Origin of the sequence: Brevundimonas mediterranea, from assembly GCF_014196125.1 — a bacterium.
Classification (GTDB): domain Bacteria; phylum Pseudomonadota; class Alphaproteobacteria; order Caulobacterales; family Caulobacteraceae; genus Brevundimonas; species Brevundimonas mediterranea.
The window spans coordinates 111,929-152,515 of record NZ_JACIDA010000004.1; the positions used below are offsets into that span (position 1 = coordinate 111,929).

Consider the following 40,587-nt stretch of genomic DNA (forward strand, 5'->3'; position numbering starts at 1 on the left):
TCGTCCACCATCATCAGCACGCCGATGGGGCGCGAGCGGATGACGCAGCCCGGCACGACCGGCGTCGGGTTCAGCACGATCACGTCGCAGGGGTCGCCGTCGTCCGACAGGGTGTGCGGGATGAAGCCGTAGTTGCCGGGATAGTACATGGCGGTGTGCAGGAAGCGATCGACGAACAGGGCGCCGGATTCCTTGTCCATCTCGTACTTCACCGGCAGCCCGCCCTGCGGGATTTCGATGACGACGTTGATGTCCCAGGGAGCGTTCGGGCCGACCGGAATAGCGTCGAGGTTCATGGCGGGATCTTTGCTGCGTCTGCGAAATTCTGTGAGGCGCGCGTGATAGGACGCGCGCGCGGCCTCGGCAAGCGCGACTTGAGTCGGCGGACTTGCGCCACAGCGGCGACTGGGCTCAATTCGCGCGATGACCTGGGTTGATTGGGCCGCGCTGGCGCTCTTCTTCATCTGCTGGCTCGGCTATGCGCCGATCCTGAAGTTCATCGGCCGCCACGGCGGTTCGCTGAACGACGACATGAGCCATGTCCGCCGGGTCTGGATGTCGGCCATGACCCACCGCGAGCTGCGGCTGGTCGACAGCCAACTGATGGGCCATTCGATCAACTCGGCCTCCTTCTTCGCCTCGACCAATCTGCTGCTGATCGCGGCGGTGGGGGGGATATTGTTCGGCGGCGAGAGCAAGCTGGAAGGCTTCGCCGCCGTCGGGGCGGACAATGTGCCGATCAAGATCCTGGAGGCCAAGCTGGCCCTGGTGCTGATCTGCCTGACGCGGGGCTTCCTGGATTTCATCTGGGCCCTGCGCCAGATGAACTACACCCTGGCCCTGATCGGCGCGGCGCCCGAGATCAACAAGGAGGTCGACCGCAAGGCGTTCGGCGAGGCGGCGGCCGAATTGCTGAATCCCGCACTCAGTTCGTTCAGCCAGGGGGTCCGGGGCTATTATTTCGCCCTGGCGGCGGCGGCCTGGCTGTTCGGTCCGCTGTGGCTGGCCCTGGGCGTGGCCTCGTCCTTCGGCCTGCTGATCTATCGCCAGGAGGCGTCGCCCGCCGCCCGCGCCATCCGAAATGCGCGGCGCCTGCTGGGTGAATGATGGTTATTTTGCAGGTGCGACAGGGGACGTCCTCTCCTGCCCAGTGCGTCGAATTGGGGCGAAACGCCGTAATTGCGTAACATGCCGTGACCCGAAAACCGCGCGCAGCGCTTGACCGATTGTGCATCGCAACCTAGATTGACCTTCGACGCCTCCGGGCGTCTTGCCCTTCCTGGGCGTTTCCTCCCTATAGACTTTATGCCGCGCCTCCGGGCGCGGCTTTTTTTTCGTCTTATCGTCGATCAGTCTCCCGGTGTCAGGCCGCCCAGTTTTCGGCGCACAGGGCGGCGATGACGCGGTTCAGAGCCTTGCGGGTCGCGGCGTGGGCGGCGTTGGGCGTCTGCGTCGCCTCGTCCAGATACAGTTTGCGGCTCAGTTCGATCTGGATCGCCTCATAGCCGTCCTCCGGCCGGCCCCAGACCTGGGTGGACCAGCCGCCGGCGTAGGGATGGTTCAGCGCCACCCGCCACCCCAGTCCCTCGAACAGGTCGCGCAGTCGCCGCGTCAGCCGCGCCTGGCACGACGACCCGTGCCGGTCCCCCAGCACCACCTCCGCCCCCACCGCCCGCGTCGGCATCGAATGCCAGTCGATCAGCACGGCCCGGCCCCGCCGCGCCCGCGTCTGCTCCATCAGTTCGGCCAGGGCCGTGTGATAGGGGGCGTGGGCGGTCCGGATGCGCGCCTGGGCCTCGGCCAGCGACAGGCGCCGGTCGTACAGGGCCAGGCCGTCGCCCGACAGTCGAGGGATGACGCCATACCCGGCCCGGGTCTTGGCCCCGACCGGCCCGTCCGCATCGACGACCAGGTCTGGATCCAGTTCGCCGGGGTCGCGATTCAGGTCCAGATAGGCCCGGCCGATCCGCCCCTCGATCAGGGGCGCCCCCTGGGCCGGGCCCTCGCGCACCAGGGCGCCGACCAGGGCGTCCTCGGCGCTTTTCAGGCTGGCGCGGGCCAGTCCGGCGACGGCCCCCATGTCGTCGGGATAGGTCTCGCCCGAGTGGGGCGAGGCGAAGACCAGGGCCGTTTCGGGCGCCGCAACGGGCGGCCGGGTGATCGCGAAACTGGCCCCGTCCGTGGTCATGATCCCCGCATAACGGGTTTCGCTGTGGAAGGAAGACGTTCGACCGGTGAATTTCATCGCCGGTTTACGCTTGTCGGCCTAGGTTGCCTCCCTGATTCAACGGGCAGTTCTCGAATGGCGCGCATCCTTTTGGCCGAAGACGACAGTTCGCTTCGCGGCTTCCTGACCCGGGCGCTTGAGCGGGCGGGGCATCAGGTCATCGACTGCGAGAACGGCGACGACGCCATCGACGCCCTGGAACACGGCCCCTACGACCTGCTGCTGACCGACATCGTCATGCCCGGCGCCGACGGGATCGAGGTGGCGCGCGTCGCCGCCGCCCGCCAGCCGGGCCTGCGCATCATGTTCATCACCGGCTTCGCCGCCGTCGCCCTGACCGCCGCCCAGGCTTCGCCCCAGGCCAAGGTCCTGTCCAAGCCGGTCCATCTGCGCGACCTGGTCAGCGAAGTCGAACGGATGGTCGCGGCCTGACGCTGAACCTGAGCGGCGCGTTTAACGCCGTTCTCCCAAAAATCGTAATCTGGCCGTGAAATCGGCTTGATGCCGCCAGGCCGGGCCGCTATACGACCGCTCTTCCCGCCCCGGGGCGCTTTCCCGGGGCCCTACGGCGGATGCGTAGCTCAGCGGGAGAGCACCTCGTTGACATCGAGGGGGTCACAGGTTCAATCCCTGTCGCGTCCACCATTTCTCCTTTTACAATCTGTGCGCTGCGCCCATCGCTTCTACGGGCGTTTGTCCGCATGGACGGGCTCCAGACTGCCGATCCCCGCCAGGGTGGCCCGCACCGCCTCGTCGAGCGGGGTGCGCGGTTCGGGGCCGATCAGGGCCTCCAGCCGGGCGTTGGTCAGGCGAACTGGGCGTTTCCACAGATAGGCCATCTCCGCCAGTTCGCGCATCATCGGCACGAAGGGCGCGGCCAGATGCATCACCAGCCATGGCATGGGCTTGATCGGCAGGTTGGGCTCGGCCAGGACGCGGCGGATGGCGCCGGTCATCTGGGTTCCGTCGGCGTCCCACTGGCCCTCCATATGGAAGCGGGCGAAAGCCTCCAGGTCGTCGCGCTCGATCAGGCGCACCATCACCTCCGCCACATCCGGCAGATAGGCCCACTGGTGGCCGACGTCGGGCTTGCCCGGATAGGTGATCGCCGTGGGCCGCTCGCCGGCCTTGACCAGGCCCTGGCTGAACCAGTTATTGGCCGCCTCCGGCCCGAAGAAGTCGCCGGCGCGGACGATCAGCACCTTGGCCCGGCCGCGATCGGCGGCGGCCTTCAGGCGACGCTCCATCTCGACCCGGATGCCGCCCTTGCGGGTCCTGGCGTGCTGCGGCGCGTCTTCAGCAATATCGGGGAAGGCGTCGGGGCCGTAGTTGTAGACCGTGCCGGGCAGCAGGATCCGCGCCCCGTTCAGCTCGGCCGCCGCGATGGTGTTGTCCAGCATGGGCAGCACCAGAGTGTCCCAGTTGCGATAGCCGGGCGGATTGACCGCATGGACGATCAGGGACACGCCCTCGGCCGCCGCCGCGACGTCCGCCGCCGACATGGCATCGCCCTTGATCCAGACGATCCGGGCGTCGCCGCGCACGCCCTCAGGTTGGCGATTCAGGGCCCGCACCGACCATCCCGCCTGCAGCAGCCGCGCGGCGACCGCCCCGCCCGCGCCGCCCGTGGCGCCCAGAACCAGGGCTGATTTCGTCGTCATGTCGCGCTCCATCCGGTTGATGACGCCGTTATCGACCGAACGCGGGTTGAACGGAATTGTCGAAAACTCTGCACCTGCTATACGAAAAACAATGAACAGTGAGCCGAGCTGGGATCTGTACCGCACCTTCCACGCGGTGCTGCGCGAGGGGTCGCTCTCCGGCGCGGCGCGGCGTCTGGACATGAGCCAGCCCAGCATCGCCCGCCATATCGACGCCCTGGAGACGGCCCTGGGCGCCAAGCTGTTCCTGCGCACGCCCCGGGGCCTGTCCCCCACCGACGCGGCCCTGGAGCTGAAGCCCCTGGCCGAGCGGCTGGCCGCGACCTCGGCCGCCCTGCGCCGCACAGCGGAAGGTGGGGGCGAAGGCGGCGCCCTCTCCGGCACGGTGCGGATCAGCGCCAGCGAGGTGGTGGCGGTCGAACACCTGCCGCCCGTACTGGCCCGGATGCGTCAGGCCCATCCGGGGCTGGCGCTGGAGCTGTCGCCGTCCAACGCCCTGGACGACCTGTTGCAGCGCAAGGCCGATGTGGCCGTTCGCATGGTTCGGCCCGAGCAGCAGGCCCTGGTTTCGCGCCATATCGGCGCCCTGACCATCGGCCTGCACGCCCATCGCGACTATCTGGCGCGACGCGGGACGCCCCGGACCCTGGCCGACCTGAAGGATCACGACCTGATCGGCTATGATGTCGAAACCCCCGCGATCCGGGCGGCGATCCAGCAGTATCCAGCGCTGAGCCGCGACGCCTTCGCTCTGCGGGTGGACAGCGACGTGGCCCAACTGGCGGCCATCCGCGCCGGGTTCGGGATCGGGATATGTCAGACCGCCGTCGCAGCGCGCGAGCCCGACCTGGTCCGCGTCCTGCCCGACGCCTTTAACATCGAACTAGAGACCTGGATCGTCATGCACGAGGATCTGCGCGGAAACGCCCGCTGCCGCGCCGTCTTCGACGCCCTGGTCGAGGGTATGTCGGGGATCGTCGGATCCTCGGCGCGGTAGTCAGTCGGCCTTGAACAGAACCACGGCGGTCAGGCCGCCGCCGGGCGTGGTCTCCAGGCGGGCGCTCGCGCCCATCTGCTGAGCCAGGGAACGGGCGATCGCCAGGCCCAGACCGGAACCGCCGGTCTCGCGGCTGCGCGACGCCTCGCCCCGCGCAAAGGGTTCGAAGGCCTGGGCCTCGAACGCCGGCGACAGGCCGGGACCGTGATCGACGACCGTCAGCCGCCAGCGGTCGTCGTCGCGTTCGAAGCCGACCTCGGCGGAACCGGCGTAGGTCACGGCGTTCTCGATCAGGTTCTCGAGAATCCGGCGCAGGCCGCCCGTGTCGGCCTGGACCCGCCCTGTCTCCAGCCGTCCCAGGGTCACCGCCTGGCCCAGGGCGGCGCGTTCCCGCACCAGCTCCGTCACCAGTTCGGCGACATCGACGGGGGCGAGGACAGCGGGTCTTTCCTCGCCGCGCGCGACCAGTAGAACATCCTCGATCAAGGTGGCCATCAGGGCCACGTCCCGGTCCGCCCGCGCCCGCTGGTCCGGGTCTTCGATCAGGGCGACCCGAAGTCGAAGTCGCGTCATCAGGGTCTTCAGGTCGTGCGCCGCCGCCGCCAGCATCCGCATCCGCTCGCCCATCAGAGCCTGGATGCGCGCCCGCATGCGGTTGAAGGCCGAGGCCACGCGTCGGGCCTCGGCATGGCCGGTCTCGTCCATCGGCGGGGCGGCGAGATCGCCGGCGAAACGGTCGGAGGCGTCGGCGATGGCCTGCAGGTCGCGGGTCGCCCGGTGCACCATCCGCCACACCAGAAAGGCGGCCGTCAGCCCGACCAGCAGGTTGAACACCAGGGCGGCCATGGCCATGCTGCGGCGACGTTGCCCCAGGCCCGGCGCGACCACCAGCCTCTGGCCGTCCGCCAGCGCCACCGACACCGCATAGACGGCGGTCTGCCGCCCTTGGAGTTGGGGGCTGAAGCGGCGGCGATCTTCGGGAACCAGCAGCCGGACGTCGCGCGCCGCCAGCGCCGCCCCATAGCTGCGCAACAGCAAGGGCAGGGGGCCGCCGCGCACGCGGTAGCCGGCTGGAACCCCTTCGGCGATGAAGAAACGGGTGGCGTCGCCGTTCAGGGCCACCAGCAGGTCGTCCCGCTCCTGCGACGGCGTGCGATCCAGGGCGGCGGCGGCGGCGGCGATCCGCACCGGCACGGGCAGGCGCCATTCATCCTGATCGCCGCGCTGAAACCGCAGCAGGCCCAAAACGCTGACCGCCTGGAGCGCCACCACGACCAGGACCAGCGTCAGCGTCAGGCGGTTGGCGAGGCCCAACCGTCTCACGACTGGACCTCGACGTCTGCGGTGAACAGATAGCCGGCGTTGCGCACCGTTCGGATCAGGCGGGGCTCGCGGGGATGGTCGCCCAGCTTGCGGCGCAGGCGCGAGACCTGGATGTCGATGGAGCGGTCGAAGACGTCGGCCTGACGCCCCTTCAGCACGTCCATGATGTCGTCGCGCGACAGGACCTGCTGCGGGCGTTTGACGAAGGCGGCCAGCAGGTCGAACTCCCCGCCGGTCAACTCCACCGCCCGACCCTCCGCGTCGGTCAGGGCGCGCGAGGCGAGGTCCAGGCGCCAGCCGTCGAAGGCGAGATGACGGGCCGGGGGCCGGGGTTCGGCCCGATCGCGGCGGCGCAGCAGGGCCTTGACGCGGGCGACCAACTCGCGCGGCTCGAACGGCTTGGCTATATAGTCGTCGGCCCCGACCTCCAGCCCGACGACCCGGTCCAGGGGCTCGCCCCGCGCCGAGGCTATCAGCACCGGGACCGCGCCCTGGATGCGGCGGCAGACCGACAGGCCGTCCTCTCCCGGCATCATCAGGTCCAGGATCACCAGGTCCGGGCGCCGAACCGTCCAGGCCGCCCAGAAGGCGGCGGCGTCAGGAAAGGCGGCGCACTCCAAGCCCTCGCGCGCCAGCAGGGCGCAGACCAGATCGCGGATTTCCGGGTCGTCCTCGACCAGATGTATCAGAACCGTCGTCATGGCCAAGCTTTGGCGCAACCCCCTTCGCCACGCCAGTGGGGGATACATGCTGTTACGCGCAGGCGCCGTCGCGACACACCCCTGGCGGTCGGGTCTGTCAGTCTGCAGTCGTCCGGAACAGGCCGGACCTTTGAAAAAGGAACCTGCCCATGACCGCCCATCGTCCCTTCATCATCGCCGCCGTATCCGGTCTTCTGGCCGTGGCGGGCGTCGCCGCCATCGCCGACAGCGCTGAGGCCCAGTCGCGATCACGCCAACGCTCGAGCAGCGTCAGCGGCGCCAATCACAGCGCCGCCAGCAGCTCCAGCATCTACCGCAGCCCCGGCTCGACCTCAGTGTCCCGCTCGGGCACGGTCGATGGCCAGGCTTGGTCCAGCGGGCGTTCGCGCACCACGGTGGACACCGGCGACGGCTACGCCACGACCGCCGTCCACACCGGCCCTGCCGGCAACACCCAGACCCGGACCAGCACGGTTTCGTCCGGCGAAGACGGCTACAGCCACGACTCCTCGGTCCAGACCTCGAACGGCTATGGCTACAACCGCCAGGTCGACGCCTCGCGCGACGAGAACGGATCCACGGTAAACCGCTCGGCGGTCACCAATAGCGGCGCCTCGCGCAGTTCGACGGTCACTCGCCCTTACTGAACCTGTCCCTGTTTCCCAGTTCGGGCGGAGTTCTTCATCCTGTTCACCGCCCGTCGCCCCGGCCGCATGCCCCCTGCGGCCGGGGCCCCTGTTCTCCTGATAGAGGTCACGATGAAAACCCTCTTCTTCTCCGCCCTGATCGCCGCCGCCATCGTCGCAACAGCCAGTCCTGCCCCCGCCCAGACCCGGCCCCCGGCCGACGCCGGCCGCGCCCTGTTTCAGCAGGCGGACGTCAACAATGACGGCCGTCTGTCGCGGGTCGAGTTCGATGCGGCGCGCGAGGGTCGGTTCGCCCGGGCCGACGCCGACCGCGACGGCCGTCTGACGATGTCCGAACTGCGCGCCCTGCGCCCGGACGGCGCCCCCGCGCCGCAGCGGCGCCCCAGCCGCGACCAGATTCGGAAGCTGCGCGCCATCGATCGCAACAACGACCGCGCCGTCGATCTGAACGAGTTCCGCGCCCTGAACGGCGAACGCTTCGCCGCCGCCGACCGCAACCGCGACGGCTTCGTCACCCGAGACGAGATCGCCGATCTGGCGCGCGCCATGACCTTGGGCGGTTGAGGCCCTTAGCCCCGGTGTCGGAGGTCCAGAACGTCCTGACTCGGTGCGGGCTTGCGCGTCAGGGGCACGCGCTTCAGCCACAGTTTCAGCGCCTCCCAATGGATCGCGGCCACGACCTTCAGCGTCAGCAGGGGCATGGACAGGGCGGCGGCGGTCAAGGCGCGGTCGGACATGGCCCGGCGCGCGCCGTTCATGCTGGTGGCGATCAGCAGGCCCTCGCTGTCCGAACCATTGATGGCCAGGCCCAGGGTTTCGCCCGGCGTCTGGCCCTTGAAATCATAGCTCATGCCCATGTCCATGAAGGGCGAGACATACAGGCGCTTGTCGGTCTGTTGCCGGAACCGGCCCGCCTGGGCGTCGGCCGCCAGGACGGGCAGGACATAGGATCGCCGCTCGCCGAAGGTGCTGGTGACCTCATAGACCATGGCGGCCAGCCGTCCGTCTTCGTGATGGCAGTAATAGAGGCTGATCGGGTTGAAGACGAAACCGAAGACGCGCGGCATGGTCAGAAGGCGGATCGCGCCCCGGCCGACGTCCACCCCGACCTCGGCCAGCCGCGCCTCGATCTGGGCACGCAGCGGGCGTTCCGAGCTGTCGCCGTGGTCCTGGTCGTGGAAGGACAGCAGGTTGAACCGGTTGCGCGAAAAGGTCTTCAGCCGCGCGTCCAGGGCGTCGATCTCGGCCAGGTCCAGCATAAGCCAGAAGACGCGGTAATTTAGCCGGTGCGGCGTCGGCCGCAGGCGGGCGTGAAACACCCTGCCGACATAGAGGGCCGAATCTGTCACGCCGCCCGTTCCATCTGGACAGAGGGTGAGGACAGATGGATGCGGCCGCTCTCGTTCTCGACGGTCCAGGGACGACGCACCCCGCCCAGCTGTTCGGCCACCGCCAGGCCGGATTGAAGCCCGTCCTCGTGGAAGCCGGCCCCGAAATGGGCGCCGCAGAACCAGACGCCGCCCTGGCCCTGAAGGCTCCACAGCGACTTCTGCGCCTTGATGGCGGCGGGGTCGAAGATCGGATGCTCGTACAGTTCACTGCGCAACAGGGTTCCGGCGGCGGGCGGACGTGGCGGGTTCAGGGTGACGAACAGGTCCTGGCCCGGCAGGCCTTGCAGCTTGTTCATCCAGTAGGTGACGCACAGGCCGCCGTCCGCGCCGATATAGTTCCACGAGGCCCAGGCCCGCCGGCGTTTCGGCATCAGGCCCGCGTCGGTGTGCAGGATGGTCAGGTTGCGGCTGTAGCGGAAGGCGCCCAGCAGGTCGCGCTCCTGCGGGGTGGGGGCCGCCAGCATGGCCAGGGCCTGGTCCGCATGGGCGCCGATGACGACATGGTCGAACCGGTCCTGGGCGCCGGTCGTGTCGTGGACCACGACGCCGCCGTCGACGCGCTGGACCTGGTCCACCCCGCGCCGGAGCCGGACTGCGTCGCCCTTTTGCCCGGCCCCGACCTGACGGGCCAGTTCCTCGACATAGGCCCGGCTGCCGCCGACGACGGTGCGCCACAGGGGCCGGCCGACCAGTTTCAGCAGGCCGTGGTTGCCGCAGAAGCGCAGGAAGGATTCCGCCGGATAATCCATCAGCGTATGGGCCGGCGACGACCAAATGGCGGCGGCCATCGGCAGCAGGTGGTCGTCGCGGAAGGCCTCGCTGAAGCCCTCGCGCTTCAGATACTGGCCCAGGGTCACGTCGCTGTCGCCCAGGGCGGCCATGCCGCCGGGCGCCGAGCGATAGAAGCGCAGGATCTCCTTCAGCATCGACCAGAAGCGCGGGCGGAACAGGTTGCGGCGCTGGGCGAACAGGGCGGGCGCGGCGTATTCGAACCGGCCCTGATCCAGAGACACGGCGAAGGACATGTCGGTGGCCCGCGTCTCGAGCCCCAGATGGGCGAACAGGGCGATCAGGTTCGGATAGGTGGCGTCGTTGAAGACGATGAAGCCGGTGTCCACCGCGGTCTCGCCGGTCGGGGTGCGGACGTCCACGGTGTTGGAATGGCCCCCCAGCCGGTCGTCGCGTTCATAGATCGTCACGTCGTGGCGCTTCGACAGCAGCCAGGCGCTGGACAGGGCGGCGATCCCCGAGCCCACGACGGCGATCCGCAGGCGCGGACCGGTCTCGCTGGAAGGGGACGACAAGGGCATAAAGGCTCCGCACGACGGGCTACAGGTGGCGAAGATACGCGCCGCGCACGCGGCCGGATCACGAAATGATCCAGACTTTCGCCAGAACCGTACTAGGTTCCATGCATGGACAGGTTTCAACCTATCAGCGGATTCGGCCACCCGTGACGGCTGTGGGCGGCGAGCATGACCGGCTGATCGAGGCGGTGGCGCTGCGGCGCGACCGCGAGGCTTTCGCGCGCCTGTTCGAACATTTCGCGCCCCGCCTGAAAGCCTATCTGATGAAGGCCGGCGCGCCCGCGGGCGCAGCCGAGGACTTCGCCCAGGACGCCATGCTGACCGTGTGGCGCAAGGCCGAGCTGTTCGACAGCTCGAAGGCCCGGGCCGCGACCTGGATCTTCACCATCGCCCGCAACCGACGCCTGGACGTGCTGCGTCAGGACGCGCGGCGCACCCCGATGCCCGAGATCGAACTGTCGCAGGAAGAGCCCGAACGGCCGGACCAGATCGTGTTGATGGCCGAGGACGCGCTGCGGCTGAAGTCCGCGATGGCGCGACTGACGGCGGATCAGATCGAGGTTCTTCGTCTGGCCTTCTTCCAGGACAATCCCCATTCCGAAATCGCCCGGCGGCTGGACCTGCCGCTGGGCACGGTTAAATCCCGAATACGCAAGGCCATGATCAAACTGCGCACCCTGCTTGACGATGAAAAGGGAGGCGAGGCATGACCGGCGGTCACAACCCTTCTGAAGAACGGCTCCTGGCCTATGCGGCCGGCACGTTGAGCCCCCCCGAGGCCGTGGTGGTCGCCGCCCACCTGGCGATACGGCCGCAGAACGACGCCTGGGTCCGCGCGCTTCAGGCCGTGGGGGGCCGGCTGCTGGACGATCTGGAGCCCGAGCCGATGCCCGACGACGCCTTGGCCCGCGTCCTGGCGCGCGCCGAGGCCGACGCCGGACAGGTTCTGGCCTCCACGCCCCTGAACGACATGGTCGGACTGCCGGAACCCCTGCGCCGTTACGCGCTGGGACCGTGGCGATGGCTGGGACCGGGTATGCGCGCCCGCGACGTCCATGCGCCGCGCGACGGCGACTGCCGCGTCATCCTGCTGGAGATCGGGCCGGGCCGTGAGACGCCGCGTCATACCCATGGCGGGATCGAACTGACCTGCGTCATCCACGGCGCCTACGCCACCGAAACCGCCCGGTTCGACGTCGGCGACTTCGAAGAGGCGGACACCGAAGTGCTGCACCAGCCGCGCGTGGTCTCGCCCGACCCCTGCCTTTGCGTGGTGGCGCTGGACGGGCAGATCGAACTGGACGGCTGGCTGGGCAGGCTGATGCAGCCGTTCATCAAGCTGTAGGCGAGACCGCACCGGGATCGACCATGTGAAGGTCCGGTTCCGGGCCCGGAAGGCTGCGGCTGACTCCGCATCCCAAACGCCCTTCGCATGGACGGGGAGGGCTCTCCACCGCTTGGCGGCTCCCCTAGGACTTCCTCAACCGCTTGGCGTTGGCGACGGCCGTCTTGTGGATTGGGGCGAGGGCGTCGGTCTGGGCCTGGGTCATTTCGGCGTTCAGGGTCAGGGCCTGGCCGGCGGCGCGGCTCCACCAGCCCAGGGCGTAGCGGAACTGGGCCTGGGCGGCTTCGGCCGGGGTCCGGGCGCCGGCGATTTCAGTCGCCGCCTGCAGGGCGCGTGCGCCTTCGTCCAAGGCGGCCTGGCCCAGGCGTTTGCCGACGGTCCCGGCGCTGGCGGCGAGCGCGGCGGCGGAGGCGGACAGGGCCTCGGTCTTTTCCGAGCTCATCAGCGACAGTTCGACCCTGTCCTGGCCGGCCGGATCGGTCAGGCCGTGGACCATCAGGGTGGTGCGCGCCGCGATGACCTCGGCCGAGGCGGACAGCATTTCGGCGCCCAGAACAGCCGGTGTTGGAACGCCGGTGGCGCAGGTCTTGCGGGTCAGGACGCGTCTCCGGGCCGGGCCTCGGCGGCGAAGGCCGCGACGTCGGACAGCAGGGCGGGTACGGCCAGGTCGATGATGCGGCGGCCCTTTTCAGGGCTGGCCTGGGCCGGGTCGGAGCCGATGCGGCCGTCGGGGAAGCGGGCGCGATAGTCGAGGGCGTCGCGGATCGGGCCGCTGGGCGCGATCTTGGGAGCGTATTCCGCCGTCTTGATCCGGTCGGGATAGGCGGCCTGGGTCACGGCGATCTCGGACGGGGTGGCGTGCATGCCGTGGCCGGTCGGGAAGATCGAGTTGCACAGACCCTGGACGCCCGGCAGGTCCCACCAGTTCTTGAGCTTGAGAACGAACGGCGGCGCCTCCTCGACGAAGCTCCATTCGGCGTAGATTTCCGAGAAGGTCGCCTCGATGGTGGCGACGTTTCCGCCGTGGCCGTTGAGGAAGTAGATCCGCTCGAACCCGTGCCGGCTCAGCGACGAGACCCAGTCGGTGATAGCCGCCATGAAGGTGGAGGGCCGCAGGCTGATGGTGCCGGCGAAGGCCAGGTGATGCTGGGCCATGCCGATGTTGAAGGTGGGGGCGACCATCAGGGCGGCGTCCGAACGCTCGGCCTCGTGGGCGATGATCTCGGGGCACAGCCAGTCGGTGCCCAACAGGCCCGTCGGCCCGTGCTGCTCGTTGGAGCCGATGGGCACCACGACCGTCTTCGACAGGGGCCGGCCCGACGCGATCTGGGCGTCGATCTCGGGCCAGGACGACAGGTGGATCAGCATGGGCGAACTCCTTTACGCGACGGGTCTCAACTAGCCTGATCCACCGTCGGCGCATAGGCCGTGACGAAGATCCTCGCGGCCTCTCGGGCGCGATGGGCGCGGTGGTCGGCGTCGATCTGGGGCACGTTCAGCATAGACCGCAAATGAGCGTGACCCAGGACCAGGCCGGTGAACATCTCGGCCGCCTCGTCGGGGTCGGGCACGCTCAGCCGTCCGGCGCGGGTCTGCTCCGCCAGCCAGGCCGACAGCAGGCTCAGGCTGCGGCGCGGCCCCGCCTCATAGACCGTCCGGGCCAGTTCGGGCGCATCGGCAGACAGCAGCACCACCCCGCGCATCGAACTGACCTTGTCGGGGTGACAGACCAGCGTCAGCAGGCCCTGGGCGAAGGCTTCGAGCACGATCAGGGGCGATCCGCTCGTTCTCAGCGGCGCCACGATCGCCTCGGCCCTCTCATGCGCCATGGCCTTGGCGATCTCCAGCTTGGAGGCGAAGCGGTTGTAGACCGTCTGTTTCGACACCCCGGCGAGGCGGGCGATCTCCTCCATCGACGCCGAAAGCCCCTTCTCGGCGAACAGGGTCGCGGCCGCCTCCAGTATGGCCTCGCTCTTCTTCTCGTCGACCTGGCCCCGGCGGCGCGCCATCAGTGGGCGTCCGAAGGCGGGGCGCCCGGCTGGGCCTTGACCGGCTGGGCCAGCAGGGTGACGAAAGCGGCGCCGGCGCACATGATCCCCAAGAGAGCGAAGGCGTCGCCGAAGGCCATGGTCGTGGCCTGTTTCTGCAAAATTCCATAGACGGCCTTCAGGGCCGAGGCGGCCGGGTCGATGGTGCCCGCGAACCTCTGGGCCATGCCGGCCATCATCTGACGCATGGCCTGATCGCCCTGGGCGATGCCGCTGGTCAGTTCGCCCAGATGGAGGGCGGTGTTGGTGGTCAGGCCGGTGTTCAGGATCGCCAGGCCGAAAGCGCCGCCGACGTTGCGCGACAGGTTCACCAGGCCCGAAGCGTTCTTGACCATGTGCGGCGGCAGGGTGGCCATGGTCACCTGCTGCGAGGCGATCATCGCCAGCATGACGCCGACGCCCCGGAAGGCCTGGACCGAGGCGAACTGCCAGAAGCCCCATTCGTCCGTGACCAGTCGCGCCTCCCACATGCCCCAGGCGCACATCATGAAGCCGCCGAACATCAGGATGCGGGCGTCCATCTTGCGCACCAGCCGCCCGGCGAAGGGGGCGGTGGCGAACATGGCAAGGCCGGAAACCACCATGGTCGTGCCCACCTCGGCCGACGAATAGTCCCGAACCCGGCCCAGGAACAGCGGCAGGAGGAAGGTGCCGCCGAACAGGGCGAATCCCACCGTAAAGGTCATGATGAAGCCGACCAGGAAGTTGCGGTTGGTGAAGGCGCGCAACTCGACGATCGGCTGGCGATAGGTCAGAGAGCGCCAGACGAAGACGGGCCCCGCCACGGCGGCGACCACCGCCAGCAGCAGGATGGAGGTATCGTCGAACCAGTCATTCCTCGCGCCCTCCTCCAGCACATACTGCATGCTCATCAGGAAGGCGGCCATGAAGCCCAGGCCCCACCAGTCGAACCCCTTGGCCAGGGACGGATCGCCCTTGTCGAAGTTTCCGTAGCGGCCGACCAGGAAGAGGACCAGCAGGCCCGGCGCGACATTGATGAAGAAGAGCCAGCGCCAGCTGAGCCATTCGGTCAGGTGTCCGCCCAGGGTCGGGCCGACGGTCGGGGCCAGGGTGACGATCAGGCCCATGACCACGCTGGCCGTGACCCGCTTGTCCGGCGGAAAGGCGGTGAAGGCCACGGCGAAGACGGTCGGGATCATGGCCCCGCCGACGAAGCCCTGGATGGCCCGGAACAGGATCATCGTGTCGATGGAGGTCGACAGGCCGGTGGCGATGCTCATCAGGACAAAGCCGGCGCACGAGGCCAGGAACAGCTTCTGGGTGCCCCACAGTCGCGACAGGAAGCCGGACAGGGGGATCATCACCACCTCGGGGATCAGATAGGCGGTCTGGATCCAGCTGATCTCGTCGGCCGAGGCGCCGACCCCGGCCTGAATCTGGGGCAGGGAGGCGGCGACGATCTGGATGTCCAAGATGGCCATGAACTGGCCCACCACCATCCCGGCGAAGCCGAGCAGCAGCATGGTCCAGTTGATCTCGGGATGGCCGGCGACGGGGTTCTGCGGCGTGGCCCCGCCCCCAGCCCCGCCTCCAGCCGTGGGCGGGTTGGCGGTGGTCACGGGCGGGGCGTCCCGATGGAGGCCTCGGCGAAGCTCTGGCCGCCTTCGCTCTTCAGATCCACCTTGACGTCCACCGACAGGCCGGGACGCAGGGCCAGGCCGCGGTCCGCGCCGCCGACGACGATGCGGACCGGGACGCGCTGGGTGATCTTGGTGAAGTTGCCGGTGGCGTTCTCGACCGGGATCAGGGCGAATTCCGAGCCGGTGGCGGGGGCGAAACTGTCGATCCGGCCCTCGATCTTGCGACCGGGGAAGGCGTCGGCGGAAATCTCGACCGTCTGGCCAAGGCGCATCCGATCCAGCTGGGTCTCCTTGAAGTTGGCCACGACATAGGTCTGGGTCAGGGGCACGATGGACAGCAGCTGGGTCCCGGCGTTGACATACTGGCCGGGGCGGACGCTGCGGGCGCCGACGACGCCGGCGATGGGGGCGCGGATGACGGTGCGTTCCAGGGCGATGCGGGCGGTCTCGACGCCGGCGCGGGCCTGTTCGACGGCGGCGACGCTCTGTTCGCGGGTCGAGCCCAGCACACCGGCGGTGCGTTGTTCGGCGACCAGGGCGGCCTGGGCCTGTTGCACGCTGGCGTCGGCGGTGGCGGCCGAGGCGCGTTCGGTCTGGATCCGCTGCTGTGAGACCCAGCCCTGCTGGGCCAGCTTGCCGTAGCGGTCGACCTCGGCGCGGGCCAGGCCGGCCTGGGCGCGGGCCTGGGTCACGGCGGCGGCGCGGGCGGCGATGGCGGCCTGTTCCTGCGCGGACTGGGCGTCGACATTGCCGACGGCGGCGAGCGCGGCCTGGAGATTGGCCTCGGCGCGGGCCAGTTCGGCGCGCTGATCGCCGTCGTCCAGCTTGACCAGGACCTGCCCGGCCTCGACCCGCTGGTTGTCGCCGACCAGAACCTCGGTCACGCGGCCGGCCAGTTGCGGGCTGATCAGGGTGGTGTCGGCCTGGACGAAGGCGTTGTCGGTGCTTTCCCACCTCTGGCCGTTCATCCACCAGACGATCCCGCCCGCGATCAGGGCGAGGCCGACGATGACCGCGGCGAACAGCGGCAGGCGTTTCTTCAGTTCAGGCGACATGGGACATCCGGGGGAGGGTGCGGCGTTTTGAAGCGGGGCTAAAATGGACGTCGCCGTCCAAAAATCAATGTCCAATCGACAGATGCCCGATCACGCGTGGTTTTCGTGTATGTCCCGCCTCATGAACGACCACGCTCGAGCCTCGAATCCGCTGCCGTCCGAGGTCGATGTGGTGATCGTCGGCGCAGGCGCCGCCGGGATCGCCGCCGCGCGACGGCTGATGCGGCCCGGCCTGTCGGTCCTGGTGCTGGAAGCCCGCGACAGGGTCGGCGGCCGCGCCTGGACGGCGCGGGTCGAGGGCGAGGGCCTGGACATGGGCTGCGGCTGGCTGCACTCGGCCGACGACAATGTTCTGGCCGGGCGGGTCGAGGCCGAGGGGCTGACGCTGGACCAGACGCCGCCGCCGTGGCGGACCCAGGCCTTCAATCACGAGATGACCCGCGCCGATCAGGCGGAGTTCGGCGAGGCCTTCGCCGCCTTCGATCAGCGCGTGAGCGAGGCGGCCGCCCTATGTCGGGATGGGCGGGGCGAGGATCGGCCGGCGTCCGACTTCTTCGACCCGGACTGTCGCTGGAACGCCCGGATGGACGCCATCTCGGGCGCGCTGAACGGGGCGCGGTTCGCCGAGGTGTCCAGTCTGGACTACGACGCCTATGGCGACACCGGGGTGAACTGGCGGGTGCGCGAGGGCTATGGCCGACTGATCGCCCGGCTGGGCGACGCCGTGTCCGACGCGGTGGTGCGGGACTGCGCCGTGCGTCGGATCGACCGGTCCGGCCCGCTGCTGCGGCTGGAGACCAGCCGGGGCGAGCTGACGGCGCGGGTCGTGATCGTGACGGTTCCCAACAGTCTGATCGCCAGTGAGACGGTGCGGATCGATCCGCCGGTTCCGGCCTGGCTGGAGGCGACGGCGGGCGTGCCGCTGGGGCTGGCGTCCAAGGTGCATATGACGGTGCGGGGGGCGGGCGATTTCCAGCCTGACACCCAGCTGTGGACGCGCACGGACACCGCCGAGACCGGCGGCTATCATCTGCGGCCGTTCGGGCGGCCGATGATCGAGGCCTATTTCGGGGCCGGACTGGCCTGGGGGCTGGAGGCGGAAGGCCCCGCCGCCCTGGTCGATTTCGCCGTGTCCGAACTGGTCGCGGCCCTGGGGTCTAACATGAGGCGCAGGCTTGAGGCCGTGGCCGTGTCGAACTGGGGCGTCGATCCCTGGTCGCGCGGCGCCTATTCCCACGCCCTGCCGGGCCATGCGGGAGACCGGGCCAAGTTACGAGTGGCGGTGGAGGACCGGATCTTCCTGGCCGGCGAGGCCACTGCGCCAGTCTATTACGGCACGGCTCACGGCGCCTGGATGGAGGGCGAGCGGGCGGCCGATGCAGCCCTGACCACCTTGGGTCTTGACCCGCGTCGCGACGACGGCGACAGCGAGGCATGAAGCCGACCAAGGCCCGAAAACCTGTCGCCAAGCCGCGCAAACCCGGTCCGAAACGCCCGGCGGTGATGACCGGCGCCTCCGTGCCCGTCCTGCGCTGGCCCCCGGACGAGGACCGGGTCGAGACCATTTTCGAGCGGCTGTCCGGGATCATGCCCGAGCCGAAGACCGAGCTGAACTTCTCCAACCCCTTCACCCTGGTGGTCGCCGTGGCCCTGTCGGCCCAGACCACGGACGTCGCGGTCAACAAGGCCACCGACCGCCTGTTCCAGGTCGCCGATACGCCGGAGAAGATGCTGGCCCTGGGGGAAGAGGCGCTGATCCCCTACATCGCCTCTATCGGCCTGTACCGGGGCAAGGCTCGCAACGTCATCGCCCTGTCCCGCCTGGTGCTGGAGAAACATGGCGGCGAGGTTCCGCTGAACCGGACCGATCTGCAGGCCCTGCCCGGCGTGGGGCGCAAGACGGCCTCGGTGGTGCTGAACGAGCTGGGAATCGAGGCCGCCATCGCCGTGGACACCCATGTGTTCCGCGTCTCGCACCGGCTGGGCCTGGCCAATGCGGGCACGCCGGACAAGGTGGAGGCCCAGCTGTTCAAGGTCGTGCCCGGCCAATGGCTGCCCAAGGCGCATCACTGGCTGATCCTGCACGGCCGCTACACCTGCACGGCGCGCAAGCCCAAATGCCTGGCCTGCGCGATCGCTGACCTATGCCCGTCACGGGCGGGGCTGATGGCGTGGGGGGAGGCGGGCTAGGACGGCTCCACCACCAGGCCTGGATTGACGGCCAGGCGCGCCGCCAGTGTGTCCAGCACACGCTGGGCTGTTTCCAGATCCGACTGTGGAATATCCCCGAATATGCGGTCACGCATTTCGGAGGCGAGGACGTCCAGCTCCATCAGGGCTTCGCGCCCGGCGGGCTCGATCATGATCAGACGCACACGACCGTCTCCGATCATGCGGTGACGGCTGACGAAGCCCAAGCGCTCGAGCTTGTCGAGCTGCCGGGTCAGGCTGGGGCCGGAAATCTCCAGACGGCTCGCCAGTTCTGTCTGGGTCAGGCCTTTGGGCGACTCCTCCAGGAAGTAGAGCAGGCTGGTTCGCGCCGTTCCCTGGCCGCAGGCCTGTCGCGCTTCAGCGGCTACGCTCTGGAAGCGCCGAGCCGTCAAGGTGATGGCGAAAGCGATTTTCAGTTGCAGAACTTGGCGGGGCGATAATCCTGTAGAAAGCAACTGTAACAATGGAGGGTCCTTGGGCGGCGATATTCAGGGTTGATAGATCGTTTATCGTGCTGTGCAGCGCTTATTCCAAGTACGGGTGAATGCAGTATTTGGATGCTTGTCGAGACTAAATACATGGGCGCCGCGTCGTAACGAATTGATGTCAAGCTTCACGCCATCAACTCTCGCGTAGAACGACCGTCATGAAATCCTTCTTCCAGCCCCGAACCTCCCCCGAAGCGGCGGAGGCCGCTGAGCTGCGCAGCATGATGGCGGCGGTTCAGCGGTCGCAGGCCGTGATCGAGTTCGAGCTGGACGGCACCATCATCACCGCCAATCCGAACTTTCTGGCGGTGATCGGCTATGAGCTGGCCGAGGTTAAGGGCCGCCATCACCGCATGCTGATGGACCCTGCCGAGGCCGCCTCGCCCGCCTACACGGACTTCTGGCGACGGCTGAACGCGGGCGAATTCATCGCTGATAAGTTCATCCGCTACGGCAAGGGCGGCGCCCGTGCCGTGATCGAGGCCAGTTACAACCCGATCTTCGGCGCTGACGGCAAACCCTACAAGGTCGTCAAGTTCGCCACCGACGTCACGGCGGCTGAGGTCGAGCGCGAGCGTCGCGCCGAGGCTGATCGCGTGGCGGCCGAGGTTCAGGCTTCGGTCGTCCAGGCCACGGGGCGCGGCCTGTCGGCCATGGCGGCCGGCGACCTGTCCTATCGCATCGCCGAAACCTTCCCCGGCGACTACGCCATTCTGCGCGAGGACTTCAATCGCGCCATGGCGGCCCTGGACGAGGCGGTCGCCGTCATTCGCGGCAATGCGGGATCCATGCAGTCGGGCGCCAATGAAATCAGCAGCGCAGCCGAGGATCTGTCGCGTCGCACCGAACGTCAGGCCGCCGGTCTGGAACAGACCGCCGCCGCCCTGGACGAGATCACCGCCACCGTGCGCAAGGCGGCCGAGAACGCCCAGGCTGCGGATGTGGTCGTGGGCCAGACCCGCACCCAGGCCGAGACCGGCGGCGCCGTCGTCCAGCGCGCCATCACCGCCATGGGCGAGATCGAGAAATCCTCGGATCAGATCGGCCAGATCATCGGCGTCATCGATGAAATCGCCTTCCAGACCAATCTTCTGGCCCTGAACGCCGGGGTCGAGGCGGCGCGGGCCGGTGAGGCTGGGCGCGGCTTCGCCGTGGTCGCTTCGGAGGTTCGCGCTCTGGCCCAGCGGTCGGCGGAATCGGCGCGCGAAATCAAGACTCTGATCTCCACCAGCAGCACCCAGGTCAAGGGCGGGGTCGTGCTGGTGCGCGAATCCGGCGAGGCCCTGTCGGCCATCGCCTTGCGCATCAACGACATCACCCATCTGATGGGCGAGATCCGCGCCTCGACTCAGGAACAGGCTCTGGCCCTGGCCGAGGTCAATACGGCCGTGAACGAGATGGACCAGGTCACCCAACAAAATGCTGCGATGGTCGAGGAATCGACCGCCGCCAGCCTGAGTCTGAGCCGCGAGGCTTCGGACCTGACGCAACTGGTCGGACGGTTCCAGGTCAGCGAAGACGGCGCCGACCGCGCGCCGGCGCCGATCCGCGAGGCACACGCCCGGATCGCGGCCTTTGCGGCCGACCGTGCGCCGGCCCGTTCGCGCCAGGCGGGCGTCTAGCCCCCCAGCCGTTCGCTGACGGCGCGGGCGAAGCCTGCGCCGGCGGCCGGATCGTGGTCCAGATAGAAGTCGGGCTCGATCAGTTCGGCCTCCATCAGCACCCAGGCGCCCGAGTCGTCGCGCGCTAGGTCGATGCGGGCGTAGAGCAGCGGCTCCTCGATGGCGGTCAGCACCTGTTCGGCCAGGGCCAGGGCCTCCGCGTCCGGCGTCACGGCCGTGTAAAGGCCGCCGAACTGGATCTGGATGCGGAAGTCGCCGGGGACCGGCTGCTTGTTGACCGCATGGCTGAACCGGTCGCCGAAGAAGAGCAGCGAGGTCTCGCCCTCGGTCTCGATGGATTTCAGATAGGGCTGGATCATGGCCGGGCCTTCCGGCGCCTCGGTCAGGGTCTGGCCGGGCGTGAGACGCTGGGTGCGGAAGGCGCCGGCCGAGACGGTCGGCTTGACGATCAGCACCGGGGCTCCGGTTTCCGCAAAGGCCGCATCCACCTGGTCCTGAGTGATCGCCTCGCTCCACCGCGTCGGCGGAATGGGCACGCCCTTGTCGGCCAGTCGCGACAGATAGGTCTTGTCCGAGTTCCAGCCCAGCACCGACGCCGGATTGGCGACCGGCAGGCCGGCCTCGGTCCAGGTCGCGCAAGCCTTCAGCCAGCGGGCGTGGTCGCGGTGATAGCCCCAGGCGATGACGGGCAGGATCAGGTCGTAGGCCGCCAGACCCGAGGCGTCCTCGATATGATCGGTCCAGGGCGTCGCCGTAACCGTCGCGCCGGTCCCTTCCAGCGTCGCCGTCAGCCGGGCCAGCACCTCGGGCCAGCGGCCGATGTAGGATTTGTCGGCGGGGTCGGGGGTCAGAACGGCGATCTGGGTCATGACGCCTCCGTATCGCAACCCGCCGACGCATATAAGGGCTTCCTTATATGTTTTCGGGTGACGTTCGGGTCTTCAACCGCTAAGGCGCGACCATGACCCAGAATACCGCCCAATATGACGTCTGCGCTGTCGGCAACGCCATCGTCGACGTGCTCAGCCCCTGCGACGCCGCCTTCCTGACGGCCCAGGACCTGGCCCCCAACTCCATGCAACTGGTCGACGCCGAACGCAGCGCCGCTCTGTACGACGCCATGGCGCCGGGGGTCGAGGCCTCGGGCGGTTCGGCCGGCAACACCGTGGCGGGCGTCGGCTCGTTCGGTGGGCGCGCCGCCTATATCGGCAAGGTGGCCGACGACACCCTGGGCGAGGTGTTCAGCCACGACATCCGCGCCGCCGGCGTCCACTTCGACACCCCGGTCCTGACCGGCGGGGCCGACAACGGCTTCGGCACCGGCCGCTGCCTGATCAACGTCCTGTCGGACGGGGCGCGCACCATGGCCACCTTCCTGGGCGCCGCCAACCAGTTGTACGCCGACGACATCGACGAGGCCCTGATCGCATCCAGCGAGATCGTCTATCTGGAAGGCTATCTGTTCGACCCGGCCCCGGCCCGCGCCGCCTTCGAACGCGCCGCCGCCGCCGCGCACAAGGCGGGCCGCAAGGTGGCCATCACCCTGTCGGACACCTTCGTGGTCGCCCGCTGGCGCGCCGAACTGCTGAGCTTCATCGAACAGTCGGCCGACATCGTCCTGGCCAACGAGGCCGAACTGGCCGCCCTGTTCGAAACCGAAGATTTTGACGACGCCGCCGCGAAACTGGCCGCCATCGTCGAGATCGCCGCCGTGACGCGCGGCGAGCACGGCTCGGTGGTGATCGCCGGCGACGAGCGGGTGACGGTCGCCGCCTATCCGGTCGCCAAGGTGATCGACACCACGGGCGCCGGCGATCAGTACGCCGCCGGCTTTCTGCTGGGCGTCGCGCGCGGCCTGACACTGGAAGAGGCCGGCAAGCTGGGCTCGCTGGCCGCGTCCGAAGTCATCGCCCACTGGGGCCCGCGCCCGATGGTGAAACTGGCCGATCTGGCCGGTGAAGCCGGGTTGAGGCTGTAAGACCTGCTCCGTTCTCCCCTTGCGGGAGAAGGTGGCCCGAAGGGCCGGATGAGGGGTCCGCCGGTGGGCCAACTCGCACCACCGCGCCCCTCACCCTTTCGCGCAAGGACGACGGCTTCGCCGCCGTGCGCTCAAGCCCTCTCCCGGCGGGAGAGGGTGCGCCGTATCAGCTCTTCCACCTCAGGGTCGTGGGCTGGATCGGGTTGACGAACAGCCGACCCTCGGCGCGGCTCTTGGCCCATTCGCGCTTCAGCTGCTGGTACCATTTGGCCTGTTTGTCGGCGTCGTCGATCCAGATCAGGGCGGGGTCGTAGCGCAGGCCCTCGTTCTGCAGATTCACCATGCCGCCGTCCTGTTTCAGGAAGGCGACCACCCCCATGCGCAGGAAGGGTTTGGCCAGGTCGAAGACCCAGTGGTCGGACCAGAAGATCTGGGTGATGCGGGTCTTGGTCTCGCTGATCGGGGTCAGGCAGGTCAGAGCCAGGACCTGTTTTTCGCCCACCTGGATATGCTCCCAGCGATAGCCGGGCAGGCGGAAGGTGATCTCCGTCGCGGGGGCGCCGCCCAGGATCTTGTACAGGCGGCTGTTCGACGAGGGGGCGTGGCGCACCATGGCCCAGCCGTACTCGGCGGGGGCGAAGGCCTTGGCCTTTTCGTGCATCGAATGTTCGGACCGCCACCACCATTGCTGGTGGACATAGGGGCCGTGGGCGGGGTCCATCAGGCCGACGACGGCGTGGTCGATATGGCTGTCGAACTCCATCGCCTCGACCAGTTTGGCCTCGCCGCCGACCACGCCGGGGAAGAGCGGCGGCTCGTGGTCGGGCTGCATCGGATTGCGGGCGTCCGACGCCATCCAGACGAAGACCATCCCCTGGCTTTCACGCACCGGATAGGACCGGACCTGGATGCGGTTCGCCTCGAACGCCTGGTCCTCGACCAGGGAGGGGATGGCGGCGCAGACGCCGTCGGGCCGGAAACGCCAGCCGTGATAAGGGCATTCGATGGTCTCGCCCTCGCCGGGCTTCTCCACTAGTTTCCCGGCCGACAGCGGCGCGGCGCGGTGGGGGCAGATGTCGCGCATCGCATAGACGGCCCCGGCGCGGGTGCGGCCGACCAGGACGGGTTCGCCCATGATCTCGTAGCGTTTCAAACCGGCCGGGGCGACGTCGCGCGACAGGGCGACGAAATACCAGGCGTCGGCGACGAATCCCTTGCCGAAGGGCTGGGCGCCCGCCTTGGAGGGGGCGGCTTCGGCTTGAGGGGACTGGACGGGGGGAGCGTCTACAGGCTTCATGAGCGCCTTCTAACAGAGGGACGCGGGGTCTGTCCTCCTGGAGCTCGTAGAGAACTTTACAAAACAAAGTAAGGGCGGCATAAGGGCCGTCTCACAGGGGAGTTTCGCCATGTTTCGCGCCTTAGGTTTCGCCGCCGTGCTGTTCGCCGCCACCGCTGTTCAAACTCCGGCTGGGGCCCAAGACGGGCATGGGGCCCATCCCGAGGCCGGCCACGGTCATCATCACGCGGAGTTCGCCTCCGACCGCATCCACGTCCGCGTGGACGGGGATATGGACGGACGCGACATCATTCTGATCCCCGGCCTCAGCTCCTCGCCCGAGATCTGGCAGGGGACGGTGGATCACCTGACGGCCCAGGACGGCGTCGGCTGGCGCGTCCATCGCATCCATGTCCAGGGGTTCGCCGGCGCCCCGGCCGAGGGCAATGCTCAAGGCGCGACGCCGACGCCGGTCGCCGCCCCGGTCGCCGAGGAGATCGCCCGCTATATCCGCGAGCAGGGGCTGATCAAGCCGGCCGTCGTCGGCCATTCGATGGGCGGGACCATCGGCCTGATGTTGGCGGCGCGCCATCCGGATAGCGTCGGCAAGCTGATGGTGGTGGACATGATCCCCTTCATGGGCGCCATGTTCGGCCCGCCCGGAACCACGGCCGAGGCGGTGACGCCGGTCGCCGACCAGATCTACGCCGCCCAGGCCAATAGCCCGCGCGAAGCCTATGTCGCCCAAGCGACCACGGCCATCACCGGCATGATCAATACCGAAAGCCGCCGCGAAGAGGCGCTGGAAGACATGCGCGACAGCGACCAGAAGGTCTCGGCCGCCGCCTTCCGCGAACTGATCACCATGGACCTGCGGCCCGAACTGACCAGGATCACGGCCCCGACCGAGGTGCTGTACGTCAAGTTCAACGACCCGCGCATGACGCCCCAGATCACCGACGCCGTCTATCAGATGTCCTACGCCGGCCTGCCCGGCGTGACATTGAAGCGGATCGACGACAGCGCCCATTTCATCATGTTCGACCAGGCCCAGGCCTTCTACGGCGAACTGGACGCCTTCCTGGCGCGATGAGCCAGCCGGCGGCGGATCGGATCGTTGGCCTGTACGAGGACAGGGCGGCCGACTGGATCAGGGATCGCGGCGCGGCCCTGTATTCCGGGTCGCGCGGGCTGGACGAGGCGAAGTGGCTGGATCGTTTCGTCGCCGACCTGCCGCCGGGCGCGTCTATTCTGGATGTCGGATGCGGCTCGGGCTGGCCGATCGGCGCAGCCTTGCTGGAGCGGGGGTTCAGAGTTTTTGGGCGTGATTCCTCGTCGGCCCTGATCGCTCATGCACGGGAAACCCTGCCGGGCGGCGTCTGGGAGACCGCCGACATGCGCGACCCGCCGCCGGACGGCGTGTTTGACGGCGTTCTGGCCTGGCACAGCCTGTTCCACCTGACGCCCGAGGATCAGGGGCGTGTCCTGCCCGCTCTCGCTCGTCTGGTGGCGGACGGCGGGCAGTTGATGTTCACCAGCGGCCCCGCCCATGGCGAGACCATCGGCGAATGGCGCGGCGAACCGCTTTATCATGGCAGTCTGGACCCGACCGACTATCGCGCCATGCTGGCGGCGGCGGGCTTGGCGATGGAGGCCGACGGCGCCGAGACCGGGGTCTGGCTGGCGCGACGCGCCTTTCTTTCGGCGAAATAGCCGCTCACGGTCGCGTGATATCGGCGGAGCCGTTTCGGCGGCGGTTCATACGCGATACATGTCCGTAGAGCTTAATCCCGCTGAACGCGGCACTGAAGGAAAGTCATGGCGGGTCCAGGGTACGGGGGCGGGCAGCAGGGCGGCGCAAAGCCGGCCCGCACGCCGTTGCAGAAGGCGCTCTACTGGGGCGCGGTGCTGGCCGTCTGGGGGTTGATCTTCCTGGTGGTCTTCTTCGCCGTGTTCGCGCGCGGCCTGCCCGACACGTCCAGCCTTTACAATGTCGATCGTCAGCCCTCGATCACCTATCTGGACCGCAACGGCGCCCTGATCGCCACCCGGGGCACCCAGATGGCGCCGCCCGCCGATCTGGACGCCCTGCCCGACTATGTGCCGGCGGCCTTCATCGCCATCGAGGACCGGCGTTTCTATCACCACCCCGGTTTTGACCCCATCGGCATGATGCGGGCGGCGGCGACCAATATGCGCGCCGGCCGAGTGGTTCAGGGCGGTTCCACCCTGACTCAGCAGCTGGCCAAGAACCTGTTCCTGACGCCCGACCAGAATCTGCGCCGCAAGGTGCAGGAGCTGATGCTGGCCGTCTGGCTGGAGATGAAATTCTCCAAGAAGGAGATCCTGGCCCTGTATCTGAACCGGGTCTATTTCGGCGCCGGCGCCTATGGGATCGAAGCGGCGTCGCAACGCTATTTCGACAAGTCGGCCAAGGATCTGACCGTCGGCGAGGCCGCGCTGCTGGCCGGGCTGCTGAAGGCGCCCTCGCGCTACTCGCCCGTGTCCGAGAGCGAGCGGGCCGCCACCCGCGCCACCGTCGTGCTGAACGAGATGGAAGAGGCCGGGGTCATCACCGCCGCCCAGCGCGAACAGGCCGTGACCCAGCCGATCATCGTGTCGCGCACCCTGGCCACCCAGCACGCCCAGTATTTCATCGACTGGCTGGACCAGTCGATCCGCGGCCTGGTCGGCGAACCGACCGAGGACATGGTGGTCGAGACCACCCTGGACCTGACGCTGCAGACCGCCGCCGAACGTTCGGTGCGGCGCATCCTGGACCGCGACGAGGGCAAGGGCGTGGAACAGGCGGCCCTGGTCGCCCTGGACGGCGACGGCCGGGTGCGGGCCATGATCGGCGGCGGCTCCTATGCCGACAGCCAGTTCAACCGCGCCGTCGAGGCGCGGCGTCAGGCGGGCTCGGCCTTCAAGCCCTTCGTCTATCTGGCGGCGGTCGAGGCCGGCTATACGCCCCAGACCCCGGTGGTCGATCAGCCGATCACCATCGGCAACTGGTCGCCCAAGAACTATTCCAACACCTTCAGCGGAAACATGACCCTGGCCCAGGCCGTGGCCCAGTCGACCAATACGGTGGCGGCCTATGTCGCCGACCAGATCGGGCGCGACAGCGTGGCCCGCGCCGCGCGGCGCCTGGGCATCGAGAGCCGGATCGGCCTGGAGCCGGCCATGGCCCTGGGCGCCGTCGAGGTCTCGCCGCTGGAGATGGCCACCGCCTATGACGCCTTCTCGAACGGCGGCCGCCGGGTCGAGGCCTATGGCATCAGCCGCATCCGCACCCCCCAGGGTCGGGTCATCTATCAGCGGGCCAGCGGCCAGAGCGGCCAGGCGATCAACAATCCGTCGCTATATTACATGAACGAGATGCTGCGCGGGGTCATGACCTCGGGCACCGGGCGTAGCGCGGCCATCGCCGGGCGCGATCTGGCGGGCAAGTCGGGCACGACCTCGGACTACAAGGACGCCTGGTTCGTCGGCTACACCGGCGGCTTCGTCACCGCCGTCTGGGTGGGCAAGGACGACAACACCGCCATGCGCGGCGTGACCGGCGGCTCGTCGCCCGCCGCCATCTGGAAGGGTTTCATGGAGGCGGCCCTGCCGCGCCTGAACGCGCCGCGCATCCCGGACGGCCCGCCCATGCCCGAGGGCTGGACCGCGCCGGATCCTGTCGGCGATCTGATGTCGGGTCTGGGCCAAGGCGGCCTGGACGAAGGGGGAACCCCGGTCGAGCCGGTCGATCCGAGCCTGGGCGTCCCCTATGTGGAAGAGCCGGCCCAGCAGCCGTCTCAACCGTCGTCGAGGCCGCCGGTCGTCCGTCCCACCTCGCCCCAGCCCGCTCCGCGCGACACGCCGGACCAACAGCTCGAAGGCCGTTTGCCGGCCGAGAAGCGAAGCGACCCGTTGTTCTTCTAGTCCTCCCCCTTCGGGGGAGGGGGACCGCCGCGCTCTTCGCGCGGGGGTGGAGGGGGGGCGACACAGGCTCGCTGTTTGAATGCGCCGCCTTAGCTGCGCTCTCTTGCCCCCTCCGTCTCGGCGCTACGCGCCGATCCACCTCCCCCAAGGGGGGGGGGGAGGAGTGGGTTCTATCGCCCTACCGCATGAAGCGCGGCGCCATAGTCCTTCAGCCATTTGCGCCAGGGCTTGTGGTCGCCGACCAGGCGCTCGACGACCGACCAGTAGGCCGGGCTGTGGTCGGCGTGGACCAGGTGGGCGACCTCGTGGGCGGCCAGGTAGTCGATGACCGGCGGCGGGGCCATGATGACGCGCCAGGAATAGCGGATGGTGCGGTTGTGCGGGCTGCACGAGCCCCAGCGGGATCGGGTGTCGGCGATGGAGACCGTGACCGGCGCCTGGCCCAGGGCGCGCAGATGCTGGTCGGTGCGTTCCAACAGCGTGCTGCGCGCCTCGCGCTTCAGCAGGTTCTCGACCCGGCGGGCGTAGGCCTCCCCCTCGCCGCCCGAGCGGATGACGGTTCCGTCTTCGACCAAGCGGGCTGCGCCGGCGCCGGACGTCGCTTCCAGGCGGACCGGGCGGCCGCGCAATGAGATGACCTGGCCGGGCGCCAGCGGTCGGCCCTTGGGCCGCACCGCCAGGCGTTCGGAGATCCAGACGCTTTTCGAACGGGCGAAGGCCACGGCCTGGGCCAGGCCGCGCTCGGTCGGGGCGATCACCACCGCCTCGCCCGCGCGCGGATCGATCCGCACCGACAGGCGCCGGGCGCGGGGATTGACCGACAGTCTCAGGACGGGACCTGAACTTGAGTTCGGAGCCTTGTCGTCAAGCGGCAGACGCTGACCGTTGCGATACGCCACCGAGGGCCTCGTTCTGGGCGATGAAATCGCGGACGCGGGGATAGATCTCGTCACGGAAGCGACGACCGTTGAAGACGCCGTAATGGCCCACGTTCGGCTGGACGTACAGCACCCGTCGGTCCTCGGGAATGTTGGGGCAAAGGCCGTGGGCCGCCTGGGTCTGGCCGACGCCGGAGATGTCGTCCTTCTCGCCCTCGACCGTCATCAGGCCGATGTCGGTGATCTTGGTCAGATCGACCTTGCGCCCGCGATGCTCCAGCAGGCCGCGCGCCAGCAGATGCTGCTGGAAGACGATGTCGATGGTCTGGAGGTAGAATTCCTCGGTCAGGTCCAGCACCGACAGATATTCGTCGTAGAATTCCTCGTGCTTCTCCACCCCGTCGCCGTCGCCATCGATCAGGCTGTTGAAATAGTCCCAGTGGGCGTCGCGATGGCGCTCTTCGTTCATCGACATGAAGCTGTAGAGCTGGACGAAGCCCGGATAGACCCGCCGCCCGAACCCCGCATAGGGCAGGGGCACGGTGTGGATCATGTTCGACCGGAACCAGGTGAAGGGCTTTTCCTCCGCCAGCTGGTTGGTCACGGTCGGCGACAGGCGCGCGTCGATGGGTGAGCCCATGAAGGTCATGGACAGGGGGCGGTTCTCGTCGCCGTCCTCGGCCATCACGGCCCCGGCGGCCAGGACGGGCGGGCCGGGCTGGCAGACGCCGACCACATGGGCCCGGCCGCCGATCTCGGCCAGCATCCGCCGGACGTGGTCGATATAGTCGAAGAAGTCGAACCGGCCTTCCAGCACCGGCACCTGGCGGGCGTTGACCCAGTCGGTGACATAGACGTCGTGGTCCTGAAGAAAGGCCTCGACCGTGCCGCGCAGCAGGGTGGCGTAGTGGCCCGACAGGGGCGCGACGATCAGGACGGCGGGACCGGACGGCGGCTTTCCGGCGCGCTTCAGGTCGCCGATATTGCGCGCGAACCGAACCAGGCGGCACCAGGGGCTCTGCCAGATCACCTGTTCGACGGTGCGCACCGGTTTGCCGGCGATCTCGATGGTTTCCAGCTTCCAGTCCGGTTTGCCGTAGCGACGCGTGACGCTCTCGAACAGTTCGGCCGAGGCGTAGGCGGTGCGCCCGACCGCCGTGTCCGCCGCGGGATTGAAGGGCGAGGTCCAGAAGCGTCGGGCCATCTGGGCGCCGACCCGAAACGGCAGGGCCGACTGATAGGCGAGTTCATGAAAGGCGTAGAGCATGACGATCCATTGCGGGTCTTGCCGAGACCGGAAACCGGGTCCCGGCCGTTTGCTGCAGAGCAGCATACAGGGTTTCATCCCGACGCGGCAGTTATTCGCAATCCTGTCCAATTCCCGCCCGGGTTCGACCTTCTCCCCGGCGTCGGAACGTGATCTGATGTCTTCGATGTCCGGGGGGACGTCTATGGAGCCTTCCCATGTTGGTCCTGTTGACCATCGCCAGCCTGCTGATGCAGCACGCGCCGAACGTCGGCCTCGTCTCCTATGAGGAGGCGGTGCGCTGCGCCGGCCTGACCCAGGCCGCATCCGAACTGGAAGGCGGCGAGAGCGCGGAGGGCAGACGCCTGTACGACGCCGCCCTGTTCTGGTCGCTGGCGGCCATGCAGGCCGCGACCGCCGCCGGAAAGCCTTCGCGCGCGGCCGAGGCCGACCAGACCCGCGCCCGGATCGAGGCCGTGCGTCGGCTGAACGCCGATGCGTCCGACGCCCGCGCCGCCCTGCAGCGCTGCCGTCAGAAGACGCCAGACCTGAACTGAGAAAATCATCCTTAAGGCCAGGCTGAACCCCCTTGGCGGCGTCGCGTTTGCATTGGAACCCCAGGGGGACGCATCGGTCGTCCCGAAGCGGGATTTAGAGGCGTCCATCGCATGTTCGAGTTCGGCCGAGACCTACGCAAGCTGTTCGCCCAAGCCCGTGAGAGCGAGGATCTGGGCTGGGTCGAGCTGATCGGCGTCGACCTGCTGGCGGCTGAGGCGCGGCGCGAGACCACCGACGCCGGTCGCGTCTCCTGCGCCCGCCCGTTCGAGACCGAGAGCCGCGCCGCCGCCCTGTGGCGCGAGCACGCCCGCCGCAGCGGCGCCGTCGACAGCCTGGATCGCGCCGACCGTTGCGCCGATAGCCTGGTGCGCGCCGCCGTGGGCGAGGACCAGACGGCGCGGGCCGCGATCGACAAGGCCCAGGCCCTGATGCTGCGCTTCGACCTGTGCGGCGACCCCATTCACCTGGACCGCGCCCTGACCGCGCTTGACGCCGTGGGGCGGCCGCGTCGGTCTCATGCCGCAGGCCAGTTGTCCTCGATCCATGCCCGGCTCAAGACGCGCAAGGCCCGTCTGTCAGGCGACCCTGCCGCCCTGATGGACGCCGCCGCCCTGATGGACCTGGCCCAGCACGAGGCGGGCGCGAACGACGTCGAACTGCGGCTGGATCGGGCGGGACTGGCGCTGGAGACCGGGGTGATCAAGCGGGATGCGCGTCTGCTGGACCAGGCCGGTCGCGATCTCGGCGCCCTGGTCGAGAACGCCTCGCCTGACTATCGCCCCCTGACTCGTGCTCGCGCCCTGGCCCTGTGCGGCGCGGGACTGTCGGCCCTGGCCTCCGTCGCCGGGCATGCCGAGGCCCTGGCCCAGGGACGGATGATGTTCGACGCCGCCGCCGATCAGTTCACGCCCGACCATAGCCCGCTGGACTGGGCCGTCATTCAGGTGCTGCGCGCCGGCGACGACGCCACGCCCCTGATGCTTTTGAACCAGGCCGAGGGCCTGACCCAAGGGCGCGGCCTGATCATCGGCGCCCTGGTGCGCGAACGCCGGGTATCGCGCGAAATCGCCCTGGCCGAGGCCGTGCGCGACCTGACAGGGCTGGAGCTTCTGGAGGCCCGGCTGCGCCACCGCCTCGCCGCGGCCGGGCCGCTGGACTGGGCCGCCGATCAGATCGGTCTGGCCGAGCTGGCCTTGGCCCGCCACCGCCTGGGCGGCCCTGCGCCCGCCCACCTGCACCTGATCCTGAACGAAGCCGTCCTGACCGCGCGCGAACTGGGCGTGCCGGCCCTGGCCGACCGGGCCGGGACGCTGCTGTGGAAGGCGGGGCTTGAGGTCTAAGCCTCAGCCGCCCATGGCGACGAAGGGGCCGTTGAGGAATTTGGGCTTGCCGTAGGCAAGGCGCTGGCCGTCGTCGGCCAGGACACGACCGCCGGCGGCTTCCAGCACGGCCTGACCGGCCGCCGTATCCCATTCCGAGGTCGGGCCCGAGCGCGGATAGGCGTCGAATCGGCCCTCAGCGATCAGGCAGAATTTCAGCGAGGAATCCGTGCCCTGCCAGCGGGTGCAGCCGTGGCGGGCGGCCAGGCGCGCAGCCTCTTCGTCGGTGACGCTGTGGCTCAGCAGGGCCATGCCCTCCTGAGGACGGTCGCGGACCTTGATCGGCCGCCATTCGGCGCCGGCGTGGGCCTCGCCCTCCTGCTGCTCGCCATATTGACGACGGAAGGCGCCGCCGCCGGGCGTGTCCGTGCGCCAGGTCGTCGCCGTCGCCGGGGCGGTGACCACGCCTGCGACCGGATAGCCGGCGTGCATCAGGGCGATGTTGACCGTGAAGGCCTCGCCGCCGCGCACGAACCCCTTGGTGCCGTCCAACGGGTCGATCAGCCAGAACCAGTCCTCGGCCGAGGCCGGGGCGCCGTTTGCGGCCACCGCTTCTTCGGCCACCGTCTGGACGCCGGGATAGAGGGCGGCAAGCCGTTCGAGGATCAGGGCCTCGGCGGCGCGGTCGGCCTGGGTGACGGGGCTGTCGTCCGACTTGGTCTCGACGGCGGTGTTGCTGCGCCAGTAGGGCAGGATCAGGCGCGCGGCGTCTTCGGCGATCTCGGCGATCGCCAGGGACAGGGCGCCGGACTCCAGGTCGAGGGCCAGGGTGTTCGTGGGGGAGGTCGTCATTATGGGCTCGATAGACCATTGCGGCGGTTCCATGAACCGGCAAATCACGTCAGCTTCGCGCACGACATGAACTGTGACCTGAACGCCGACGAGAGTATGCTGGCCTCCATGAATTCGACCGACGCCGCCAAAGCCCCGCTGGACCTGCCTGTCGACGGAACCGAACTGGCCACCTACGTCGCCGCCAAACTGTGCCACGACTTCATCAGCCCGTCGGGCGCGATCGTGTCCGGCCTGGATCTGATGCGTGATCCGTCGGCCCAGGACATGCGCGAGGACGCCCTGTCCCTTATCGAACAGAGCGCCCGCAAGATGGTCGCCCTGGTCCATTTCGCGCGCGTCGCCTTTGGTGCGGCGACGACCAGCGAACGGTTCACGGCCCGCGAGCTTCAGTCCCTGGTCACGGGTCTGACCGAGGGCGGGCGCGCCTCGCTGGACTGGCGCATCCATGAGGGCGAGTTTTCCAAGCCCCAGGCGCGCGCCCTGACCAATCTGGCCTATCTCACCGTCGGCGCCCTGCCGATGGGGGGCGATGCGGTGATCCAGTCGCGCGTCGAGAACGGCGCCCTGTTCATCGAGGGATTCGCCGAGGGCGCTCGCGCCAGGCTGAAACCCGAGGCGGTCACGGGCCTGGCCGGCGAGCGTCTGATCGAAGGACTGGCGGGGCAGTGGATCCAGCCCTACTGGCTGTGGCTGACTGTCGTCGAGGCCGGCGGCTCGCTGCATGTGACGGTTGAGGACGGCCGCGTCGTGATGGTCGCGCGAATGCCCGTCTGAGGCGTTTCCCAACGACTCGTTAACTGGAATCGGGCGATGCTGCTACGACGCGCGACTTCTGCTGGAGGTCCGGCGCCGGGGAGCCCGTCTTGGATTTCAAAACCTGCCTCATCGTCGATGACAGCCGGATCATTCGCAAGGTCGCCCGCCGGATCGTAGAAGGCCTCGGTTACGAGGTCGACGAGGCTGCGGACGGCGCCGAGGCCCTGGCCTATTGCTCAGGCGTCATGCCCGACGTGCTGCTGATCGACTGGAACATGCCGGTGATGGACGGGCTGACCTTCCTGCGCCGCCTGCGCGCCTCGCCCGGAGGCGATGTTCCGAAGGTGTTGTTCTGCACCATCGAGACCCGGCCGGAGCGAATCGCCGAGGCCTTGGCCGCCGGCGCCGATGATTACGTCATGAAACCTTTTGACGGCGAGATTCTTCAGTCCAAGCTGATGGAGGTCGGCGCGATCGCGGCATGACACCCGAGGACTTCGACAAGCTTCAGGGACTATTGGCCACCCGCGCCGGCTATCGGCTGGCGAGGGATCGCATTCACCTGGCCGAACACCGGCTGGGACCGATCGCGCGCCGTGAAGGCTACGCCAATGTCGAGGCCCTGCTGACGAACCTGTGGGCCAATCCGGTCGCCTCCCTGGGTTGGGCGGTGATCGAGGCCCTGCTGAACGCCGAAACCTGGTTCCGTCGCGATCGCACCCCGTTCACCGTGCTGGAGAAGGAGCTTCTGCCGGCCCTGTCGCGCGCCCGGCCGAACGGCAGGGTCAAGGTCTGGTCCGCCGGATGTTCGACGGGCCAGGAGGCCTGGTCGATCGCCATGGCTGGGCTGGACATCGGTGTTCCGCTGGATCTGACGGCCACCGACCTGTCGCAGCGTGCGATCGAGAAGGCGCGTTCAGGCCTCTATACCGGCTTCGAGATCCAGCGCGGTCTGACCGCCAAGACCATGCTGCGCTGGTTCGAGCCGGCCGAGGACAACTGGCGCGTCCGCGCCGAACTGGCCGACACTGTCCGTTTCGGACGCGCCAACCTGCTGGACGAGCCGACCGACGAAGACCGTTTCGACGTCATTTTCTGCCGTAACGTGCTCGCAGACATGGAGCCCGCGCGCCGCGCCCGTGTGCTGGACGGGCTGGAACGCCGTCTGGTGGATGACGGCTGCCTGTTCCTGGGCATGGATGAACGGTTGGAAGGCGAGACCGTCGCCTTCCGCCCCGTCACCGGCCGTAAGGGCCTGTATGTAAAATCACCCTCCGCCGCGCGCAGAGCCGCCTGATCGGCCCCTTTGAACCGCGACGTGGATTCAGCCCGCGTGCAGTTCCTGCTTCACCCGTTCCGCCAGGGTCTTGATGTCCAGAGGCTTGGGCAGGAAGGAGACCCCGACCTCGTCCTGCAGCAGGTCCGAGAAGTCGCTTTCTGCATAGCCTGAGATGAACATGACCGGGGCGTCGCCCAGGTATTTGCGCGCCTTCTTCAGCAGGGACGGGCCGTCTAGGCCGGGCATGATGACGTCGGAGATCATCATGTCGATCTGGCCGGCGTATTCCTCGGCCAGGATCAGGGCCTCCTCGCCGTCGGCGGCCTCGATGACCTCATAGCCGCGCTGGCGCAGCAGGCGGGCGGCGATGCCGCGGACCGCGTCCTCGTCCTCGACGAACAGGATGCGGCCGGCGCCCGACAGATCGCGCGGCGCCTTGACCTTGACCTCGACCGGCTGAACTTCGGCCAGTTCGGCTTCGCCTGCCGCAGGCAGGAAGATGCGGAAGGCGGCGCCCATGCTCATGCCGTGGGGGCCTTCGATATTGCTGACCGAGATATGGCCGCCGGCCTGTTGCGCGATGCCGTAGACGGTGGCCAGGCCCATGCCCGTGCCCTCGTTCACCGCCTTGGTGGTGAAGAAGGGTTCGAAGATCTTGTCCACCAGTTCGGGCGGCACGCCGGGGCCGGTGTCCGACACCTCGATCAGGGCGACCTCGTCGGTGGGGGCGTCGGGCCAGCCCATCTCGCGCGCCTGCTGGGCGGTCAGACGGCGGGTGGTGATGGTGACGACGGCATCGCCCGGCTCGACCACGCCGCGCATGGCGTCGCGGGCGTTGACGGCCAGATTCATGACGGCGGTCTCGAGCTGGCTCTTGTCGGCCAGGACCACCGGCAGGTCGCGGCCGTAGTCGGTCTCCAGCCGCACGTCCTCGCGCAGCAGGCGCCGCAGCAGGATGGCGAACTCCCCGACCAACTCGCCCAGATCCAGCCGCTCACGCCGCACCGTGGACTTGCGCGAGAAGGCCAGAAGCTTGCGCACCAGGTCGGCGGCGCGAATGGCGGTCTGGCGGATCTCGTTCAGCCCCTCGTAGGAGGGGTCGCCGACCGGATGCCGTTCCAGCAGGCCCGACAGCTGCAATTGGATGGCCGTCAGCAGATTGTTGAAGTCGTGGGCCACGCCGCCGGCCAACTGGCCCACGGCCTGCATCTTCTGGGCCTGCGACAGCTGCAGCTCCATCGACTTCTGCGCCGAGACGTCGAACAGCCAGATGCGCTTCTGTTCGCCCTCTGGCGCCACATAGAGGTGCAGCATCTTGTCGGGATAGGCGCGGGCGACCAGTTCGATGGGGCCGGACGACCCGGCCGCCAGCTTGACCCGCGCCTCGGCCACGCCCGTCGGGTCGAACAGATGGCCGAAGGCGGCGTCGCGTGCTGCGTTGGGGCCGGTCAGCACGGCCAGGGCGGCGTTCGCCTCCTGCGCCCGGCCGGCGAACAGGTCGGGGCCGTCGATCACGGCCGAGCCGAAGGGGGCGCCGGCGGCCATGGCGCGGGATTCGCCCGTCGCCGCGCCGTTCGTCGGGGCCGTCGCCACGGGCAGGGGCAGGACGGCTTCGGGCGCGACCCGCATCAGATACCGGTCCGGGCCGGCCTTGCCGATCACCACCTCGACCTCGCGGTCGCCGATCTGGACGATAGCGTGGCCCGGCTCGCCCCGGCGCGCCTGGGCGAAGGCCATGTACAGGGCCTGGGCCGACTTGCCGCGGGGCAGGGCGGTGGTCGTGCCGTTGGACTGGGCCCAGGCGCCGTTGAAGGCCAGGACCTGGCCCGTCTCCCACACCAGGGCCGCCGGCTCCGCCATGGCGTCCAGCATGTCCACGGCCACGTCGCTGGACGGCTTGACCGTCTCGGCGCGGCGGAAACCGAACAGGCCGATCAGGGCGATCAGACCCGCCGTGACGATCAGGATCATGCCCGGCCCCGACATGGGATTGGCCTTGAAGGCCGGATAGGCCAGGGCCGCGACGGCCACGACCACGCCGAACGCCGTCGCAACGGAGAGCAGGTCGAACGGAAGGCGACGGTTGGGCTTCATGCGGCCTCGCGAATCAGTGGTCTGATCATACCCCCAAATCCGGCGCCAAGCCTTACGGGGGTCTTACCGACGTTTGCGGGACTGGAACACGAAGCCGATGATCTTGGCGGCGGCCTCGAAATGTTCCTTGGGAATGACGGCGTCGATCTCGACCGAGGCGTACAGGGCGCGGGCCAGGGGGACGTTCTCGACGATCGGCACGCCATGTTCCTTGGCGACTTCACGGATCCGCATGGCCAGGGCGTCGACCCCCTTGGCCACGCAGACCGGGGCCCCGTCGCCCTCGCTGGGTTCGTAGCGCAGGGCCACCGAATAGTGGGTCGGGTTGGTCACGATGACCGTGGCCTTGGGCACATTGGCCATCATCCGCTGGCGGCTGCGCTGCATGCGGATCTGCTTCAGCTTGGCCTTGATGTGGGGATCGCCCTCGGACTGTTTGTAGTCTTCCTTCAGTTCTTCCTTGGTCATCCGCATCCGCTTGGCGAAGCGCATCTTCTGCCAGATGAAGTCGGCTCCGGCCGTCGCCCCCAACAGGATGATGGCCGCCACGAACAGGGCCAGGGCCATGTCCCGCGCCAGCGGCAGCAGGGCGGCGGGGCTCAGGGTGACCATGTTCTCGAACTCGCGGACATGGGGCTTCAGCACCATCCAGCAGACGACGCAGACGGCGATCAGCTTCAGGAAGGTCTTGACGAACTGCATCAGGCCGTCGGGGCCGAAGATGCGCTTGAACCCCGACATCGGGTTCACCGACGACCATTTCGGCTTCAGCTTTTCGGCGGTGAAGATCAGGCCGGACTGGGCCAGGTGTCCGCCCGCCCCGCCGATGATGGTCGCCAGCATGACCGCCCCCAGGAAGGGGGTCATGGCCCAAAGAGCCTGGGCCAGAATCTGAGCCCCCGCTCCGGAATCCAGCATCCCCAGCATCTGGTGAGGGGCCGCGATAAAGGGCAGCAGCTGTTGCGCCATCGACCCGGCGAACCAGCCCCCGGCGCTCAGGATCACCGCCGCCGCTCCGGCCAGGGACAGGACCTGGCCGACGTCCTGAGACTTGGCGACGTCGCCCTTCTTGCGGGCGTCCTCGAGTTTTCGAGGGGTGGCGTCTTCTGTTTTCGACTCGGGATCGGTGTCGTCAGCCACCCGCCCCTCCCCCGAAGGCGCCGGCCGCGAACACCTCGGCGAGGCGGCGGTAGCGGTCGATGAAGACGGTGCCCAGGGCGCCCAGGCTGAGCGCGAAGATCGACAGGCCCAGGATGACGCTCAGAGGCGCGGCGGCGAAATAGACCTGGAACGACGGCATGACCCGCGCGATCAGGCCCGAGGCCAGGTTGAAGATCAGGGCGAACACCAGAACCGGCGCCGCCAACTGCACCCCCAGCAGGAAGCTGTCCCCCAGGGTCCGCACCGCCAATTCGGTGAAATCCCCCATGATCAGAGGCTTGGCCGGGGCGATCAGGCTGTAGGAACCGACCATGCCGGCGATGAACAGGTGGTGGGTGTCGGTGGCGAAGATCAGCGTCACCCCGAACAACAGCAGGAACGAGCCGACGGTCGATCCCGGCTGGGCCTGCAAGGGGTTGGCCGTCTGGGCGAAGCTGAGGGTGGTCTGCAGCGAGACGATCTCGCCCGCCGTCATCAGCGACGTCAGGAACATGCGCAGCAGCATGCCGATCATCAGGCCGACCACCACCTCGCGAATCACCCACCCGGCCATGCCGCCCAGGGTCTCGGGCAGGCCCGGCAGGCTGTCGCGCACCACAGGCCACAGCGCCAGGCTGATTAGCAGGGCCAGCGACAGGCGGATGCGCGGCGGCACATAGGTTTCCCCGAAGCCGGGGATCAGCATCAGGATCGCGCCGATGCGGGCGAAGATCAGCCCCCCGGCCCAGACCTGATCCGCGGTGGCGTAAGCCTCCACTACATGCCCGCGATGCGCGCCGCGATCTGGCGCATGAACCCGCCCAGCAGAGCGCCCATCAGCGGCAGGAACAGCAACAGGGACACGAAGATGGCGATGATCTTGGGCGCATAGATCAGGGTCTGTTCCTGTATCTGCGTCAGGGCCTGGAACAGGCCGATCACGACGCCGACGACCAGGCCGACCAGCAGGACCGGCAGGCACAGCTGGATCGTCAGCCAGATGGCGTCGCGCCCTACATCCAGAACTTCCGCGCCGTTCATCGGTCCACGCTCCGCAAATCACTGGGCAGAAAATGCCGGGAGGATGGTTAATGGAGAGATAATGACCGGACCTGCTCCCCAATCCTTTTCGGTCTGTCGAAAACAGATAAGAGCCATCTCCGCCCCAATGCCGGAACCGGCTTCCGGGCCGCCTGGACCGTCTCGTCAGTCCGACGGATCGCAGCGGGAATTCGGAAGTGGGCTTGCTGTGAAATTCCACGATCTGCTGCGTGTTGCGACCCGTAGATGTGTTTCAGGCGGGGTGAGCATCTGTGGCGGAACGACCTGAAAGTGCATGGCTGGCGGGCTGCGGTTCGACTTCCGTTGATCAAAAAAACTCACCGATCTTAGAGGCTTATCTCTAGGTACAACTCCCTATCAGGCGTTTGAAGTCGGTTTAACCATATCCCTGGATGGTGCGTTCGGGTTGTGTTTTAGCGCGCCGTGGGGATGGGACGAGATATGAGAAGACGCCTACCAGTGGATGTGGCTGTCGAGGTTCGTGATGTCGAGAGCCTCCGAGGGTCGACTTTCCCGGTCGATGGCTCGCTCGTCATCCAGATGGCGCTGACTTTCGTCCTGACCGCCCTCGGATGTTCGGCTGTCTGCAATCTGCACCAGGGTGCACGCTCGCCAGTGGCGTCCGTCGCTCGTCATGATCGACTTTTCGGGAGATAGGCTATGCGTTTCACCATCAAGGCCAAGTTGATCCTGACGTTCGGGTTGCTGATCGCGGCGATCGCCGTTTTGGTCGGCGTTTCCCTCAGTCATCTTTCGTCGCTGCACACGGCCATCCATGAGGTGGTCGCCGGGCCGGCCGCCCAGTTGAGCCGGGCCCAGAGCATCCAGACCGAGTTCAGCAGCTATGTGAGGCGTGAGCGCGGCATGCTTCTGACCACCGACCCTGAAGCGGTCCGTGAGTTTTCCGAAGAGGTCGGCCGGGGCCGAGGCATGTTGGAAGACCTGCTGGCGCAAGGCCAGGCGGCCGCATCGGCAGACGCCAAGGCCGAGTGGGTTTCGCTGGCGAACGCCTGGTCAGAATACAAGCCGATCAGCGAAGAAATTCACAGGCTGGCGCTCGCCGGCGACGACGTCGGCGCCAAGGCGTTGATGATGAACGAAGCGCGCGCCAGCCTTTCTGCGATCGAGGACGCCGCCCAAAACATCGTCGCGACGGACAAGGCGCTGATGGCGCAGGCCGAGGAAGGCGCCAATGCGGTGTTTGAGGAGGCGCGTGCAGGGCTGATCGTCGCCAGCGCCTTTGCACTATTCGCTGCGGTCTTCGGTTGTGTCTGCATCACCCTGGTCGTTCGGAAAGGACTGATCCGCGCCACTGAGGCCGTTCGCGCCGTCGCCGAAGGCGATCTGACCCAGGCGGTCGTCGTCACCAGTCGGGACGAAATCGGCGACATGCTGGGCGACCTTAACCGGATGATCGAACGCCTCCGCAGCGTGGTCGGCGACGCGTTGACGGCTGCGGACAATGTCTCCGCCGGCAGTCAGGAATTGTCGTCTTCGTCGGAACAGATGAGCCAGGGTGCGACCGAACAGGCCGCCGCCGCCGAACAGGCCTCGGCCTCGATGGAAGAGATGGCCGCCAACATCAAGCAGAA

Annotated in this window: 42 protein-coding genes and 1 tRNA gene (1 of these 43 running past the window's edge); 21 read left to right on the plus strand and 22 right to left on the minus strand. The window is 68.3% G+C overall.

The window, feature by feature from the left end:
- A protein-coding gene (gene ppa / locus GGR11_RS16105) for an inorganic diphosphatase (RefSeq protein WP_183198712.1) crosses the window boundary here: on the minus strand, positions 1-296 show its 5' portion. It extends 265 nt beyond the left edge of the window; the window shows 296 of its 561 coding nt (coding positions 1-296); its start codon is at positions 294-296; its stop codon lies beyond the left edge, outside the window.
- A gap of 127 nt (positions 297-423) precedes the next feature.
- Here ppa and GGR11_RS16110 point away from each other — a divergent pair, with 127 nt between their 5' ends.
- Positions 424-1,107, plus strand: a complete 684-nt coding sequence (locus GGR11_RS16110) for a DUF599 domain-containing protein (protein ID WP_183198714.1) — start codon at positions 424-426, stop codon at positions 1,105-1,107.
- A gap of 256 nt (positions 1,108-1,363) precedes the next feature.
- Here the strand turns inward: GGR11_RS16110 and GGR11_RS16115 are convergent, their stop codons facing one another.
- A complete protein-coding gene (locus GGR11_RS16115; RefSeq protein WP_246331960.1) occupies positions 1,364-2,188 on the minus strand; it encodes an N-formylglutamate amidohydrolase in 825 nt (274 codons plus the stop codon).
- Between the two features lie 114 nt (positions 2,189-2,302).
- Here GGR11_RS16115 and cpdR point away from each other — a divergent pair, with 114 nt between their 5' ends.
- The gene (gene cpdR / locus GGR11_RS16120) at positions 2,303-2,659 is read left to right on the plus strand and encodes a cell cycle two-component system response regulator CpdR (protein ID WP_166621901.1); all 357 of its coding nucleotides are present in this window, start codon (positions 2,303-2,305) and stop codon (positions 2,657-2,659) included.
- 138 nt (positions 2,660-2,797) lie between these two features.
- Positions 2,798-2,872: transfer RNA gene (locus GGR11_RS16125), tRNA-Val, on the plus strand.
- Positions 2,873-2,910: 38 nt separating this feature from the next.
- Here GGR11_RS16125 and GGR11_RS16130 read toward each other — a convergent pair.
- Positions 2,911-3,888: an NAD-dependent epimerase/dehydratase family protein gene (locus GGR11_RS16130; protein ID WP_183198718.1), complete on the minus strand. Its 978-nt coding sequence runs from the start codon at positions 3,886-3,888 to the stop codon at positions 2,911-2,913.
- Positions 3,889-3,979: 91 nt separating this feature from the next.
- Here GGR11_RS16130 and GGR11_RS16135 point away from each other — a divergent pair, with 91 nt between their 5' ends.
- A complete protein-coding gene (locus GGR11_RS16135) occupies positions 3,980-4,885 on the plus strand; it encodes a LysR family transcriptional regulator (protein WP_183198720.1) in 906 nt (301 codons plus the stop codon).
- On the opposite strand, the gene GGR11_RS16140 is transcribed toward GGR11_RS16135, so the two are convergent.
- Positions 4,886-6,208 (minus strand): ATP-binding protein, encoded by a 1,323-nt coding sequence (locus GGR11_RS16140; RefSeq protein WP_183198722.1) that lies wholly within the window; start codon positions 6,206-6,208, stop codon positions 4,886-4,888.
- Positions 6,205-6,909: a response regulator gene (locus tag GGR11_RS16145; protein ID WP_183198724.1), complete on the minus strand. Its 705-nt coding sequence runs from the start codon at positions 6,907-6,909 to the stop codon at positions 6,205-6,207. Before GGR11_RS16145 ends, GGR11_RS16140 begins: the two co-directional genes overlap by 4 nt.
- Before the next feature lie 149 nt (positions 6,910-7,058).
- Here GGR11_RS16145 and GGR11_RS16150 point away from each other — a divergent pair, with 149 nt between their 5' ends.
- Both GGR11_RS16150 and GGR11_RS16155 read left to right on the plus strand, forming a co-directional pair.
- Positions 7,059-7,556, plus strand: coding sequence for a hypothetical protein (locus GGR11_RS16150; protein ID WP_183198725.1), 498 nt, complete (start codon positions 7,059-7,061; stop codon positions 7,554-7,556).
- 111 nt (positions 7,557-7,667) lie between these two features.
- Positions 7,668-8,120 carry an EF-hand domain-containing protein gene (locus GGR11_RS16155; RefSeq protein ID WP_183198727.1) on the plus strand — a complete coding sequence of 151 codons (453 nt, stop codon included), beginning with the start codon at positions 7,668-7,670 and terminating at the stop codon, positions 8,118-8,120.
- 5 nt (positions 8,121-8,125) lie between these two features.
- On the opposite strand, the gene GGR11_RS16160 is transcribed toward GGR11_RS16155, so the two are convergent.
- On the minus strand, positions 8,126-8,905 hold the full coding sequence (locus GGR11_RS16160) for a DUF1365 family protein (protein WP_183198729.1): 780 nt from the start codon (positions 8,903-8,905) through the stop codon (positions 8,126-8,128).
- Positions 8,902-10,257, minus strand: a complete 1,356-nt coding sequence (locus GGR11_RS16165) for an NAD(P)/FAD-dependent oxidoreductase (protein WP_183198731.1) — start codon at positions 10,255-10,257, stop codon at positions 8,902-8,904. Before GGR11_RS16165 ends, GGR11_RS16160 begins: the two co-directional genes overlap by 4 nt.
- Before the next feature lie 143 nt (positions 10,258-10,400).
- On the opposite strand from GGR11_RS16165, the gene GGR11_RS16170 reads away from it, so the two are divergent.
- Positions 10,401-10,964, plus strand: coding sequence for a sigma-70 family RNA polymerase sigma factor (locus GGR11_RS16170; protein WP_343051160.1), 564 nt, complete (start codon positions 10,401-10,403; stop codon positions 10,962-10,964).
- Entirely contained in the window at positions 10,961-11,599 is a 639-nt protein-coding gene (chrR, locus tag GGR11_RS16175; RefSeq protein WP_183198734.1) for a cadmium/peroxide/UV radiation responsive anti-sigma factor ChrR, read from the plus strand. The genes GGR11_RS16170 and chrR overlap by 4 nt, the downstream gene beginning before the upstream one ends.
- A 124-nt stretch (positions 11,600-11,723) precedes the next feature.
- Here the strand turns inward: chrR and GGR11_RS16180 are convergent, their stop codons facing one another.
- Genes GGR11_RS16180 through GGR11_RS16200 form a run of 5 tightly spaced genes read right to left on the minus strand, consistent with a single transcriptional unit; the run spans position 11,724 to position 16,303 of the window.
- On the minus strand, positions 11,724-12,140 hold the full coding sequence (locus GGR11_RS16180; RefSeq protein WP_183198736.1) for a phasin: 417 nt from the start codon (positions 12,138-12,140) through the stop codon (positions 11,724-11,726).
- Positions 12,141-12,193: 53 nt separating this feature from the next.
- Positions 12,194-12,967: a creatininase family protein gene (locus tag GGR11_RS16185; RefSeq protein WP_183198738.1), complete on the minus strand. Its 774-nt coding sequence runs from the start codon at positions 12,965-12,967 to the stop codon at positions 12,194-12,196.
- A gap of 26 nt (positions 12,968-12,993) precedes the next feature.
- Complete coding sequence (locus GGR11_RS16190) at positions 12,994-13,608, minus strand: TetR/AcrR family transcriptional regulator (RefSeq protein WP_183198741.1); 615 nt, start codon at positions 13,606-13,608, stop codon at positions 12,994-12,996.
- Positions 13,608-15,227 (minus strand): DHA2 family efflux MFS transporter permease subunit, encoded by a 1,620-nt coding sequence (locus tag GGR11_RS16195; RefSeq protein WP_183198743.1) that lies wholly within the window; start codon positions 15,225-15,227, stop codon positions 13,608-13,610. Before GGR11_RS16195 ends, GGR11_RS16190 begins: the two co-directional genes overlap by 1 nt.
- The gene (locus GGR11_RS16200) at positions 15,224-16,303 is read right to left on the minus strand and encodes an HlyD family secretion protein (RefSeq protein ID WP_183198744.1); all 1,080 of its coding nucleotides are present in this window, start codon (positions 16,301-16,303) and stop codon (positions 15,224-15,226) included. The genes GGR11_RS16195 and GGR11_RS16200 overlap by 4 nt, the downstream gene beginning before the upstream one ends.
- A 121-nt stretch (positions 16,304-16,424) precedes the next feature.
- On the opposite strand from GGR11_RS16200, the gene GGR11_RS16205 reads away from it, so the two are divergent.
- Positions 16,425-17,741 carry a flavin monoamine oxidase family protein gene (locus GGR11_RS16205; protein WP_183198747.1) on the plus strand — a complete coding sequence of 439 codons (1,317 nt, stop codon included), beginning with the start codon at positions 16,425-16,427 and terminating at the stop codon, positions 17,739-17,741.
- The gene (nth, locus tag GGR11_RS16210) at positions 17,738-18,493 is read left to right on the plus strand and encodes an endonuclease III (protein ID WP_183198749.1); all 756 of its coding nucleotides are present in this window, start codon (positions 17,738-17,740) and stop codon (positions 18,491-18,493) included. Before GGR11_RS16205 ends, nth begins: the two co-directional genes overlap by 4 nt.
- Here nth and GGR11_RS16215 read toward each other — a convergent pair.
- Positions 18,490-18,906: a MarR family winged helix-turn-helix transcriptional regulator gene (locus GGR11_RS16215; RefSeq protein ID WP_183198751.1), complete on the minus strand. Its 417-nt coding sequence runs from the start codon at positions 18,904-18,906 to the stop codon at positions 18,490-18,492. The genes nth and GGR11_RS16215 overlap by 4 nt on opposite strands.
- A 254-nt stretch (positions 18,907-19,160) precedes the next feature.
- Between GGR11_RS16215 and GGR11_RS16220 the strand changes: the two genes are divergently transcribed.
- Positions 19,161-20,624, plus strand: a complete 1,464-nt coding sequence (locus GGR11_RS16220; RefSeq protein ID WP_183198753.1) for a methyl-accepting chemotaxis protein — start codon at positions 19,161-19,163, stop codon at positions 20,622-20,624.
- Here GGR11_RS16220 and GGR11_RS16225 read toward each other — a convergent pair.
- Positions 20,621-21,493 (minus strand): ATP-grasp domain-containing protein, encoded by an 873-nt coding sequence (locus GGR11_RS16225; RefSeq protein ID WP_183198755.1) that lies wholly within the window; start codon positions 21,491-21,493, stop codon positions 20,621-20,623. The genes GGR11_RS16220 and GGR11_RS16225 overlap by 4 nt on opposite strands.
- 92 nt (positions 21,494-21,585) lie before the next feature.
- Between GGR11_RS16225 and GGR11_RS16230 the strand changes: the two genes are divergently transcribed.
- A complete protein-coding gene (locus GGR11_RS16230) occupies positions 21,586-22,602 on the plus strand; it encodes an adenosine kinase (protein WP_183198757.1) in 1,017 nt (338 codons plus the stop codon).
- Between the two features lie 166 nt (positions 22,603-22,768).
- On the opposite strand, the gene GGR11_RS16235 is transcribed toward GGR11_RS16230, so the two are convergent.
- Complete coding sequence (locus GGR11_RS16235) at positions 22,769-23,899, minus strand: aromatic ring-hydroxylating oxygenase subunit alpha (RefSeq protein WP_183198759.1); 1,131 nt, start codon at positions 23,897-23,899, stop codon at positions 22,769-22,771.
- Between the two features lie 109 nt (positions 23,900-24,008).
- On the opposite strand from GGR11_RS16235, the gene GGR11_RS16240 reads away from it, so the two are divergent.
- From GGR11_RS16240 to GGR11_RS16250, 3 genes are all read left to right on the plus strand, one after another.
- Entirely contained in the window at positions 24,009-24,971 is a 963-nt protein-coding gene (locus GGR11_RS16240) for an alpha/beta fold hydrolase (RefSeq protein WP_183198760.1), read from the plus strand.
- A complete protein-coding gene (locus GGR11_RS16245; RefSeq protein WP_183198764.1) occupies positions 24,968-25,591 on the plus strand; it encodes a class I SAM-dependent methyltransferase in 624 nt (207 codons plus the stop codon). Before GGR11_RS16240 ends, GGR11_RS16245 begins: the two co-directional genes overlap by 4 nt.
- Positions 25,592-25,696: 105 nt before the next feature.
- Positions 25,697-27,808: a transglycosylase domain-containing protein gene (locus GGR11_RS16250; protein ID WP_183198766.1), complete on the plus strand. Its 2,112-nt coding sequence runs from the start codon at positions 25,697-25,699 to the stop codon at positions 27,806-27,808.
- Between the two features lie 170 nt (positions 27,809-27,978).
- On the opposite strand, the gene GGR11_RS16255 is transcribed toward GGR11_RS16250, so the two are convergent.
- Entirely contained in the window at positions 27,979-28,707 is a 729-nt protein-coding gene (locus GGR11_RS16255; RefSeq protein WP_183198768.1) for a M48 family metallopeptidase, read from the minus strand.
- Complete coding sequence (locus tag GGR11_RS16260; RefSeq protein ID WP_183198770.1) at positions 28,673-29,953, minus strand: polyhydroxyalkanoate depolymerase; 1,281 nt, start codon at positions 29,951-29,953, stop codon at positions 28,673-28,675. The genes GGR11_RS16255 and GGR11_RS16260 overlap by 35 nt, the downstream gene beginning before the upstream one ends.
- A 197-nt stretch (positions 29,954-30,150) precedes the next feature.
- Between GGR11_RS16260 and GGR11_RS16265 the strand changes: the two genes are divergently transcribed.
- Positions 30,151-30,489, plus strand: coding sequence for a hypothetical protein (locus tag GGR11_RS16265; RefSeq protein WP_183198771.1), 339 nt, complete (start codon positions 30,151-30,153; stop codon positions 30,487-30,489).
- 111 nt (positions 30,490-30,600) lie between these two features.
- Positions 30,601-31,830, plus strand: coding sequence for a hypothetical protein (locus tag GGR11_RS16270; RefSeq protein WP_183198773.1), 1,230 nt, complete (start codon positions 30,601-30,603; stop codon positions 31,828-31,830).
- 3 nt (positions 31,831-31,833) lie between these two features.
- Here the strand turns inward: GGR11_RS16270 and cysQ are convergent, their stop codons facing one another.
- Complete coding sequence (gene cysQ, locus GGR11_RS16275) at positions 31,834-32,661, minus strand: 3'(2'),5'-bisphosphate nucleotidase CysQ (protein WP_183198775.1); 828 nt, start codon at positions 32,659-32,661, stop codon at positions 31,834-31,836.
- Positions 32,662-32,727: 66 nt separating this feature from the next.
- Between cysQ and chpT the strand changes: the two genes are divergently transcribed.
- The 3 genes from chpT to GGR11_RS16290 all read left to right on the plus strand — a co-directional run bounded on the left by chpT (position 32,728) and on the right by GGR11_RS16290 (position 34,717).
- A complete protein-coding gene (chpT, locus tag GGR11_RS16280) occupies positions 32,728-33,438 on the plus strand; it encodes a histidine phosphotransferase ChpT (protein WP_183198777.1) in 711 nt (236 codons plus the stop codon).
- A gap of 89 nt (positions 33,439-33,527) precedes the next feature.
- Positions 33,528-33,905, plus strand: coding sequence for a response regulator (locus tag GGR11_RS16285; protein WP_183198778.1), 378 nt, complete (start codon positions 33,528-33,530; stop codon positions 33,903-33,905).
- Entirely contained in the window at positions 33,902-34,717 is an 816-nt protein-coding gene (locus tag GGR11_RS16290; protein ID WP_183198780.1) for a CheR family methyltransferase, read from the plus strand. Before GGR11_RS16285 ends, GGR11_RS16290 begins: the two co-directional genes overlap by 4 nt.
- Before the next feature lie 27 nt (positions 34,718-34,744).
- Here GGR11_RS16290 and cckA read toward each other — a convergent pair whose 3' ends face one another.
- The 4 genes from cckA to fliQ all read right to left on the minus strand — a co-directional run bounded on the left by cckA (position 34,745) and on the right by fliQ (position 38,974).
- A complete protein-coding gene (cckA, locus tag GGR11_RS16295) occupies positions 34,745-36,793 on the minus strand; it encodes a cell cycle histidine kinase CckA (RefSeq protein ID WP_008264323.1) in 2,049 nt (682 codons plus the stop codon).
- A 63-nt stretch (positions 36,794-36,856) separates the two neighbouring features.
- Positions 36,857-37,933, minus strand: a complete 1,077-nt coding sequence (gene flhB, locus GGR11_RS16300; protein WP_183198782.1) for a flagellar biosynthesis protein FlhB — start codon at positions 37,931-37,933, stop codon at positions 36,857-36,859.
- Entirely contained in the window at positions 37,926-38,711 is a 786-nt protein-coding gene (gene fliR / locus GGR11_RS16305; protein WP_183198784.1) for a flagellar biosynthetic protein FliR, read from the minus strand. The genes flhB and fliR overlap by 8 nt, the downstream gene beginning before the upstream one ends.
- On the minus strand, positions 38,711-38,974 hold the full coding sequence (gene fliQ / locus GGR11_RS16310; RefSeq protein WP_008258892.1) for a flagellar biosynthesis protein FliQ: 264 nt from the start codon (positions 38,972-38,974) through the stop codon (positions 38,711-38,713). The genes fliR and fliQ overlap by 1 nt, the downstream gene beginning before the upstream one ends.
- 681 nt (positions 38,975-39,655) lie before the next feature.
- On the opposite strand from fliQ, the gene GGR11_RS16315 reads away from it, so the two are divergent.
- The coding region (locus GGR11_RS16315; RefSeq protein ID WP_183198786.1) for an MCP four helix bundle domain-containing protein at positions 39,656-40,587 on the plus strand (932 nt) is incomplete at its 3' end.

Coding starts and splice junctions, on each gene's coding strand:
- GGR11_RS16110 (WP_183198714.1), top strand. CDS start 424: ATGACCTGGGTTGATTGGGCCGCGCTGGCGCTCTTCTTCATCTGCTGG.
- GGR11_RS16115 (WP_246331960.1), bottom strand. CDS start 2,188: ATGACCACGGACGGGGCCAGTTTCGCGATCACCCGGCCGCCCGTTGCG.
- cpdR (WP_166621901.1), top strand. CDS start 2,303: ATGGCGCGCATCCTTTTGGCCGAAGACGACAGTTCGCTTCGCGGCTTC.
- GGR11_RS16130 (WP_183198718.1), bottom strand. CDS start 3,888: ATGACGACGAAATCAGCCCTGGTTCTGGGCGCCACGGGCGGCGCGGGC.
- GGR11_RS16135 (WP_183198720.1), top strand. CDS start 3,980: ATGAACAGTGAGCCGAGCTGGGATCTGTACCGCACCTTCCACGCGGTG.
- GGR11_RS16145 (WP_183198724.1), bottom strand. CDS start 6,909: ATGACGACGGTTCTGATACATCTGGTCGAGGACGACCCGGAAATCCGC.
- GGR11_RS16150 (WP_183198725.1), top strand. CDS start 7,059: ATGACCGCCCATCGTCCCTTCATCATCGCCGCCGTATCCGGTCTTCTG.
- GGR11_RS16155 (WP_183198727.1), top strand. CDS start 7,668: ATGAAAACCCTCTTCTTCTCCGCCCTGATCGCCGCCGCCATCGTCGCA.
- GGR11_RS16165 (WP_183198731.1), bottom strand. CDS start 10,257: ATGCCCTTGTCGTCCCCTTCCAGCGAGACCGGTCCGCGCCTGCGGATC.
- chrR (WP_183198734.1), top strand. CDS start 10,961: ATGACCGGCGGTCACAACCCTTCTGAAGAACGGCTCCTGGCCTATGCG.
- GGR11_RS16180 (WP_183198736.1), bottom strand. CDS start 12,140: ATGCTGTCCGCCTCGGCCGAGGTCATCGCGGCGCGCACCACCCTGATG.
- GGR11_RS16185 (WP_183198738.1), bottom strand. CDS start 12,967: ATGCTGATCCACCTGTCGTCCTGGCCCGAGATCGACGCCCAGATCGCG.
- GGR11_RS16190 (WP_183198741.1), bottom strand. CDS start 13,608: ATGGCGCGCCGCCGGGGCCAGGTCGACGAGAAGAAGAGCGAGGCCATA.
- GGR11_RS16200 (WP_183198744.1), bottom strand. CDS start 16,303: ATGTCGCCTGAACTGAAGAAACGCCTGCCGCTGTTCGCCGCGGTCATC.
- GGR11_RS16205 (WP_183198747.1), top strand. CDS start 16,425: ATGAACGACCACGCTCGAGCCTCGAATCCGCTGCCGTCCGAGGTCGAT.
- nth (WP_183198749.1), top strand. CDS start 17,738: ATGAAGCCGACCAAGGCCCGAAAACCTGTCGCCAAGCCGCGCAAACCC.
- GGR11_RS16220 (WP_183198753.1), top strand. CDS start 19,161: ATGAAATCCTTCTTCCAGCCCCGAACCTCCCCCGAAGCGGCGGAGGCC.
- GGR11_RS16225 (WP_183198755.1), bottom strand. CDS start 21,493: ATGACCCAGATCGCCGTTCTGACCCCCGACCCCGCCGACAAATCCTAC.
- GGR11_RS16230 (WP_183198757.1), top strand. CDS start 21,586: ATGACCCAGAATACCGCCCAATATGACGTCTGCGCTGTCGGCAACGCC.
- GGR11_RS16235 (WP_183198759.1), bottom strand. CDS start 23,899: ATGAAGCCTGTAGACGCTCCCCCCGTCCAGTCCCCTCAAGCCGAAGCC.
- GGR11_RS16240 (WP_183198760.1), top strand. CDS start 24,009: ATGTTTCGCGCCTTAGGTTTCGCCGCCGTGCTGTTCGCCGCCACCGCT.
- GGR11_RS16245 (WP_183198764.1), top strand. CDS start 24,968: ATGAGCCAGCCGGCGGCGGATCGGATCGTTGGCCTGTACGAGGACAGG.
- GGR11_RS16250 (WP_183198766.1), top strand. CDS start 25,697: ATGGCGGGTCCAGGGTACGGGGGCGGGCAGCAGGGCGGCGCAAAGCCG.
- GGR11_RS16260 (WP_183198770.1), bottom strand. CDS start 29,953: ATGCTCTACGCCTTTCATGAACTCGCCTATCAGTCGGCCCTGCCGTTT.
- GGR11_RS16265 (WP_183198771.1), top strand. CDS start 30,151: ATGTTGGTCCTGTTGACCATCGCCAGCCTGCTGATGCAGCACGCGCCG.
- GGR11_RS16270 (WP_183198773.1), top strand. CDS start 30,601: ATGTTCGAGTTCGGCCGAGACCTACGCAAGCTGTTCGCCCAAGCCCGT.
- cysQ (WP_183198775.1), bottom strand. CDS start 32,661: ATGACGACCTCCCCCACGAACACCCTGGCCCTCGACCTGGAGTCCGGC.
- chpT (WP_183198777.1), top strand. CDS start 32,728: ATGAACTGTGACCTGAACGCCGACGAGAGTATGCTGGCCTCCATGAAT.
- GGR11_RS16290 (WP_183198780.1), top strand. CDS start 33,902: ATGACACCCGAGGACTTCGACAAGCTTCAGGGACTATTGGCCACCCGC.
- cckA (WP_008264323.1), bottom strand. CDS start 36,793: ATGAAGCCCAACCGTCGCCTTCCGTTCGACCTGCTCTCCGTTGCGACG.
- fliQ (WP_008258892.1), bottom strand. CDS start 38,974: ATGAACGGCGCGGAAGTTCTGGATGTAGGGCGCGACGCCATCTGGCTG.